The sequence below is a fragment of the Antarctobacter jejuensis genome (assembly GCF_052266595.1).
Taxonomy (GTDB): domain Bacteria; phylum Pseudomonadota; class Alphaproteobacteria; order Rhodobacterales; family Rhodobacteraceae; genus Antarctobacter; species Antarctobacter jejuensis.
Genome location: NZ_JBQQXJ010000005.1, coordinates 225,436 through 280,157 on the forward strand (window position 1 = coordinate 225,436; position 54,722 = coordinate 280,157).

57 protein-coding genes and 2 pseudogenes (2 of these 59 only partly in view) are annotated in these 54,722 nt (G+C 63.9%); 24 read left to right on the plus strand and 35 right to left on the minus strand.

From position 1 onward, the window contains the following. The 3 genes and pseudogenes from ACTXGA_RS09465 to phnH form a co-directional block, all read right to left on the minus strand. Positions 1-735, minus strand: partial view of an alpha-D-ribose 1-methylphosphonate 5-phosphate C-P-lyase PhnJ gene (locus ACTXGA_RS09465; protein WP_443393022.1) — the 5' portion only. 141 nt of this gene lie to the left of the window's left edge; the window shows 735 of its 876 coding nt (coding positions 1-735); its start codon is at positions 733-735; its stop codon lies off the left edge, out of view. Positions 736-1,145: 410 nt separating this feature from the next. Then, positions 1,146-2,231: a carbon-phosphorus lyase complex subunit gene (locus ACTXGA_RS09470; protein ID WP_443393024.1), complete on the minus strand. Its 1,086-nt coding sequence runs from the start codon at positions 2,229-2,231 to the stop codon at positions 1,146-1,148. 3 nt (positions 2,232-2,234) lie between these two features. Then, positions 2,235-2,801, minus strand: a pseudogene (gene phnH, locus ACTXGA_RS09475) (phosphonate C-P lyase system protein PhnH). 57 nt (positions 2,802-2,858) lie between these two features. On the opposite strand from phnH, the pseudogene ACTXGA_RS09480 reads away from it, so the two are divergent. The 3 genes and pseudogenes from ACTXGA_RS09480 to ACTXGA_RS09490 all read left to right on the plus strand — a co-directional run. Beyond that, positions 2,859-3,044: pseudogene (locus ACTXGA_RS09480) on the plus strand (UTRA domain-containing protein); the annotation flags it as partial. 103 nt (positions 3,045-3,147) lie between these two features. Then, positions 3,148-4,329 carry an alpha-D-ribose 1-methylphosphonate 5-triphosphate diphosphatase gene (locus ACTXGA_RS09485; RefSeq protein WP_443393025.1) on the plus strand — a complete coding sequence of 394 codons (1,182 nt, stop codon included), beginning with the start codon at positions 3,148-3,150 and terminating at the stop codon, positions 4,327-4,329. Positions 4,330-5,248: 919 nt separating this feature from the next. Then, positions 5,249-5,485 carry a DUF1127 domain-containing protein gene (locus tag ACTXGA_RS09490; protein ID WP_443393027.1) on the plus strand — a complete coding sequence of 79 codons (237 nt, stop codon included), beginning with the start codon at positions 5,249-5,251 and terminating at the stop codon, positions 5,483-5,485. A 79-nt stretch (positions 5,486-5,564) separates the two neighbouring features. Here ACTXGA_RS09490 and ACTXGA_RS09495 read toward each other — a convergent pair whose 3' ends face one another. Further along, a complete protein-coding gene (locus ACTXGA_RS09495) occupies positions 5,565-5,996 on the minus strand; it encodes a hypothetical protein (protein WP_443393029.1) in 432 nt (143 codons plus the stop codon). Positions 5,997-6,226: 230 nt separating this feature from the next. Here ACTXGA_RS09495 and ACTXGA_RS09500 point away from each other — a divergent pair, with 230 nt between their 5' ends. Next, entirely contained in the window at positions 6,227-6,748 is a 522-nt protein-coding gene (locus ACTXGA_RS09500) for a Crp/Fnr family transcriptional regulator (RefSeq protein ID WP_443393031.1), read from the plus strand. 97 nt (positions 6,749-6,845) lie between these two features. Here ACTXGA_RS09500 and rpsD read toward each other — a convergent pair whose 3' ends face one another. Next, a complete protein-coding gene (gene rpsD, locus ACTXGA_RS09505) occupies positions 6,846-7,466 on the minus strand; it encodes a 30S ribosomal protein S4 (RefSeq protein ID WP_443393032.1) in 621 nt (206 codons plus the stop codon). 263 nt (positions 7,467-7,729) lie between these two features. On the opposite strand from rpsD, the gene ACTXGA_RS09510 reads away from it, so the two are divergent. From ACTXGA_RS09510 to gcvA, 5 genes are all read left to right on the plus strand, one after another. Continuing rightward, positions 7,730-8,533 carry an EAL domain-containing protein gene (locus ACTXGA_RS09510; RefSeq protein ID WP_443393151.1) on the plus strand — a complete coding sequence of 268 codons (804 nt, stop codon included), beginning with the start codon at positions 7,730-7,732 and terminating at the stop codon, positions 8,531-8,533. A gap of 185 nt (positions 8,534-8,718) precedes the next feature. Then, a complete protein-coding gene (locus tag ACTXGA_RS09515; protein WP_443393033.1) occupies positions 8,719-9,894 on the plus strand; it encodes an acetyl-CoA C-acetyltransferase in 1,176 nt (391 codons plus the stop codon). A gap of 189 nt (positions 9,895-10,083) precedes the next feature. After that, on the plus strand, positions 10,084-10,806 hold the full coding sequence (gene phbB, locus ACTXGA_RS09520) for an acetoacetyl-CoA reductase (protein ID WP_443393035.1): 723 nt from the start codon (positions 10,084-10,086) through the stop codon (positions 10,804-10,806). Positions 10,807-10,985: 179 nt separating this feature from the next. Then, positions 10,986-11,918, plus strand: a complete 933-nt coding sequence (locus ACTXGA_RS09525; protein WP_443393037.1) for a VOC family protein — start codon at positions 10,986-10,988, stop codon at positions 11,916-11,918. 300 nt (positions 11,919-12,218) lie between these two features. Beyond that, positions 12,219-13,160 (plus strand): transcriptional regulator GcvA, encoded by a 942-nt coding sequence (gene gcvA, locus ACTXGA_RS09530; RefSeq protein WP_443393039.1) that lies wholly within the window; start codon positions 12,219-12,221, stop codon positions 13,158-13,160. A 53-nt stretch (positions 13,161-13,213) separates the two neighbouring features. On the opposite strand, the gene ACTXGA_RS09535 is transcribed toward gcvA, so the two are convergent. The 3 genes from ACTXGA_RS09535 to ACTXGA_RS09545 all read right to left on the minus strand — a co-directional run bounded on the left by ACTXGA_RS09535 (position 13,214) and on the right by ACTXGA_RS09545 (position 14,483). Further along, complete coding sequence (locus ACTXGA_RS09535) at positions 13,214-13,390, minus strand: YdcH family protein (protein ID WP_443393041.1); 177 nt, start codon at positions 13,388-13,390, stop codon at positions 13,214-13,216. 105 nt (positions 13,391-13,495) lie between these two features. Next, on the minus strand, positions 13,496-14,278 hold the full coding sequence (locus ACTXGA_RS09540) for a tRNA1(Val) (adenine(37)-N6)-methyltransferase (RefSeq protein ID WP_443393043.1): 783 nt from the start codon (positions 14,276-14,278) through the stop codon (positions 13,496-13,498). Continuing rightward, on the minus strand, positions 14,268-14,483 hold the full coding sequence (locus ACTXGA_RS09545) for a putative signal transducing protein (protein ID WP_443393044.1): 216 nt from the start codon (positions 14,481-14,483) through the stop codon (positions 14,268-14,270). Before ACTXGA_RS09545 ends, ACTXGA_RS09540 begins: the two co-directional genes overlap by 11 nt. Before the next feature lie 54 nt (positions 14,484-14,537). On the opposite strand from ACTXGA_RS09545, the gene ACTXGA_RS09550 reads away from it, so the two are divergent. After that, positions 14,538-15,536 (plus strand): polyprenyl synthetase family protein, encoded by a 999-nt coding sequence (locus tag ACTXGA_RS09550; RefSeq protein ID WP_443393045.1) that lies wholly within the window; start codon positions 14,538-14,540, stop codon positions 15,534-15,536. Between the two features lie 119 nt (positions 15,537-15,655). On the opposite strand, the gene ACTXGA_RS09555 is transcribed toward ACTXGA_RS09550, so the two are convergent. From ACTXGA_RS09555 to ACTXGA_RS09565, 3 genes are all read right to left on the minus strand, one after another. Then, a complete protein-coding gene (locus tag ACTXGA_RS09555; RefSeq protein WP_443393046.1) occupies positions 15,656-16,483 on the minus strand; it encodes a 4-(cytidine 5'-diphospho)-2-C-methyl-D-erythritol kinase in 828 nt (275 codons plus the stop codon). Then, positions 16,464-18,188 carry a tetratricopeptide repeat protein gene (locus tag ACTXGA_RS09560; protein WP_443393048.1) on the minus strand — a complete coding sequence of 575 codons (1,725 nt, stop codon included), beginning with the start codon at positions 18,186-18,188 and terminating at the stop codon, positions 16,464-16,466. The genes ACTXGA_RS09555 and ACTXGA_RS09560 overlap by 20 nt, the downstream gene beginning before the upstream one ends. 117 nt (positions 18,189-18,305) lie before the next feature. Beyond that, positions 18,306-19,955, minus strand: a complete 1,650-nt coding sequence (locus tag ACTXGA_RS09565; protein WP_443393050.1) for an electron transfer flavoprotein-ubiquinone oxidoreductase — start codon at positions 19,953-19,955, stop codon at positions 18,306-18,308. 177 nt (positions 19,956-20,132) lie between these two features. Here ACTXGA_RS09565 and ACTXGA_RS09570 point away from each other — a divergent pair, with 177 nt between their 5' ends. Next, positions 20,133-21,728 carry a DMP19 family protein gene (locus ACTXGA_RS09570; RefSeq protein ID WP_443393052.1) on the plus strand — a complete coding sequence of 532 codons (1,596 nt, stop codon included), beginning with the start codon at positions 20,133-20,135 and terminating at the stop codon, positions 21,726-21,728. Between the two features lie 9 nt (positions 21,729-21,737). On the opposite strand, the gene ACTXGA_RS09575 is transcribed toward ACTXGA_RS09570, so the two are convergent. The 3 genes from ACTXGA_RS09575 to ACTXGA_RS09585 all read right to left on the minus strand — a co-directional run bounded on the left by ACTXGA_RS09575 (position 21,738) and on the right by ACTXGA_RS09585 (position 24,781). Beyond that, positions 21,738-22,259 carry a GNAT family N-acetyltransferase gene (locus tag ACTXGA_RS09575; RefSeq protein WP_443393053.1) on the minus strand — a complete coding sequence of 174 codons (522 nt, stop codon included), beginning with the start codon at positions 22,257-22,259 and terminating at the stop codon, positions 21,738-21,740. A gap of 272 nt (positions 22,260-22,531) precedes the next feature. Then, positions 22,532-23,518, minus strand: coding sequence for a hypothetical protein (locus tag ACTXGA_RS09580; RefSeq protein ID WP_443393055.1), 987 nt, complete (start codon positions 23,516-23,518; stop codon positions 22,532-22,534). 225 nt (positions 23,519-23,743) lie between these two features. After that, positions 23,744-24,781, minus strand: a complete 1,038-nt coding sequence (locus ACTXGA_RS09585; RefSeq protein ID WP_443393057.1) for a hypothetical protein — start codon at positions 24,779-24,781, stop codon at positions 23,744-23,746. A gap of 174 nt (positions 24,782-24,955) precedes the next feature. On the opposite strand from ACTXGA_RS09585, the gene greA reads away from it, so the two are divergent. Both greA and ACTXGA_RS09595 read left to right on the plus strand, forming a co-directional pair. Then, positions 24,956-25,426: a transcription elongation factor GreA gene (greA, locus tag ACTXGA_RS09590; RefSeq protein ID WP_443393059.1), complete on the plus strand. Its 471-nt coding sequence runs from the start codon at positions 24,956-24,958 to the stop codon at positions 25,424-25,426. A 14-nt stretch (positions 25,427-25,440) separates the two neighbouring features. Next, positions 25,441-26,442, plus strand: coding sequence for a hypothetical protein (locus ACTXGA_RS09595; RefSeq protein WP_443393060.1), 1,002 nt, complete (start codon positions 25,441-25,443; stop codon positions 26,440-26,442). Positions 26,443-26,469: 27 nt separating this feature from the next. Here ACTXGA_RS09595 and ACTXGA_RS09600 read toward each other — a convergent pair whose 3' ends face one another. The 6 genes from ACTXGA_RS09600 to ACTXGA_RS09625 form a co-directional block, all read right to left on the minus strand. Further along, positions 26,470-27,726: a molybdopterin-binding protein gene (locus ACTXGA_RS09600; RefSeq protein WP_443393062.1), complete on the minus strand. Its 1,257-nt coding sequence runs from the start codon at positions 27,724-27,726 to the stop codon at positions 26,470-26,472. Further along, positions 27,717-28,553: a molybdopterin guanine dinucleotide synthesis gene (locus ACTXGA_RS09605; RefSeq protein ID WP_443393063.1), complete on the minus strand. Its 837-nt coding sequence runs from the start codon at positions 28,551-28,553 to the stop codon at positions 27,717-27,719. The genes ACTXGA_RS09600 and ACTXGA_RS09605 overlap by 10 nt, the downstream gene beginning before the upstream one ends. Next, positions 28,550-29,056, minus strand: coding sequence for a molybdopterin-guanine dinucleotide biosynthesis protein B (gene mobB, locus ACTXGA_RS09610; protein WP_443393064.1), 507 nt, complete (start codon positions 29,054-29,056; stop codon positions 28,550-28,552). Before mobB ends, ACTXGA_RS09605 begins: the two co-directional genes overlap by 4 nt. Beyond that, positions 29,053-29,682 (minus strand): molybdenum cofactor guanylyltransferase MobA, encoded by a 630-nt coding sequence (gene mobA, locus ACTXGA_RS09615; protein WP_443393066.1) that lies wholly within the window; start codon positions 29,680-29,682, stop codon positions 29,053-29,055. Before mobA ends, mobB begins: the two co-directional genes overlap by 4 nt. Further along, positions 29,679-30,236: a hypothetical protein gene (locus ACTXGA_RS09620; protein ID WP_443393067.1), complete on the minus strand. Its 558-nt coding sequence runs from the start codon at positions 30,234-30,236 to the stop codon at positions 29,679-29,681. Before ACTXGA_RS09620 ends, mobA begins: the two co-directional genes overlap by 4 nt. A 76-nt stretch (positions 30,237-30,312) precedes the next feature. Beyond that, positions 30,313-31,212, minus strand: a complete 900-nt coding sequence (locus ACTXGA_RS09625) for a formate dehydrogenase accessory sulfurtransferase FdhD (protein ID WP_443393069.1) — start codon at positions 31,210-31,212, stop codon at positions 30,313-30,315. Positions 31,213-31,259: 47 nt separating this feature from the next. Here ACTXGA_RS09625 and ACTXGA_RS09630 point away from each other — a divergent pair, with 47 nt between their 5' ends. Then, positions 31,260-31,985, plus strand: coding sequence for an AzlC family ABC transporter permease (locus ACTXGA_RS09630; RefSeq protein ID WP_443393071.1), 726 nt, complete (start codon positions 31,260-31,262; stop codon positions 31,983-31,985). Beyond that, complete coding sequence (locus ACTXGA_RS09635; protein WP_443393072.1) at positions 31,982-32,299, plus strand: AzlD domain-containing protein; 318 nt, start codon at positions 31,982-31,984, stop codon at positions 32,297-32,299. The genes ACTXGA_RS09630 and ACTXGA_RS09635 overlap by 4 nt, the downstream gene beginning before the upstream one ends. 13 nt (positions 32,300-32,312) lie before the next feature. Here the strand turns inward: ACTXGA_RS09635 and ACTXGA_RS09640 are convergent, their stop codons facing one another. The 4 genes from ACTXGA_RS09640 to ACTXGA_RS09655 form a co-directional block, all read right to left on the minus strand. After that, complete coding sequence (locus tag ACTXGA_RS09640) at positions 32,313-32,951, minus strand: hypothetical protein (RefSeq protein ID WP_443393074.1); 639 nt, start codon at positions 32,949-32,951, stop codon at positions 32,313-32,315. Positions 32,952-32,991: 40 nt separating this feature from the next. Next, positions 32,992-33,126, minus strand: a complete 135-nt coding sequence (locus ACTXGA_RS09645) for an aa3-type cytochrome c oxidase subunit IV (protein ID WP_443393076.1) — start codon at positions 33,124-33,126, stop codon at positions 32,992-32,994. A gap of 125 nt (positions 33,127-33,251) precedes the next feature. After that, entirely contained in the window at positions 33,252-34,292 is a 1,041-nt protein-coding gene (locus ACTXGA_RS09650) for an MBL fold metallo-hydrolase (RefSeq protein ID WP_443393153.1), read from the minus strand. Beyond that, positions 34,292-35,992, minus strand: a complete 1,701-nt coding sequence (locus ACTXGA_RS09655) for an acyl-CoA dehydrogenase family protein (protein WP_443393078.1) — start codon at positions 35,990-35,992, stop codon at positions 34,292-34,294. Before ACTXGA_RS09655 ends, ACTXGA_RS09650 begins: the two co-directional genes overlap by 1 nt. A 123-nt stretch (positions 35,993-36,115) precedes the next feature. Between ACTXGA_RS09655 and ACTXGA_RS09660 the strand changes: the two genes are divergently transcribed. Further along, positions 36,116-37,054: an L-threonylcarbamoyladenylate synthase gene (locus ACTXGA_RS09660; RefSeq protein WP_443393079.1), complete on the plus strand. Its 939-nt coding sequence runs from the start codon at positions 36,116-36,118 to the stop codon at positions 37,052-37,054. Between the two features lie 285 nt (positions 37,055-37,339). Here ACTXGA_RS09660 and ACTXGA_RS09665 read toward each other — a convergent pair whose 3' ends face one another. Next, positions 37,340-37,921 carry a YqgE/AlgH family protein gene (locus tag ACTXGA_RS09665; RefSeq protein ID WP_443393081.1) on the minus strand — a complete coding sequence of 194 codons (582 nt, stop codon included), beginning with the start codon at positions 37,919-37,921 and terminating at the stop codon, positions 37,340-37,342. A 153-nt stretch (positions 37,922-38,074) separates the two neighbouring features. On the opposite strand from ACTXGA_RS09665, the gene ACTXGA_RS09670 reads away from it, so the two are divergent. After that, positions 38,075-38,872, plus strand: coding sequence for a protein-disulfide reductase DsbD domain-containing protein (locus tag ACTXGA_RS09670; protein WP_443393083.1), 798 nt, complete (start codon positions 38,075-38,077; stop codon positions 38,870-38,872). Positions 38,873-39,057: 185 nt separating this feature from the next. Here ACTXGA_RS09670 and ACTXGA_RS09675 read toward each other — a convergent pair whose 3' ends face one another. From ACTXGA_RS09675 to ACTXGA_RS09700, 6 genes are all read right to left on the minus strand, one after another. Continuing rightward, positions 39,058-42,468 carry an efflux RND transporter permease subunit gene (locus ACTXGA_RS09675; protein WP_443393085.1) on the minus strand — a complete coding sequence of 1,137 codons (3,411 nt, stop codon included), beginning with the start codon at positions 42,466-42,468 and terminating at the stop codon, positions 39,058-39,060. A 3-nt stretch (positions 42,469-42,471) separates the two neighbouring features. Further along, complete coding sequence (locus tag ACTXGA_RS09680; RefSeq protein WP_443393086.1) at positions 42,472-43,923, minus strand: efflux RND transporter periplasmic adaptor subunit; 1,452 nt, start codon at positions 43,921-43,923, stop codon at positions 42,472-42,474. 83 nt (positions 43,924-44,006) lie between these two features. Next, entirely contained in the window at positions 44,007-44,549 is a 543-nt protein-coding gene (gene moaB / locus ACTXGA_RS09685; RefSeq protein WP_443393087.1) for a molybdenum cofactor biosynthesis protein B, read from the minus strand. A gap of 8 nt (positions 44,550-44,557) precedes the next feature. After that, positions 44,558-45,151: a metallophosphoesterase family protein gene (locus tag ACTXGA_RS09690; RefSeq protein ID WP_443393088.1), complete on the minus strand. Its 594-nt coding sequence runs from the start codon at positions 45,149-45,151 to the stop codon at positions 44,558-44,560. An 8-nt stretch (positions 45,152-45,159) separates the two neighbouring features. Further along, the gene (locus tag ACTXGA_RS09695; RefSeq protein WP_443393089.1) at positions 45,160-45,768 is read right to left on the minus strand and encodes a LysE family translocator; all 609 of its coding nucleotides are present in this window, start codon (positions 45,766-45,768) and stop codon (positions 45,160-45,162) included. Continuing rightward, positions 45,765-46,544: a uracil-DNA glycosylase gene (locus tag ACTXGA_RS09700; RefSeq protein WP_443393090.1), complete on the minus strand. Its 780-nt coding sequence runs from the start codon at positions 46,542-46,544 to the stop codon at positions 45,765-45,767. Before ACTXGA_RS09700 ends, ACTXGA_RS09695 begins: the two co-directional genes overlap by 4 nt. Positions 46,545-46,702: 158 nt before the next feature. Here ACTXGA_RS09700 and ACTXGA_RS09705 point away from each other — a divergent pair, with 158 nt between their 5' ends. From ACTXGA_RS09705 to plsY, 6 genes are read left to right on the plus strand one after another with little or no spacing between them, the layout of a single operon-like run. Continuing rightward, positions 46,703-47,653 carry an aspartate carbamoyltransferase catalytic subunit gene (locus tag ACTXGA_RS09705; RefSeq protein ID WP_443393091.1) on the plus strand — a complete coding sequence of 317 codons (951 nt, stop codon included), beginning with the start codon at positions 46,703-46,705 and terminating at the stop codon, positions 47,651-47,653. Further along, the gene (locus ACTXGA_RS09710) at positions 47,650-48,198 is read left to right on the plus strand and encodes an aspartate carbamoyltransferase catalytic subunit (protein ID WP_443393092.1); all 549 of its coding nucleotides are present in this window, start codon (positions 47,650-47,652) and stop codon (positions 48,196-48,198) included. The genes ACTXGA_RS09705 and ACTXGA_RS09710 overlap by 4 nt, the downstream gene beginning before the upstream one ends. Positions 48,199-48,200: 2 nt before the next feature. Continuing rightward, a complete protein-coding gene (locus ACTXGA_RS09715; RefSeq protein WP_443393094.1) occupies positions 48,201-48,752 on the plus strand; it encodes an aspartate carbamoyltransferase catalytic subunit in 552 nt (183 codons plus the stop codon). Beyond that, complete coding sequence (locus ACTXGA_RS09720) at positions 48,749-49,138, plus strand: hypothetical protein (RefSeq protein ID WP_443393096.1); 390 nt, start codon at positions 48,749-48,751, stop codon at positions 49,136-49,138. The genes ACTXGA_RS09715 and ACTXGA_RS09720 overlap by 4 nt, the downstream gene beginning before the upstream one ends. Further along, entirely contained in the window at positions 49,135-50,436 is a 1,302-nt protein-coding gene (pyrC, locus tag ACTXGA_RS09725; protein WP_443393098.1) for a dihydroorotase, read from the plus strand. The genes ACTXGA_RS09720 and pyrC overlap by 4 nt, the downstream gene beginning before the upstream one ends. Positions 50,437-50,439: 3 nt before the next feature. Next, a complete protein-coding gene (gene plsY, locus ACTXGA_RS09730; protein WP_443393100.1) occupies positions 50,440-51,024 on the plus strand; it encodes a glycerol-3-phosphate 1-O-acyltransferase PlsY in 585 nt (194 codons plus the stop codon). Between the two features lie 3 nt (positions 51,025-51,027). Here the strand turns inward: plsY and ACTXGA_RS09735 are convergent, their stop codons facing one another. Both ACTXGA_RS09735 and ACTXGA_RS09740 read right to left on the minus strand, forming a co-directional pair. After that, positions 51,028-51,825, minus strand: coding sequence for an alpha/beta fold hydrolase (locus ACTXGA_RS09735; protein ID WP_443393102.1), 798 nt, complete (start codon positions 51,823-51,825; stop codon positions 51,028-51,030). Continuing rightward, positions 51,825-52,424: a 2-hydroxychromene-2-carboxylate isomerase gene (locus tag ACTXGA_RS09740; protein ID WP_443393103.1), complete on the minus strand. Its 600-nt coding sequence runs from the start codon at positions 52,422-52,424 to the stop codon at positions 51,825-51,827. The genes ACTXGA_RS09735 and ACTXGA_RS09740 overlap by 1 nt, the downstream gene beginning before the upstream one ends. 97 nt (positions 52,425-52,521) lie before the next feature. On the opposite strand from ACTXGA_RS09740, the gene ACTXGA_RS09745 reads away from it, so the two are divergent. Then, the gene (locus ACTXGA_RS09745) at positions 52,522-53,529 is read left to right on the plus strand and encodes a ribose-phosphate pyrophosphokinase (RefSeq protein ID WP_443393105.1); all 1,008 of its coding nucleotides are present in this window, start codon (positions 52,522-52,524) and stop codon (positions 53,527-53,529) included. A 59-nt stretch (positions 53,530-53,588) separates the two neighbouring features. Here ACTXGA_RS09745 and ACTXGA_RS09750 read toward each other — a convergent pair whose 3' ends face one another. Beyond that, positions 53,589-53,939: an H-type lectin domain-containing protein gene (locus ACTXGA_RS09750; protein WP_443393107.1), complete on the minus strand. Its 351-nt coding sequence runs from the start codon at positions 53,937-53,939 to the stop codon at positions 53,589-53,591. Positions 53,940-54,239: 300 nt separating this feature from the next. Continuing rightward, a protein-coding gene (locus ACTXGA_RS09755; protein WP_443393108.1) for an MFS transporter crosses the window boundary here: on the minus strand, positions 54,240-54,722 show its end. 735 nt of this gene lie beyond the right edge of the window; the window shows 483 of its 1,218 coding nt (coding positions 736-1,218); its start codon lies beyond the right edge, outside the window; it ends in the stop codon at positions 54,240-54,242.

The window sequence follows — 54,722 nt, forward strand, 5'->3', positions numbered from 1 at the left end:
TGCCCCACACAGGTCGCAAGGCGCGTCAGCCTTGCTTGCCTCAAATGGGAAGTCCTTGAAATCCAGACTGACGACCTGCGTATAGGGCGGCAACGCATAAATGCGCTGTTCGCGCCCCGCGCCGAAGAACTGGATCGCGGCGTTACCGGACATCTTGGGATTGTCGAACTTGGGGATCGGAGAGGGATCCATGACATAGCGGCCCTCGACCTTGACCGGATAGGCGTAGGAGGTCGCGATCTGCCCGTGGCGCGCGATGTCCTCATACAGTTTCACATGCATGAGGCCGTAATCTTCCAGCGCGTGCATCTTGCGCGTTTCGATTTCCGAAGGTTCGAGAAAGCGCAATGGCTCCGGGATCGGCACCTGATAGACAAGGATCTGATCTTCGGTCAGCGGTTCCTCGGGGATGCGGTGACGGGTCTGGATGACCGTCGCCTGCGCGGTTTCCTCGGTCGTCGGAACCCCGGCTGTGCGCTCAAAGAATTTGCGGATCGACACCGCGTTAGTGGTGTCATCGGCCCCTTGGTCGATCACCTTGAAGGTGTCATCGGGCGTCAGCGTCGCGGCAGAAACCTGCACACCGCCAGTGCCCCAGCCATAGGGCATGGGCATTTCGCGGCTGGCAAAGGGCACCTGATAGCCGGGAATGGCCAGTCCCTTCAGGATCGCGCGGCGGATCATCCGCTTCGTCTGTTCGTCGAGATAGGCGAAATTGTAGGCCTGTTCAGTCATCCTGTCGCCCTATTCGCGGCATGCCCGGTCAGCATGGAAGCGTTTGCCAACCTGTGGAAAAATGTTTGGACCCGACCGGATCTGTGTTTTGCGGCCCTTGTCATTGCGGCGATCTGCGGTCTCTTGTCTCTTGTTCGAGAAAGACCGCGGCCCCGGCGGCGGCGATGACTGTGGCGGCGGAGACGACTGACGCCACGGAACCGCTAAAATCCCCTGCGTTTCTCTGCTGGTCGAGCGGACAGATCATATTCTTGCCCTCTTTCGAAAGTAGCCCTCGAGGCTCAACAACGCTGCCTGGAGGTTCTATATGTTTACCGTTGTCTCTGCCCTACTTGTCGTCTTCAGCCTCGCGCTCATCGCCAAGGTGATCCACGCAAGGAAGAAAACCGACAACTGATCGGTCCGGACGCTCATCCCGCCGCCTCCTGCTGCCCGCTATCCCCCTCGCGTCGCAGGCGTCGCACCAATTCCAGTTCGGACTGGAAGTCGACGTAATCCGGCAGCTTGATGTGTTCGAGAAAGCCGGTCGCCTGAATGTTGTCCGAGTGATAGAGGACAAATTCCTCATCCTGTGCGGGGGCGCCCATGTTGTCCTCGCCCAACTCGCGCCAGCGCAGCGCCCGGTCGACCAGTGCCATCGAAATCGCCTTGCGCTCGGTCTGACCAAAGGTCAGGCCGTAGCCGCGGGTGAATTGCGGCGGTTCGGTCTTTGAGCCGGTGAACTGGTTGACCGTCTCGCATTCGGTCACCTCCACCTCGCCGATCTCGATGGCAAAGCCCAGTTCGGGAATGTCCATTTCTACGGCAACCGTGCCGATCCGCAACTCGCCGACAAAGGCGTGGTTGCGGGCGTAGCCGCGTTGCGTGGAATAGGCCATCCCAAGGACAAAGCCCTCATCCCCCCGTGTCAGCGCCTGCAGGCGCAAAGCGCGGGAGCCGGGCAGGTCCATCGGCTCTCGGGTCAGGTCAGGCGGAGTTTCGTCTGAAACCTCCTCGGTCTGGATTAATCCCTCACGGTTCAGAAAGCCGGTGATATGGGGTGTCGGCTCTTTCCGGGGTGTTCCCTCGGGGGCGGCGGGGACCTCGCCGTCGGCGGCAAGCTTGAAGTCCAGCAGACGGTGCGTGTAGTCGAATGTCGGGCCCAACACCTGCCCGCCCGGCGCGTCCTTGAAGGTCGCGCTGATACGGCGGATGCAGGCCATGTCGGCGGTTTCGATGGCGCGGGTCGCGCCAAATCTGGGCAGGGTCGTGCGATAGGCGCGGATCAGGAACACGGCTTCGATCAGATCGCCGCGCGCCTGTTTGATCGCCAGCGCGGCAAGATCCGGATCATACAGCGAGCCTTCGGCCATCACTCGATTGACGGCCAGTTTTAGCTGTTCGCGGATCTGCGCGACCGACAATTCGGCAATCGACGTATCCCCGCGCCGTTCCTCCGCCAACCATGCGTGGGCGTTTTCAATGGCGCGCTCCCCGCCCTTGACGGCGACATACATCGCTTATCCTCCAACCCTTGTGCTGCGCGGCAGGGCGGCAATGCGGCTGCCCGCACAGAAAAAGGCGTCCCACCCCAGAGGAAAGCGCGCCGCGTTGATCTGAAAGGCCCGTGTTTCGGGCAACGACAGCCGGGCGATATCGCGAATGCCGGGGCCGGTCAGTTGTGCCCCGGCTTCAGAGATATCCGCCATCTCGACGATCAGCGTGGCCGAACGGTCCGGGTTTGGCGCGGTGCCGATGCGAAAGCGGTCCAGCGGGTGCAGGGCCTGCCAAATGCCTACTGCGAAATCGCAGGCTTCTGCCCCGGTCAGCGGCGCGCCACAGTGAAAGGTGATCCAGTCGCGTACGGCTCGACAATCGCAATCACCGGCAAGATGGACACTTGTTTCCGGATCGCAGAGCGTCAGCAACAGCGCCCCGGCGGCAGGGGACAGCGGCGCTGGCGGCGTGGCACCCGTGGTCTGCTGAACCGTTCACGGCCGGGCCATGGCCTGCATCGCGGCGCGGAACGCCCGCGCTGCGTCCACCGGGGCATTGCCGAATCCGCCTTTGAGAACCTCGGTGTCCATCAACCCTCTCCCCGCACCATCGTGAAGAATTCCACCTTTGTCGCCGCGGCCTTGGCGGCGCGGGTGTCGACCCGGGTGACGGCGCAGCTGGCTACGCCGACTCAGGCGGCGCGCCTGCGGCTGCCACAGGGGGCCCCGATCCTGCGCACGACCAGTGTGAGCATCGATCCGGACGGTCGCCCGATAGAGTATGGGCGCAGTTGGTTTGCAGGTGACCGGGTGACCCTGACACTGGAATCCTGACGGCCGCTTGCCCTTGTTTTCATGCTGATTCATCGCCCATGTCACCCGCGTGATACAAAGGGCGCGTAAAGAGGGTGAACACAAAACGGCCAAGAGCAGTCAGATGTCCGTTGCCCCATCTTCGCTGCGCCTGACAGGCGCGACCATATTGCGCGACGGCGCGCTTCAGACCCGCTCTGTGGCGATCGAGGATGGCCGCATTTCCAAGGGTCCGCTGCCCGAGGTGGACCTGACCGGCTATTACGTATTGCCCGGCATCATCGACCTGCATGGCGATGCATTCGAACGGCATCTGGCGCCGCGCCCCTCTGCCCCCTTTCCCATCCGTACGGCATTGCGCGCAACAGACCGGGACGCAGCCGCAAATGGGGTGACCACCGCCTGGATGGCCCACAGCTGGAGCTGGGAAGGCGGCCCCCGCAGCCCGGACCACGCCGAAGCCGTCCTGACCGCGCTCGACACCTATGCCGACGAGGCGTTGACTGACCTTCGTGTGCAGATCCGCTGCGAAACACATACGGTAGATTCAGCTGACCGACTGTTGGCGGCGGTGAGGCGACACCAAGTGGACTATGTCGTATTCAACAACCACCTGCCGAAAACGCTGGAACTGGCCGAAACCGATCCCGCGCGCCTGATCCACTGGGCGCGTCAGGCGGGGCGGAGCGTCGAACAGCATCTGGAACAGGTCCGCATCGCCGAGCGTCAGAATCGGGACGTGCCCCGTTATCTCTGCCGTCTGGCCGAGGCGTTCGACACGCTTGGTGTGTGCTATGGCAGCCATGGCGACAAGGACGGAGAAACGCGCGAATATTACTCGCAGATCGGCGCGAAGATCTGTGAGTTTCCGACCCGCCGGGCGGCCGCAGCCCTTTCGCGGGCCGTAGGCGATCCGATCCTGATGGGTGCACCAAACGTGGTTCGGGGCGGCTCTCAATCGGGCAACATCGGGGCGCAACTCCTGATCGAAGAACGGCTATGTGACGCGCTTGTGTCCGATTATTATTACCCTGCGCTGTCACAGGCCGCGTTTTCCCTTGTCGAACAAGGGGGCATGGACCTGCCGCGCGCCTGGTCGATGATCTCTTCGAAACCGGCGGAAATCCTGCGCCTGCCCGACCGGGGCGTGATTGATTACGGACGCCGGGCCGATCTGGTCGTGATCAATGCCGAAACACACGCCGTCGAGGCGACAATCTGCGGCGGTCGTATTACCCATCTGGCTGGCGAGGCTGCCCACCGTTTTCTGGCCACGCGTAACGAAATTCGCCTCGCGGCAGAATAGGGCGCCCCCTACTCCCGCAAGACCTGCAAAATCGAGATGCCAGCACCCACTGCCACCACTTTCGCATAGTTTTACTAACTTTTAGGTCAGGAATTTCACAATGTTGTCACCGCTTGAACCTATCAGAGGCCCAGTTGAGTGCGACCTTTACCCAGCGTCCACCAATTTCCGGGCGCCGGGTGGTAATGAGTATGTTTCACCAGTGATTTTCATGACCAGTTTGGGCGGCCGCAAGGTCGCCCTTTTTCGTTTGTCGTTTCCAAATGCCTTCGATTGGCAAGCCCATCCGCCCACCGGCCTCCGGGCAGTCAACTGACTGCCCGAAATGCGGAACTGCCGGGCGGGACGTCCCTAACCGGCACCAGAGCGGTCAATGGAGGTCTTCGCCGCCCTTGGTCGGACAGCGGCGCAGGAGAACCGGAATAATTTTCAGGATCACAGAACGGTTGCTGTCACCGGTTTCGCCCCGGTCGACCGACTGATCTCGCGGTCCTTGAACCAGATCGCCCTTACCGTCGCATCGGACAAACGGTTCATCATGCGAAAAGGGTGGATTTGCCTGCACTCGACGCTCCGGTGATCCCGAACATCGCCAATTTTTCGATGGAGAGACTCACGGCTTCCGCGGCGGCATTCGCGCCGAAGCGCATTGTCAGTAGTTGAATGCAAGGCACGCGGAATCCCCTTTTTTCTGGGGGCGCACCTGCGGCGCGCGCTTGCCTGCCGCGTGACGTTTTCAAAAACTTTTGTAACGGCGTCAGTCACATGGCCCGGCTGCCGGTTTTTCAGGCGGACCTTGGATCAGCCATGCGCGGGCGTGGTGACGGGTATGCAGAAGCACGCATGGCGCTGCAGTGCAGCATGACCTAATTTTGTCTGCATGGGGGGCAACCCATTCAACCAATGTGGAGTCCTGAAAATGGCAACTATGCACAATGACAGCGCACCGCGCGGCAACCTGATCGCAGGCGTTTTTCACGGCGTCGGCGCACTGTTCACGTCGATCTTCGAGGGCCTTGTCCGGATCGCAGAGGCGAATTCGCGGATCAAGGAAGTCGAACGGCTGAACGCGATGTCGGACGCAGAGCTTGACGCGCGCGGCCTGAAGCGCACCGACATCGTGCGTCACGTCTTCCGCGACGCGATGTATATCTGAACCTTCGGCGGGACGACGCTCGTCCGGCCCATATGACCGCCGCGTCCCTTACAGGGCGCGGCGTCGTCATTTCCGCGCGTTACTGTTGCGCGGGTTGCATCATCCTTTCGTGCACGGCAGCCATTCCGCGATCCGCCATGTCGGTGACTTCGTCAGCGTGCCGTTGCAGGGCCTCGACCAGTTCGGGCGCCTTTGCCGTTTGCACAACAACAACCCCCTCTTCCGTGACCTCAATCTCTGTCGCGATCTCGTCGCCCCGCAAAAAGAACAGGTCCAGCGTGGGGCTTTGAATAAAGACCTGCGGGTCCCGCCCCTCTTCGACGCGCGCGATCATTCCGGAAACATGGCTGACCAAGGCCGACATGACCTCTGGATCGGTTGAGCGGGTGACCGTGCGTATGCCATTGGGCAGATGCGTCACGCGGCGTTCGAAGGTCCGAAAATTGCGGAACATTACCGCCATTTCCGCGCTTTCCTCTGGCGTTGCGTCCAACCCGCGCAAGCCAGGCATTGTCACCTCATCATGCCCGGTGCCGTCTGCACCGTGATGAAGGCCAAACACGGGACCATGCCCCGACATTTGTGCCGAAACCGGTGGTGAAAGAGCAACCCCGGCGGACAGGACTACCGCTGTGACCAATGGCGTTTTCCAATTCATGTCTCTCTCCCTGTTGTCCTGCAAACTTGATGCGTGTCGCAAATGCATGACACGGCTTCACGCTTCGCCATATGATACCGATCATGTCAGGCCCGTTTGACCCGGTTTTCAAAGATGCCCGCCAGCGGGGCCTTGCCACGGGTGAGACGCTGTTCCGCGGCGGCGACGCCTGTACCGCAATGTTTCTTGTCCGCAGCGGGCAGGTTGGCCTTGTGCGGCATTCGCTATCGGGTGCGCAGTTGAATTTGCACAGTGCCGGACCGGGGGAAATCATCGCCGAGGCGTCTGCCTACAGCGAAACCTACCACTGTGACGGGGTGGCAGAAGCGGACTCTCGGCTTTCCGTTTTGCCCAAACCGCTCTTCCTGTCCCGGCTGGACGCGGATCCCGCGTTGGCGCGGGCATGGGCCACGAGACTTGCGCAGGGGCTGCAACAAGCCAGGTTGCGGACAGAGATCAGGGGGTTGCGCAGGGTTTCCGACCGACTGGACGCATGGCTGTCCGCAGGGGGGCATGTGCCGGCGCATGGCGAACTGCAGCGTCTGGCGGAGATCCTCGGCGTCAGCCGTGAGGCGCTGTACCGGGAAATGGCGCGCCGTCGCTGAGCCGACTGCAGACCACCAATCGCAAAACAACAAAGGCCGCCCGATTGGGCGGCCTTCGGCAAACTCTCAGGTGCAGCGGGGCAGAGCCCGCACCCGATTAGTTCTGTGCGTAGAATTCGATGACGAGGTTCGGTTCCATCTGGACGGCATAGGGAACGTCGCCAAGACCGGGGGTGCGCACGAAGGTCGCGGTCATCTTCGAGTGGTCGGCCTCGATGTAATCGGGCACGTCGCGCTCGGGCAGTTGGGTGGCTTCGAGAAGCACGGCCATCTGCTTGGACTTTTCGCGGACCTCGATCACATCGCCTTCCTTGACGCGATACGACGGGATGTTGACGCGCTTGCCATTCACGAGCACGTGGCCGTGGTTCACGAACTGGCGTGCGGCAAAGACGGTCGCGACGAACTTGGCGCGGTAGACAACGGCGTCCAGACGGCGCTCCAGCAGGCCGATGAGGTTTTCACCGGTGTCACCCTTGATCCGCTCAGCTTCGGCGTAGATGCGGCGGAACTGCTTTTCGGTCAGGTCGCCGTAGTAGCCTTTCAGCTTCTGCTTGGCGCGCAGCTGCAGGCCAAAGTCGGAAATCTTCTGCTTGCGGCGCTGGCCGTGCTGGCCGGGGCCGTATTCGCGGCGGTTGACCGGGGACTTCGGACGGCCCCAGATGTTTTCGCCCATGCGGCGGTCGATTTTGTACTTGGCAGACGTGCGTTTTGTCACGGCTGATCTCCTTCGTCAGGGTTTCGAAGGGCGTTGTCCTCTTCCCGGATTCGGCCGGAATGACAGGAATCCCCTTGCGGGGGCCACCAACACCAATGAAGGCGCGCTTATACGCGGCCCCGCCGCCGAGTCAAGCACCGGGAGGCGAGCCCTGAAAAATTGAACCAAAGATGAACATTAACGAATGTTTTACCCGCCGCACGCCAAATGAGCCCCAGTAACGGACGGAGGCGATCGTGGCACGTCATACTGCTGAACGCGACATGGAAACGCGCAACGCATTGGAACATGCAATCATGACCCGCGACGCATCGAAAATGGACATGGTCCGGCATGCGATCCAGCACCGGCAGGTCATGCTGGCCTTTCAGCCTGTCATGCAGGCGCAGGCGCAGGATTTCATCGCCTTTCATGAAGGGCTGATCCGCGTGCTGGACGAAACCGGCCGTGTAATTCCCGCTGCCGAGTTCATGGATACGGTCGAAGACACCGAATATGGCCGCCTTCTGGATTGCATCGCGCTGGAAAAGGGGCTGGATGAACTGGCCCGTGTTCCCGGTCTGCGCCTGTCGATCAACATGTCCGCCCGGTCCATCGGCTATCGCAAATGGATGCGCGTTCTAAACAAGGGATTGGATAAGGATCCCACCGTGGCGGAACGCCTGATCCTCGAAGTGACCGAATCCTCGGCCATGACCATTCCGGAACTGGTCGTCACCTTCATGGATGAGCTGCAGTGCAGGGGAATCACTTTCGCGCTTGATGACTTCGGCGCTGGCTACACGGCTTTGCGTCACTTCAAGGCGTTCCGTTTCGACATCCTGAAAATTGACGGCGAATTCTGCAGTGGCGTCGCGATGGATCCCGACAACCAGGTTCTTGTCGGCGCGATGGTCAAAATCGCCGAACAGTTCGACATGTTCACCGTCGCTGAATGCGTTGAGACGCAGGCCGATGCGGATTGCCTTGCGGCACTTGGGGTGGATTGCCTGCAGGGCTACCTCTTTGCTGCCCCCACGGTCCGGCCCGCGTGGCGGACAGAAAACAGCGATCGTCGGGCCGGGTAAGGACCGTTCAGCCTCCAATACGCTCCGCACGTACCCGCTATGCACGAAAGCCTGAGACACCCTGTCCGGTTCTTGTACGCCTCCAAATCCGCTATTGCGCCTTACGTCAAGTGAGGGTGGAATGAATTTGCATAAGGCGAATTCGCGTCTTGCCCCGATGCACCCACTTGCCTGGAGGACTATACATGACCAACGTCGTTATCGCGTCAGCTGCCCGGACCGCCGTCGGCAGCTTTGGCGGTTCCTTTGCCAACACACCGGCGCATGATCTTGGCGCTGCCGTTCTGGAGGCGCTGGTTGAACGCGCCGGCATCGCCAAGGAGGATGTGTCCGAGACCATTCTCGGCCAGGTGCTGACAGCGGCCCAGGGTCAGAACCCGGCCCGCCAGGCGCACATCAATGCCGGCCTGCCGAAAGAAGCCGCCGCCTGGAGCATTAACCAGGTTTGTGGCTCCGGCCTGCGCGCCGTCGCACTGGGCGCACAGCACATTATGCTGGGCGATGCCTCGATCGTAGCCGCCGGCGGCCAGGAAAACATGACCCTGTCGCCCCACGCCGCGCATCTGCGCGCCGGGCACAAGATGGGTGACATGAAATACATCGACACGATGATCCGCGACGGTCTGTGGGACGCCTTCAACGGCTACCACATGGGCCAGACCGCTGAAAACGTGGCCGATCAGTGGCAGATCACCCGCGACATGCAGGACGAATTTGCCGTCGCTTCGCAGAACAAGGCCGAGGCGGCCCAAAAGGCCGGCAAGTTCGACGATGAGGTGATCGCCTACACCGTGAAAACCCGCAAGGGCGACATCGTGGTCGACAAGGACGAATACATCCGCCACGGCGCGACCATGGAAGCCATGCAGAAACTGCGCCCGGCCTTTACCAAGGACGGCTCTGTTACCGCGGCCAACGCTTCGGGCCTGAACGATGGCGCCGCCGGTGCGCTGCTGATGTCCGCCGATGAGGCCGAAAAGCGCGGCATCGAACCGCTGGCGCGCATCGCCTCTTACGCAACTGCCGGGTTGGACCCGTCGATCATGGGCGTCGGCCCGATCTACGCCTCGCGCAAGGCGCTGGACAAGGCAGGCTGGAAGGTCGACGACCTCGATCTGGTCGAAGCCAACGAAGCCTTCGCCGCGCAGGCCTGTGCCGTGAACAAGGACATGGGCTGGGATCCTGCCATTGTGAACGTCAACGGCGGTGCCATTGCCATCGGTCACCCGATCGGTGCCTCGGGCGCACGTGTTCTGAACACCCTGCTGTTCGAGATGCAGCGCCGCGGCGCCAAGAAAGGCCTCGCTACGCTCTGCATCGGTGGCGGTATGGGCGTCGCGCTCTGCGTGGAGCGCCCCTAACATCGCGGCATTCGCATATCAGGGGCGCCTTGGGGCGCCCCTTTTTCTTGGGGAGGCGCCCGCAAGGGCAAAGGCCGAAGGTCAGAACAAAATAGACCGGCCGAAAAACGCGCAATATTGTTGCGACAACCCGATCACCCCTGTAACAAAGTTACAATAGCAAGATACTCAAGACTGGAGGACACCCCCATGGCACGTGTAGCACTCGTCACCGGCGGCAGCCGCGGCATCGGCGAAGCCATTTCCAAGGAACTCAAGGCCGCAGGCTACGAAGTCGCCGCTACCTACGCGGGCAACGACGAGAAGGCCGCTGCCTTCACCGAGGCCACCGGCATCAAGACCTACAAGTGGAACGTGGCCGACTACGACGCCTCCAAGGCGGGCATCGCGCAGGTCGAGGCCGACCTTGGCCCGATCGACGTGGTTGTCGCCAACGCAGGCATCACCCGTGACGCGCCCTTCCACAAGATGACCCCGGAACAGTGGAAAGAAGTCATCGACACAAACCTGACTGGCGTTTTCAACACCGTTCATCCGGTCTGGCCCGGCATGCGTGAGCGCAAGTTCGGCCGCATCATCGTCATCTCCTCGATCAACGGTCAAAAAGGCCAGTTCGCTCAGGTGAACTATGCCGCGACCAAGGCGGGGGATCTTGGCATCATCAAGTCGCTGGCCCAGGAAGGCGCGCGCGCCGGCATCACCGCCAACGCCGTCTGCCCCGGCTACATTGCGACCGAAATGGTCATGGCGATTCCGGAAAAAGTTCGCGATTCGATCATTTCCGGCATTCCCGCCGGTCGTCTGGGTGAGCCTTCGGAAATCGCACGTTGCGTGGCGTTCCTCGCCTCTGACGACGCCGGTTTCATCAACGGCTCGACCATCTCGGCCAACGGCGCGCAGTTCTTCGTCTAAGACGCTTGCACCGCACCGAATAAAGAAAAGCGCCCCAATCGGGGCGCTTTTTTCTTTCGCGAAACGTCCTGTGCCCGTCGGCCTGCCTGTGCGGAAACGCACCAAGGCGGCGCACCGTCACCGGTTACTTGGCCCTCATGCGCATTATATCCTTTTGCAAGCGCACAAGGAGGATGAACATGCTGACCCAGATCAACGGCCTGCACCACGTCACGTCGCTGGCAAGCGGCGCGCAGACCAACAATGATTTCTTCACCCACACGCTCGGCCTGCGCCGCGTCAAGAAAACGGTGAATTTTGACCGGCCGGACGTGTATCACCTGTATTACGGCGACGAACACGGCACACCCGGCTCCGTCATGACCTACTTTCCCTTCCCCAACGCCTCGCCCGGCAGACCCGGCGCCGGAGAAGTGGGCACCACCGCCTTTTCCGTGCCAAAGGACGCTCTGCCGTGGTGGGGAAAGCACCTGTCGGACAAGGGCGCGACGGGTCTGGCCCGCACGGAGCGCATGGGCGAAGACCGCCTGATGTTCAAAGGTCCCGATGGCGACGGCTTTGCCCTTGTCGCCGTCGAAGACGACCGCACGCCTTGGCACAGCACGGATGTTCCCCCCGATGTCGCGATCCGCGGATTCCACTCCGCCGACATGCGCCTGTCCCCACGCGGCGCGGCCGCCAGCGCTGAACTTCTGACCTTCATGGGATATGAAAAACTTGAGGCAGAAAACGACGTCACCCGCTTTCGTGTCCCGGGCGGCGGCGCGGCTGACCTGATCGATATCACGCAGGTAGAGGCAGCCGAGGCCGAACAGGGCGCGGGCAGCGTGCATCACATCGCCTTTTCCGTGGACAACCGCGCCACGCAACTGGAGGTGCGCAAGGCGTTGATGGATACCGGGTATCAGGTGACCCCGGTGATCGATCGGGATTACTTCTGGGCGATCTACTTTCGCAGCCCCGGCGGCGTGCTGTTCGAAGTGGCGACAAACGAACCCGGTTTTGACCGCGATGAGGACACCGCCCATCTGGGTGAGGCGCTCAAACTGCCGACGCAGCATGAACATCTGCGGCCCGATCTGGAACAGACCCTAGCCCCCATCGCAGACTAAAAGAAAACGCCCCCGGAGCCAAATGGTTCGGGGGCGTTTCCGTTGTCCGTCCAGACCGGCGGGAGGGAGTGTCCTGCGGTCAGCGGCGACGGGCGAAGAGAGCTTGCCACAACCCGGCGACCATGGCGCCGCGGGCGGCATGGGCCTTGTCGATGGCTTTGCGGTGGCTGGTGTCGGTGGCAGATTCGAACATGGCGGACCTCGGGCAACAGGGATACTTGACTGGGATCAAGATACGCCTCACGAATTCAATGAACAAACGAGACTTTGACGCCACTCAGTTAAGGAAAACTTGCCCAAATGTCCGATCGCCTGCCGCCCCTGACCGCGCTGCGCGCCTTTGAGGCGGCCGCCCGTCACATGTCCTTTGCCCGGGCGGCGGATGAATTGCACGTCACGCCCGCGGCCCTCTCCTTTCAGATCAAGAACCTTGAGGAGCATCTGGGCGCGCCACTGTTTCGTCGCCTGAACCGTGCCGTGGAACTGACAGAGGCCGGGCGCATCCTTGCCCCCGGCACGACCGAGGGGTTCGAACGGCTGATCGCCGCATGGCGCGCAACGCAACGCCTGCAGGACACCCGCGCGCTTTCGGTGACCGCCGGCCCTGCCTTTACCGCCAAAAGCCTTGCCCCGCGTCTTTACGGCTTTGCCCAGGCCCATCCGGAAATCGAACTGCGGTTCATCGCCGGTCTGCGCATGATGGATTTCGACCGCGATGAAATCGACGTCGCCATCCGCTATGGCTTTGGCGAGGATCAGGGCCTGTTCAGCGAGCATCTGATAGACGAAGGCATCACCCCGATGATGCGGCCCGATCTGGTCAAACGCTTTCCCACGCCGCATAGCCTGATGGACGCGCCGCTGTTGCATGATGCATCTCTGGACTTCATGGATCCGCCTGCAGACTGGCCGGTCTGGTTCCGCGCCTGCGGGATTGATTTCACCCCCACCCCCGCCGCGCGTTTTTCACAAGCCGATCACGCGCTGGACGCGACGCTTGCAGGCAGCGGCATCGTGTTGTCACGGACATCGCTCGCACAGCGTTTGCTGGCCTCCGGCCAGTTGGCTGCGCCGTTTGACATCGCGCTGACCTCTCGGGCTCGGTTCCGGTTCATCTGCGTGCAGGGCACAGAGACTCGCCCGCAGATCGCGGCGTTTCGTGAGTGGCTTTTTCGGGAAATCAGGGCATTGCCCACCGGGCTGGAGGGCAAGACGCTGGTATCCGTCGAAGACCTGCCCTGAAACAATCCCGCAGAGCCTCAGCGCCGCGACCGTCAGGACAGGTCCAGTATCGATTAGACGACGGCTTCTGGCGCCAATCGCGTGATTTCTTCCTTGATCCTCAGCTTCTGCTTTTTCAGGTCCGCGATGCGCAGGTCATCCACGCCCGGGGCGCGCTGTGCTTCTTCCACTGCCTCCGACAGTGCACGATGCTTCTTTTTCAGTTCCTGCAAGTGCGAACTCAAGCTCATGGGATCCTCCATTCGGTTGATGAGAGCCCCACTGCAGCACAGATTTTTCAGCAAGTCACGCTGCAGGTGCACAATGGCTTCATAAGAATGTAACGTTCAGATGCGTCAGTGCGCGCTTGCCGGAAATTCCAGCGCCGCGCCCCGGGTCATCACCGCCTCCAGACGCGGTGTATATCGGCCGCCGGGTTCGACATGGCTGTCGCCCTCGTGAATCACCACTCCGGCGTGAAAGCGGAACGCCGCGCGCCCGTCCTTGCGCCCCCGGACAAGGATCAGACGCGGCGCGCGCCCGGCCCTTGGCAGCAAAGGCAACAATTCCAGCGCCCCCAGCCGCCCCTGCATCGCGATCAGCAGGTCGGGCAGACGTTCTGCGCGCTGGATGAACGTGGCGTAGCCGCGCGGTTTCAGCCGTTTGGCGGCACATGTGACCCAGTCAGTCAGGGCGGTTTCACCGGCGCGGGCGATTTCGCGTTCTGCCTCATCGGCACCTATCCGCTTGCCGGTCTCGAAATAGGGCGGATTGGCAAAAACGTGATCGAAACTCTGTGCCTTCAGTGCCGGTGGGGGATCAGACAGGTCGCCGGTCAGGATCTCGCCGTCCAACCCGTTGCGAGACAGATTCCTGCGGGCAAGATCGGCGTAGCCCGGCTGCAATTCCAGCCCGGTCAGGCGCAGGCCTTCGACCCGGACACCAAGACAGCACAGACCCGGCCCCGCGCCGCAGCCCAGTTCAAGGACGCTCTGCCCCGGACGCGCTGCGATGGAGGCGGCCAGAACGACCGGGTCCGTCCCGGCCCTGTACCCCTCGCGCGGTTGCAGCAGCCGCACGCGCCCGCCCAGCATGGCGTCTTCGCTCAGCGCTTCGGGGGCGAAGGGCTCAGCCCTCAAAGTTCACACCGGCCTCGCGCAGCACGCGCCGGGCGTAGTCCAGCTCATCGGTGCGCACCATCAGGCGGCGCGGCAGAATGCCTATGGATCCTTCGAGGACGCTCATGTTTACGTCCAATTCAAAGCTGTCTATACCCTCCTCGTTCAGGAGGGTTTGGACCAGCGGGATCAGCGTGATGTCGTTTGTGCGCAAGAGCTCTTCCATGTCGGGGATGTAAGGACAAGGCGCACGGTTTGTCGAGCCTTGCACGGGAGTTTGATGAGCTTGGACGAAGGCATGCAAAAGCCGCACGAACGTCTCGCCGCCCTGCTGGCGGGGGATCTGGATCAGGTCAACGCGCTCATCCGTGAGCGGATGGCATCAGAGCATGCGCCGCGCATCCCCGAGGTGACCGCCCATCTGGTCGAGGCCGGGGGCAAGCGGCTGCGGCCCTTGCTGACGCTCGCTTCGGCCCGGCTGTGCGGATATGACGGCCCCTACCACATTCATTTGGCGGCGACGGTGGAGTTCATCCACACCGCGACCCTGCTCCATGACGACGTGGTCGATGAAAGCAAGAAGCGGCGCGGGAGGCCCACGGCGAACCTGTTGTGGGACAACAAGTCGAGCGTTCTGGTCGGTGACTACCTCTTTGCGCGGTCGTTCCAGTTGATGACAGAGACGGGCAACCTGCGGGTGCTGCGCATCCTCAGCGATGCGGCGGCGACCATTGCCGAGGGTGAGGTGCTGCAGCTGACAGCGGCGCAGGATCTGACGACCTCTGAGGCAATCTATCTGCAGGTGGTGCGGGGCAAGACGGCGGCGCTGTTTTCCGCCGCGACAGAGGTGGGCGGCGTGATTGCGGGCCGGCCGGAGGAGGAGGTTCAGGCGCTGTTCGATTACGGCGACGCGCTGGGGATCGCCTTTCAGATCGTGGACGACCTGCTGGATTATTGGGGATCGGACGCGACGGGCAAGAACGTGGGCGATGACTTCCGCGAGCGGAAGCTGACCCTGCCGCTGATCAAGGCCTTTGCCGCCGCTGATGAGGGGGAAAAGGCGTTCTGGAAGCGGGTCATCGAAAAGGGTGACCAGCGCGAGGGCGACCTTGAGGAGGCGATCAGCTTGCTCAACAAGCATGGCGCGCTGGAGGCGACCCGGGACGAGGCGCTGGCCTGGGCCGCGCGGGCGAAGACGGCGATGGAAGGGCTGCCTGCATCGGAGATGCGGGACCTATTGATCGACCTGAATGACTACGTGGTGAGCCGGGTCAGCTGATCCCCTGAAAATGGTTGTCCACGCGTGGACAGCTTAGGGGGAATGCCAGATCAATGGGTTACAGGCGCGATTTTACGAATCCTTAGGATTTGACCCTGCCGCTAGGGCCGCTTTGGCACTCAGCGCAGGGTGCAGGCGCGGACCCACCAAGCGGGATGAGAGGCCGCGAGAGCCTGAGCGCCCCGCTGGGCGGAAACCCCATCATCGAACAAGGCAAAACAGGTGGCGCCGGAGCCGGACATGCGCGCAAGCCGCGCGCCGTCGAGCGCTGAAAGCCCCTCCAACACGTCGGCAATCACCGGCTGCACCGCAATCGCGGGAGCCTGAAGGTCATTGCGCTGCTGCGCCAGCCAGCGCAGGGCCGAGGGCGCGTCGCAGCCATCGGGCAAGGGCGACATCGGCGGGTTGTCCTTTTGCGCAAGCGCGTGAAAAACCGACGGTGTCGGCACCTCGACGCCCGGATTGACCAGAACCGCGTGCAGGGGGGGCAGCGTCAGCGGCTGCAGCTCATCCCCGACGCCCTGCATCCGCGCCGCCCCTGCCAACATGCAGACCGGCACATCCGCCCCCAGTTTCGCGGCATCGCCGGTGAAGGGGCGGTCAAACACCGCCTCCATCGCGCGCAGGACCACTGCCGCGTCAGACGACCCGCCGCCGATCCCGGCAGCGGCGGGCAGATGTTTGTCCAAAGTGATCGCCACCGGCGCGCCAAACGCCTCTGCCGCCTTCCAGCAGAGGTTGCGCGCGTCTTCGGGCACGCCTGCCGCCCTTGGCCCGGTCACACGCAACGACATCTGCGCCGCGCGTGCCACGCTGAGCCGGTCGCCCACATCGGCGAACATCACCAGCGAGTCGAGCAGGTGATAGCCGTCCGGGCGCTGACCGGTCACATGCAGGGCAAGGTTGATCTTGGCCGGAGCGAAACCCTCAATCGCCGGTGTTGTCATCCGCGACCTGCGGCGCTGCGGCGCCTTCTTCCTTCAGAACCTGATGCAGCCCGACGTCGATCTTGCGCTTGATGCGCTCGGGGTCGGCCTCTTCGGCGGCGTCCTCCCAATCGACGAAAGACAGCGCGCGTTTCCACATGAATTCGGCCTCACGCTCACGCCCGACCATCCAGTAGACGTCCCCGAGGTGGTCGTTCACGATGGGGTCGATGGGCATGAGTTCAGCGGCGCGTTCCATGTGCGGCACCGCCTCTTCGAAGCGGCCCAGCCGGTAGAGAACCCAGCCAAGGCTGTCGACGATGTAACCGGAGTTCGGGCGCGCCTCTACCGCGCGTTCGATCATGTCCAGCGCCTCGTCCAGCTTGACCTTCTGTTCGACCAGCGAATAGCCCAAATAGTTGAGCACCTGCGGCTGTTCCGGGTTCAGCTCCAGCGCCTTGCGGAAATCGGCCTCTGCCTGATCCCACATATCCTGCCGTTCGTAGGCGATGGCGCGGGCGTAGAACAGGAACCACTGCCGTTCCGAAAGATCATCGTAGAGGCCGACAGCGGCGCTATAGGCCTCGACCGCCTCGGCATGGCGTTCCTCGGCGCGCAGGTAGTCACCCAGGGTCGACCAGACCACCGGCAGATCGCCGTGGGTCTTGGTCAGGGCCTCCAGCACGGCGATGGCCTCTTCCATCTTTTCCCCGGCGCGCAGGGATTCGGCACGGCCCAGTTCGGCGGCGTGAAAGGCGGGATCGTCCGCCGCGACACGGCCATAGGTTTCCTTGGCCAGTTCGTGCTGGCCAAGATCATTGAGCACATCCGCCGACAGCAGGATGGCGTCGATGTGATCGGGGCGCAGGTATTCGGCCACGCGCGAATAAAGCAGGGTCAGGTCGTCGCTGTTCTCATTCGAAAGCGCGCCCGCGACGGTATAGAACACCTCTGCCAGACCATCGCGCGGCGAGGCGACATGGGTGAAATCCAGAGTTTCCCCCGCCTCAAGGCGTTCCAGCATCCGGGTCAGGCCGGGATCGAGCGAGCGGCCAAAGGACCGTTCGAGCAGTTCGATCGCGTCCTTGTTGCGGTCCAGCTGGCTGAGCATTTCCGCATGCGCCATGACACCGCGCCGGGTGGCGGAAAGGCCTGCGGCATCGCGGCTGGCCAGAATTCCGGCGGCGGTTTCGAAGTCGCCGACCGAGGCGAGGGCAAATGCCTTGTGATAGGCAGCAAAAGGCCCAAGGCCGCGGATGGTGGCGACCTCGTCAAAGGTTGTGACAGCGGCGGTCATGTCGCCGGTGCCCAGTTGTGCCCAGGCCTTGATCAGGCCATCGGCCAGCGGGCCGATGCCCTGCTTGGCGTCCACGGCGGCGATGATGGCCTGATAGGCCTCTCCGCGCGCGTCGCGGGCGATCAGCGCAAGCTGGCCGATCTGGCTGGCCACGCCCTGCTGACCCAGACGGTCCGCATAGGTCGAGGCGCCGTCGATATCGCCCAGCGAAATCGTGGCGAGCACCGCGCGTTCAAGTAGTTCCGGGCGGCCCGGGTCACGGGCAAGGGCGCGGGCATAGAACCGTGCGGCGTTCTTGTAATCGCCCAAAAAGCTGGCCTGCCGCGCCGCGAGATAGTCGCCCGCGAAGCCCTGAGCCGAGGTCAGTGTCGGCACGGCGAGCGCCGCGGCCAGTAGGCCCGCGCGGAGGGTCTGTGTCCAAGCTGTCAAACTGCCGATCTCCCTGTTGGTCTTTGAGGGAAAGCCTAGTGCGCTTGGACAGGCAAGGCAATCGGGCGCACCGGGGTGACGGCCCCTTGGGGGCCATCACTTCGGCGCGAGTGCCTTTTACATGTTCGGATAGTTCGGCCCGTCGCCGCCCTGCGGCACCGTCCAGTTGATGTTCTGGCTGGGATCCTTGATGTCGCAGGTCTTGCAGTGGACGCAGTTCTGGAAGTTGATCACGAAGCGCGGGCCGCTGTCGTCCTGGACCACCTCGTAGACGCCGGCCGGGCAGTAGCGCTGTGCCGGTTCGTCGTATTTCGGCAGGTTGATCGCGGTCGGCACGTTGGGGTCTTTCAGCTTGAGGTGGGCCGGTTGGCTTTCCTCGTGGTTGGTAAAGCTGAAGGAAACGTTCGTCAGGCGGTCAAAGCTGAGTTTGCCATCGGGTTTGGGGTAGTCGATGGGCTCAAAGACCTGCGCGCTGCGGGTTGCCTCGGCGTCGGATTTGCCGTGGCTGAGTGTGCCGAAGAGGGAGCCGCCGAACAGCGAGTTGGTCCACATGTCCATGCCGCCCAGCGCGAGGCTGGCCGTCAGGCCGTAGCGGGACCAGAGCGGTTTGACATTGCGGACCTTGAAGAGATCCTTGCCGATGGCGCCGGTCCGCACCTCTGTTTCGTAGTCGCCCAGTTCATCCGCCGAGCGGCCCGCCTGCAGCGCGGCATAGGCGGCCTCTGCCGCGGCCTTGCCGGACAGCATGGCGTTGTGGTTGCCCTTGATGCGCGGCACGTTGACCATGCCGACCGAGCAGCCCAGCAAGGCGACACCGGGGGCCACCATCTTGGGCATGGACTGATAGCCGCCTTCGCTGATGGCGCGGGCGCCGTAGGCCACGCGCTTGCCGCCTTTCAGCAGTTCGGCCACCATCGGGTGATGCTTGAACCGCTGGAATTCCATGTAGGGATAGAGGTGCGGGTTCTCGTAGTTCAGGTGGACGACAAAGCCGACGTAAACCTGGTTGTTCTCGATGTGGTAGATGAACGACCCGCCGCCCGCGTTGGAGCCCAGCGGCCAGCCCATGGTGTGGGTGACGGAGCCTTCCTTGTGCTTGGCCGGGTCGATCTCCCAGATCTCCTTCATGCCAAGGCCGAATTTCTGCGGGTCCTTGCCCGCGGAGAGGTCGTACTTGGCCATCACTTCCTTGGCGAGCGAGCCGCGCACGCCCTCGGCGATGAAGACGTATTTGCCGTGCAGTTCCATGCCCGGCTCATAGGCGGGTCCGGGGGTGCCGTCGGGGTTCTTGCCGAATTCGCCCGCGACGACGCCTTTGACTTCGCCGTTGTCGCCGTAGACCAGTTCCGAGCAGGCCATGCCGGGGAAGATCTCGACGCCCAGCGCCTCGGCCTGTTCGGCCATCCAGCGGCAGACATTGCCCATGGAGACGATGTAATTGCCGTGGTTGTTCATCAGCCCGGGCATCGGCCAGTTGGGGATGCGGATCTGGCCCGCCTCGCCCAGCATGTAGAAGTTGTCGTCGCGCACGGGAACATTCAGCGGCGCGCCTTTTTCCTTCCAGTCGGGGATCAGCGCGTCCAGCCCGCAGGGATCCAGCACCGCGCCCGACAGGATATGCGCGCCGATTTCCGATCCCTTTTCCAGCAGCACGACATCAAGGCTGTCGTCCAGTTGTTTCAGGCGGATCGCGGCGGACAGGCCTGCGGGCCCTCCCCCAACGATGACGACGTCGTATTCCATGGCTTCGCGCTGCACGTCGGACATTCCGGCACCCTCCCAGGCGGCTGTGAAATTTTCTTTCGGGACGGTGTAACGCGGCGGCGCAGCATGGGTCAATTGCGACACGGCGTTACAACCGCCGAATGCGACCAAGGGCCCGGACAGTTGCACCCGATGGGCGTTTTCGGCATGTCCGGGGCGTTATTCGTGAAATGGTGCCTCATGTCCCGCATTTACCAGCCCAATGACCCCATGTTGCCGCTGCTTTTGGCTGACGGCGTATTCAACCAGTCCATAACCGGTCCGGCGCAGGCGCTTGTCGAACATGTGAATGCGCTGTTCGGCGGCGGCTATACCGCTGATACGCTACGCGACGATTTCGCCGATTTTTATTGCCTCGATCACTATGTCGGCCAGGTGAACAACGGCGGACACAGCCAGTTCGTGCACAATTCACATGAGCATCTGATGACCAATCTGGAGCGCGCGGGGCGCGCGGCGCTGCGGCTGGACCTGCCCGAACTGGCCGAGACCATTGGTGCCTGTGCCGATTGGTGCCGCGCCAATCCCGAAGAGGCCGCCCGCCAGACCGGCTTTGACGTGCGGGCCGATGCGCTGAACGCTCTGGACGAGAAGTTTGCTGGTCTGCGGATGTCGGATGACGAGTTGCGCGCTCTGCTGGCGCAACAGCCCGCTTCTCTGCGCCAAGACCTTGAACAGCGGCTGTTTCTGCCGGACGGTGCCGACGCGACGATCCGCCAATTCGCCGAAGCCGCTTATGAAATGGCCGGACCCATCCCCCCGGAAATCGCGGTCATTCAGGCCAGCACCCTTTTGGATCCGCTGATCGAACGGCGGATGACCACCCTTTATGGCGCGACGCCGTCCGAGACCCGGGACAGGGCCATGGTCCGTGAGCGCGAACACCTGAGCATCGGGCTGAACAAGCAGTTCGACAAGATGACCCGCGAGCAATGGGTCGCCGAACTGATCCACAGGACCACGCGGGCACTTGGGCCGGATCTGTATGACCGCGACCGGTATTATACCTTGGCATGGCTGTGGCTACGGCAGCATCCGGACCTTGAACTGGTGCCGCGCGATTCCTTGGCCCCACGGCGGCAAGAGATGATCGCCCAAAGTCCTTTCACGGCCGCGGAACGCGGCGCGCGTGTACTGGACCGCCTGAACCGGCTGATCCCCAGCGATAACAAGCTGGCGCTGGCCCGGGCGCTGGGTCAGGTGCCGACCGATGGCACAATGCCCTTTGCAAAGGGCACCACATGGAGCGATCCGGCCAACACTCTGGAACGCCAGCGGCACGTGATGGACACCGAGTTGGGCAAACTGTTTCTGGTGAAAGACAAGGGTACTGTTTCCATGCACGCTCTGGCGAATTCGTATTGGCGGCAGGCGATGGCAACCCTTTGGACTCTTGGGTCGCAGATGGGGGTTGTATCGATCAACCGGGCAAAGCAGCGCGCCCGGACGCTGCTGGCCCCACGTGCCGGGCGGCGTGTGGGGAAGGCGGACGTGTCGCCCGAAGTGGCGCAAGTGATGCGCAACCTGCACATCCCCGAAGCGCTGGGGTTGTGGTCCGACGATCCTGCAGCGTTTCGAATGCTGGAACGCGGGCTTGTCACGGCAATCGACACGCGGGTGCCAAGCTTGGATTTCACGTTCCCTGGTGACCCCGGTCCGATCCGCATCAAGGCCGATGCGCAGAGCGTGAGTATCAAACAGGGGGAGGACATACGCCCCTACACACGCGCGGTTTTGCAGAGGTTTCGCGCCGAGCGCACCCGCAATATCGGTTGATCGCTTCGCTCAAGGGCTTTCCATTGCATAAACCCAGACCTCTGCCTCTGGTTCATGCGGGGCCCTTGTCCCGTCCGTGATGGCGCCCAGCCGCCTCGCCACGGCCTGTGAGCGCGTATTCTTGGTATCGATGTAGCTGTGCAGCCGATCCAACCCCAGATCCTGTGCGGCCCATCTTTTTACGGCCGTGGCCGCTTCGGTGGCATAGCCTTTCCCCTCGGCGCCTTCGAACAGATGCCATGCCAGTTCAATATCGGGCCAGCCCGAATGCTTGATCAGACCCACGCGACCGACGGGCTGCCCCGTCTGCTGCAGGACAACCGTGAAGAAGCCGAAGCCGTGCCATTGCCAGTGGCCGATGCCGGTCAGGAACCCGTACCAGGCCTGTTCGGCTGTGACCGTCTCTCCCTGCGCTGCCATCGAGGGGGCGCTGGTCATGAAACGGGTGAACGCGGGCAGATCATCCCGCTCGGGTCCCCGCAAGATCAGCCGCTCTGTCGTCAGAACGGGGGCGGTCGAGAGTGTTTTCATCGAATGCCTTTCCGGAAGCAAGACCCAAGGTCCGGGCACGTTCGGTTGTGTGAACCGTTGCTCTGAAACCGGCGATAGGGTGGCCGGGACACCAGCTTCTTTTCTTCCTGGTGCAGCTTTGGCGACCCTCGTTGTAAGTGCAGAGCCATATCGATCAAAAACTCCCGCAGAAGTCTTGGGTTGCCTATCAAGCTTGATGCCTGCTGCGCGGACGAAGTGTGCATTCGCTGCTAGTACACCAATGACCGCTTCAAGAAAATGAACCGAGGACTCTAAAAGGGGATTTCGTCGTCTAGACTACGCGATCTTGTAGCGTCTGGAAGCGCGCCCGACGGTAACGCTTGATTGGTTACGGTAAACAAATTGAGAATATCATCTCTGTCCATAAACATGATCTGACTTCGCTTGGTTGCATCCAGCTTTTCACCTATCCAGTTTTTGGCCTGCTTAGTGATTTCACCTCCTGCAACGATGAAGGCGTGATCTACAAGCGCTTTCTTACTTGTCTCAGGATCAAAGATTTCGTGCCCCAGCATCATGAGAACCTGTTGATATATTTCAGATATGTTCTTGTTGCTTCCTTTGCTCATACCTGCTGCGTCGAGCTTCCCTTTCTTTGCTTGGATTCCAAAGTAGAGCACATGTTGCGTCGGCAAGACGTAACGCATCCAAATGTCTTTGCCGTATTCTAGTGCTTTATCTTTATGCCCCGCTGCTTGAATGCGATGAAAACCTAGCTGCCGAAACAGCGGCAGTAGCACCTCCTCGATTAGCTCGTCTTCAGAGCATTGATTGAGATAACCGCTCAGGCTGTTTCGACGCTCCAATTCCTTGGGTGTAAACGGTCGATGAGGGTTAGCTGCCTGGGAGATTGTTTTTGTTCCGATATGTCTGATGTATAGGAGGTCGTCTTCTCCGTAGTAGGCTTCGAAACCTTCACGGAAGAAGGGCTTGTTGATGTGTTCGAGCGCAAGGCTGCGATCAGGGTCATCTTCCTCGGCGTCTGCCTTGTGCATAAGAACTCGAAAAACATGCACAAATCGTTCCGGAAGAACGTATGGCCCCGATGACGGTTCGGCCAAGAGTTCGGCAAGTACGCCAACAGTCCACGCCCAGCGTGTTGAGCCATCGTGTGCGTAGTCCATATCGCATTCCTCGAAGAAGCGCGTGATGTAGCTGCTAGAGCGATATGGAAAATGCGGGGCATCGCCGATTACTGTTTCAGCCAAGTCTCGCAAGTTCCTGTCTTTGAATTTCATTAGTCACACCTTGCGATATCAAGAACACAGTTTGAGAGGCTGGGTTTGTTGCCGTCCATTACTTCGAACTTCGAGAACAGACGTTCGCGTAACCTGCAGCAATTGTCAAAAAGTGCTCCAAACCGACATTCCGCACTAAGCCCCGGACTCCTTGGCCTGCACCATGATGAGCAAAGGGGCGGTCAGGACCGCCCCTTTGCTTACACATCCCGGCTTGGCTGACGGTCAGTAGACCGGCAGCACGTCGATCTTGCCGCGCGCGGCGTTGACTCGCAGCAGACGGTAGGCATTGGTGCCGAAATAGAGCGTGCCATCCGGCGCCTCCCCCATGGCCGTCACCCATTCCGCCGGGCCGCCGCGCAGGCGTTCGGCCGAGAGCAGCCCCTGCGCCGCGCCCCCGGCAACGGGGACAAAGCGGATTTCCACGCCGTTGGTCAGGATATAGGTCTCGCCCTTGGCATCGATGCCGGAGAAGTTGAAGTAATCCTCGCCCAGATCGATCAGCGCGCCGGACCCATCGGCCCCCAGCGTCATCGAATCCCGGTTCGTGCGCAGGATCATCATCTGGTCACCGGACATGCGCACCGCCTTGGGGTAGGACACCCGGTACGGGGTTTCCGCGGTTTCAAACGTCCCCGCCCCGAAATCGACGGTCACCACGTTCGAGATGTAGCCATCGGTCTTCTGCTTGAAATCCGCCTCCTGCAGCTTGGTCAGGTCGGCGGGTTGTTCCTGTTTTTCCTCTAGATCGGACTTGGTGTAGCCGGTCAGGATCAGCGCCTTGCCCGCGCCGGGGGCCAGCGCGATCATGTCGGACTTCAGCTTGCCCATGACGATGCGCTGGGTCTGCTCGCCATTGGCGGCGGAGAGCAGGCGGACGGAATCGTCCTTGTAATGTTCATCCAGCACGGCAAGCGTGTCGGACTGGGCGTCATAGACCATTTCATCCACGTCGCGCGCGGACCATGCAAAGCTCATGTCGGCGGTCTTGTAGGCGTTCAGGTTGTCCGCATCGTCGCGAAAATACACCAGTTCGCCATTGGCGCCGTGAACGATCTGGCGCACCAGTTCGGAGACATAGCGGCGGTCCGTCACCTCCAGCGTGTCGGCATCGACGGTATAGACGGTCCGGTTGGAACCACCCACAAGCACCGTCTTGCCATCGGCGGAGACGCTGATCGTTTCGATCGACTGGGCCTGAACGGCGGGGGTCAGCAGGGTCGCGGCGGCGAGCCCCAGAACACAAGTAATAAATGAACGCATGACAAAAATATCCTGTTTCGTTGATCCAGAAAGGATGCCGCCCACAAGATGATATGTCAAACATCGCGGCAACCGGTAAAAACCCGCTGGTAGGAGGCGCCGCTTGGCTTTACATCGACAAGCCACGCGACGACACTCCACCAGACCCGTTCCCAAGGCAAAGACGATCCAAGAATGGACAAGATCCTGATGACCCGCGCGGGTTACACCGCGCTCGAAACCGAACTGAAGCACCTCAAGTCCGTTGAGCGCCCGACCATCATCAAGGCGATCGCAGAGGCGCGTGAACTGGGCGACCTGAAGGAAAACGCCGAGTATCACTCTGCCCGGGAGAAACAGGGCTTTATCGAAGGCCGGATCAAGGAGCTGGAAAGCGTGATCGGCCTTGCCGAGGTGATCGACCCTAAGACCCTGTCCGGCGCGATCAAGTTCGGCGCCACGGTCAAGCTGGTCGATGAGGACACCGACGAGGAAAAGACATGGCAGATCGTGGGTGAACACGAGGCCAGCGTCGAAAAAGGCCTGCTGAACATCAAATCGCCCATTGCCCGCGCCCTGATCGGCAAGGAGGAAGGCGACAGCGTCGAGGTGAACACCCCCGGCGGCAGCAAGTCCTACGAGATCCTGAGCATCGCCTACAAGTAAGGCCGAGGTCCGCCATGACCGACCCAAAGGACGCCAGACCCACCCTGCCCGGCCTGTACCCGCATGACCGGAGCGAAGGGCTGACCGGCATCGAAATCACCGCCGCGGTGGCTTCGGTGATCTGGGTGGTCGTTTCTGGCCTGTATTTCCTTGGCGGTGGAGCCGAGGCGGCGCAGGGCCTGCAGTTCCTGCTGGGCTTCATGGTCATCGTGCTGCCGGTGGCGCTGATCTGGGTGGCTGCGCTGTCGCTGCGCGCGGCCCGGGTGATGAAGGCCGAAAGCGCGCGACTGCAGGCGGCCATCGACGCGATCCGGCAGGCCTATGTGGCGCAGGCGCAAAGCGGCAAGGGACAGCCGCCGCACCCGCAACTGGTCAAGCGTCTGGACGACATCGCCAGCGCGCAAAAGAACCTGGAGGCGACGCTGGCCATGCTGGGCGGGATCCGGCAGGCGGGCGGCCCCCACGGCATGCCCGCGCCAGAGGCGGCAGAGGGCGAACATCAGCCCGCGCTGGCGCTTGGTACGCCCGCCGAGGCGCTGCAACCCAGCCTGTCGAACGCCGACTACATCCGCGCCCTGCACTTCCCGGAAACCGCCGAGGACACCGAGGGCTTTGCCGCCCTGCGCCGGGCGCTGAAGGACCGCGGCGCGGCCAAGCTGATCCAGGCGGCGCAGGACGTGCTGACCCTGATGAGCCAGGACGGCATCTACATGGACGACCTGCGCCCCGACATGGCGCGCCCCGAGGTCTGGCGCGCCTTTGCCAAGGGCGAACGCGGACGCGCCATCGCCCCGTTGGGCGGTGTGCGCGACCGCTCGTCGCTGGCGCTGGCGGCGGGACGGATGAAACAGGACCCGATTTTCCGCGACGCCGCGCACCATTTCCTGCGCCGCTTCGACACCAGCTTTTCCGGCTTCGAACCCGAGGCATCGGACGAGGAAATTTCCGCCCTCGCCTCGACCCGCACGGCGCGCGCCTTCATGCTGCTGGGCCGGGTGGCAGGCACCTTCGACTGACGGCGCAGACTTGACCCCAAGCCGTCGTCAGGACCCGAAACTGCCGAAGGGGATGTAGCGGACCGGGGTTCCCGGTTCCACCTGATGAGCGTGATCGGGCAGTTCCACCAGACCTTCGGCCCAGCTGAGACCCGAGATGCGGCCAGAGCCTTCGGATTTGAAGACCTCGGCGCGGCCATCGCGAATACGGGCGCGCAGGTATTCGCGGCGGCCCGGTTTCTTGTTCTTCGAAAACGCGGCGGGCACGGTGAACCCCTGCGGTGCGTCCCAATCGGCCCCGGCCAGCAGGCGCAGGGCGGGACGGGCAAAAATCAGGGTGCAGACCATGGCGGCGACCGGGTTGCCCGGCAGGCCGAAGACCGGCTTGCCCTGCCACAGGCCCAGCGCCAGCGGGCGGCCCGGTTTCAGAGCGATGCGCCATGCGGTCAGCGCGCCGGTTTCTTTCAAAAGCGCCGAGACGTGATCCTCATCCCCGGCAGAGGCCCCGCCCGAGGTCAGGATCACATCCGCCTCGGCACTGTCGAGGCGGGCGCGCAGGGCGTCGCGATCGTCCGGGACTTGCCCAAGGTCCACCGGCGCGTGGCCGAAGCGGGCGATCAGGCTGAGCAGCATCGGGCGATTGGCGTCGTAGATCTGGCCCGGGTCGGCCTCTGTCCCCACCGGGACGACCTCATCGCCCGTCGACAGGACGCCGACGCGCAAGGGCGCGCGGACCGGCAGATCGGACAGGCCGGTGGCGGCGGCAAGGGCCAGATCGGCGGGGGTCAGCACGCGGCCCCGGGGCAGGATCACCGCGCCTGCGGTCACGTCCTCGCCCGCACGGCGGGTGTTTTGCCCCGGTTTGACGGGGCCGCGAAAGGCGACATGGGTGGCGCTGGTGGTGCAGTCCTCATCCAGAACCACGGTATTGACGCCCGTGGGCAGGCTTGCGCCGGTCAGGATGCGGATGGCGTGGCCCGTGGGAACCGTGCCGTCGTAGGCCAGACCGGCGGCGGCGCGGCCCTCGACCAGCGGCAGGGTGATCTCGGACTGGCCTGCCACCGCTTCGGCGGCAAAGCCATAGCCGTCCACGGCGGTGTTGGGCAGCGGCGGATTGGACCGCCGCGCCGTCAGGTCCTGCGCGAGCACCCGGCCCGCGGCCTGCATCAGAGGCAGGCTTTCCTGCGCTGTGACCGGGGTCAGGCGGTTGCGCAGCAGCGACAGCGCCTCATCCACCGGGGTCCAGTTCACGCCGGGCGGCAGGGCGAAGCAGTCGTTGCGCAGGGGCGGCGGTTTCAGCGGCATGCGTCCAGCAGCTCCTTTTCATGTCCCAGGCCCAGTATCCAGCCCTCGTGCGGGGCATCGACGGCCAGCATGTCCGCCAACCGATCCGGCGCGAGGCGGCTGAGTGCCCGGGCCAACAGCGAGACCTGAACAGCATCGCGGATGTTGTCCGGCCCCGTGGCCGCGCGCACCGCGTCATTGATCAGGCCGGGCCAGATTTCGACAAGCGCAACCGGGCGGTCCAGCCCCTCGAACGGCCAGACGGCGACCTGACCGGCAAACCGTTGCCGCAGGCGTTCCAGCACGGGCAGCCCCATGATGACCTGCGATCCCACGGCCCCCGCCCCGGCCATCTGCCAACAGGTGAAGGTGCCCTTGGCATGGCTTTCACAGGCGCGCCGGTCCGGAAATGGGTTCGTGTAACCGGTCTTGGTCCGTGGCAGGCCGGGAATGTCGCGGCGCAGCCCGTTGCCCCAGAACGGCCCTGTCCCGCCGTAGCGCCGATTGAACCCGGCGCCGATATCGAAACGGTTGTTCGACTTTGGGCTGTCCTCGACCAGTGTTTCGAGATGCGCCCAGAAGGCCAGCGGATCCGCGCAGCCAAGCACATCCGCGGTGAACCCGCGCGGGTAGGCAAAGGGGAAATCAAAGCCGATCAGCAGGCGATGCCCGCCCGACAAGGCCGCCCGGATCAGGGATGTCAGGCGGTCTTCGGCCTGCGCGCGGTTGCGGTGGTATTCGGGGTCCTGCCCCGCCTCGCCGATCCAGATCGCGTCCTTGCGCGGGCGCGGGCCGGTATCGTTCCCGCCCGACCAGTCGACCATGACGAAGCGGTCAAACGCGCTCATTCCGCCGCCTTTGCCAGCCCGACCTCCGCGAGGATGAAATCGGCGATGGCTTGCGTGTCGTTCAGGTCGAACACCGGGCGGTCCAGCGTCAGCGGGCTGTCCGAGGCGACGGCGCGGATTGTCGGATCATCGGGGGCAATCAGGGGATTGCCGGTCTCGGCGCGATGCGCCTCTACCTTGGGGTGGCGGTCGCGTTTGTAGCCTTCGACCAGCACCAGATCGACGGGCGAAAGCCGCGCCAGCAGCGAGTCCAACGTCGGTTCCTCGGCCCCGCGCAGTTCGACCATATGCGCCACGCGCTTGCGCGAGGACAGGATGACCTCTGACGCGCCGGCGTGGCGGTGGCGATAGCTGTCCTTGCCGGGGTGATCGACGTCGAAGGTGTGATGCGCGTGTTTGACGGTGCTGACGGTCAGGCCCCGGCCCGTGATCTCTGTCACCAGCCGTTCCATCAGCCCGGTCTTGCCGGCGTTTTTCCAGCCTGTCACACCATAGAGCCTCATAGCAGCGCCTCCGCCTGCGCCAGATCTTCCGGCGTGTTCACGTTGAAAAAGGGATCGAAGGGCGTGCTTGGGAACAGCGCCTCGCGCCCGCCATGCGGATCGGTCCAGAGCACGACCTTTTTCAGACCATCCTGAAGGGCGGCGCGCAGATCATCGCGCAGGGCCACCGGCCAGAGGCCGAAGGTGGGGTGCCGGATCAGGCCGGAGCGGGATATGCTGCGGGTCTGCGCATCGCCCTTGGTGGCGGCAAGGACCAGCGGATGGGTCTGCCCTTCGGACGCCATCAGCAGGCGCGGGACCAGATCGCAGGGAAAGAAGGGCGTGTCAGCGGCGACGCTGACCAGCGTGTCGGCGCCCTGTTCCGCCGCCCAGTCCAGCCCGGCCAGCACCCCGGCCAGCGGGCCGGGAAAATCGGGCAGGCTGTCGGGCACCACCGGCAGGCCGTAGCCGGCAAAGCGCGCCGGATCGCCATTGGCGTTCAGCGCCAAAGCTTCGACCTGCGGCGACAGCCGGTCGATCACGTGGCTCAGCAGGGTCTGCCCGCCAAGTGACAACAGCGCCTTGTCGCCGCCGCCCATGCGCGTGGCCAGACCGCCCGCGAGGATCACGCCATGGGGTGGAGTCACGTCTCACCCTCATCTTGCCGAAGCGCGGTTCGCCACCAAACATCGATGTCGCCAAGGACATCCTGCAAATCGCCTGCCAGCGACAATTGCCTGTGCGGCAGCACGAGTGCTTCATCGGCTATGCGCAACACTGTGATGTCTCCTTGGGTCACTATTTCGTCTACCAGCCGCCATCCCACTTCGCGAAGGGAGTAACGACTTTGGAAGGCCAAACCGTTCTCTGATAGAATCGCTGTTGCGCGTGTATCCTCCCAGTCATGTGGGCCGGATGCTCGTAGCCGTTCATCGATGATCACACCGAACCGCATCATGACGAATCCCGCGAAAAGCGCCAAAAAAGGTAGCCACCGCTCCAGTGTGGGATTCGACACACCACCGGCCCGCAATCCCCAAAGCGCCAAAGTGGTCAGCAGGACAGTGAAACTCAAAACGACCAAAACGTTATACGCATAGCGAGCCCATAGCCATTTGCCGCCAGGACCGCGATCGACCAACCGCCAGCCTTTGACGATCTCTTCGTCGTTCGGCCAATAAAGAAATGCGTGAGCGGTCATGTCGACCCAGCCGAGTTCAGTCGCCGATCACCTGAAAGGAGCGACGAACTTGCTTCCACCAACACCGGATAAAACCTCATTGCCCCCCCTTACGTCGGGACTTGCGGTCCTCATCAGGCACGGCGGAGGGGTCGACATCGCGCACCAGCCGTTCGGCGCCGGACAGGCAAGTAAAGCGCTGTCCGCGCATCCGCCCGATGCAGGTCAGCCCCACCTGACGGGCGATTTCCACGCCCCATGCGGTAAAGCCCGAGCGCGAGGCCAACACCGGAATGCCCATCAGCGCCGTCTTGATCACCATTTCCGAGGTCAGCCGCCCGGTGGTGTAGAGGATCTTGTCATGGGCGGGCACGCCTTCGCGGAACATCCAGCCGGCGATCTTGTCCACCGCGTTGTGGCGGCCCACGTCCTCCATGTAGACCAGCGGGCGGTCGCCCTGACACAGGACGGTGCCGTGAATGGCCCCGGCCTCTAGGTACAGCGAGGGGGTGCGGTTGATCTTGTGCGCCAGCGCATACAGCCATGAGGTGCGCACCTCTGTCGCGGGCAGGCTGACCTGTTCCAGCCCCTCCATCATGTCGCCAAAGACGGTGCCCACGGCGCAGCCCGAGGTGCGCGTCTTCTTCTGCATCTTTTCCTCGTAGGTGGTCTGCGAGGCGGTGCGGACCACGACAGTTTCAAGCTCTTCGTCGTAATCGACGCCGGTGATCTGTTCGCCGTCCTCCAGCATGCCCTGATTGCGCAGAAAGCCGATCGCCAGATATTCGGGGTAATCGCCGATGGTCATGGCCGTCACGATTTCCTGCCGGTTGAGGAAGATCGTCAGGGGGCGTTCCTCGACCACGCGGATTTCCACCTCGGCGCCGGTCTGGTCGGTGCCGGTGACGGCGCGCGTCAGGCGGGCCGACGCGGGGTCCGGCGCGATGAGATAGTCAGACGCGAAGTCACTGATCGGATTGTCCGTGGGCGATTGCATCGGGCGTCCCGCTTGGCTACGGCGTGGGGTGAATTGAAGGTGTAGTGATGAACCACACAGACACGATGTCAAGCTATTGGCGGGGGGTACGGACCGCCCTGCCCTTTCTCTTTGTGGTGGCGCCCTTTGCCATGTTGTTCGGCGTGGTGGCCGCGGATGCCGGGCTCAACCTGTTCGAAATCGTCAGTTTTTCCGTGGTGGTCATTGCGGGCGCGGCGCAGTTTACCGCCGTGCAACTGATGCAGGACGGCGCGCCGACGCTGGTTGTGGTGATCTCTGCGCTGGCGGTGAACCTGCGGATGGCGATGTATTCGGCCTCTATCACGCCGCACCTTGGGCACCTGCCGATATGGAAGCGCGTGCTGGTGGCCTACTTCCTCGTCGACCAGACCTTTGCCGCCTCGATCGTCGAATATGAACAGCGGCCAGAGATGACGCTGTCCCAGAAATTCGCCTATTTCATGGGGGTCATGACGCCGATCTGCCCGTTCTGGTATCTGTTCACCGTTGTCGGCGCGCTGGCCGGAGAGGCGGTGCCGCCGGAACTGGGTCTGGATTTCGCGCTGCCCATTGCCTTTATCGCGCTGTTTGCGCCCGGTCTGCGGACCGGGGCGCACCGGGCGGCGGCGCTGGTGGCGGCCGTCATGGCGCTGAGCTTTGCCTGGCTGCCCTATAACCTAGGCCTGATCGTAGGTGCCTTGGCGGGCATGATGACAGGCGCAGAGGTGGAACGCCGGGGCGACCTGCCCGCAGACCGGAGGCCGGGCGCATGACGGACCTGTGGATCGTGATCATTGTGCTGGGGCTGGGCTCTTTCGGGCTGCGGTTCGTCTTTTTGGGGCTGGTCGGGGACCGCGCCATGCCGGACTGGCTGTTGCGCCACCTGCGCTATACGGCGGTGGCGGTGATGCCCGCGCTGGTCGCGCCGCTGGTGGTCTGGCCCAGCGCCACGAATGGCGAGACAGATCCCCTGCGCCTGATCGCGGCGGCAGCGGCACTGACGGTCGGCTATGTCTGGAAGAGCCTCTACGGCGCGATGGGCGCAGGCGCCGCCGTCATGCTGGCGGGCGCCTGGCTGCAGTTCTAAGCGCGAGCGGGGTTTATTGCCCGGCGCGCTGCTGCTGGCGCTGCTGCGCCTCCAGCTGGGCAATGGCGGCGTTCTTGTCGTCCGAATCGTTTTCGCGCAGCACGCGTTCGGTGACATTGGGCAGCTTGGCAAAGGCCTCTGCCAGCCCGTTGGGACGCCAGATGCCGCGCATCGACTCGAACCCGGGCAATTTGCTCAACAGGTCGGAGACCGCGTTGGAACAAAGCGCCGCGCTGACCGCGCCGCGCTGCTGCGCCAGTTGCAGAGCCCGTTCGGCAACCGGCCCGGAAACCGGCTTGCTGAGGACACGCATGCGATAGGTGCTGCGGGCGTGCGCGCTTTCGAAGAAGGTGCGCGCGGTCGGCGTGATACCGTAAAGCACGTCGCCGATTTCCGGCACGCCGGTAAAGCGTACCGAGCCAGCCGGATCAAAGATCACCCGCTGCGACGGCGCGTTGATCAGCATCGAGGAATGCGCCCCCGATCCCGAGCGGTTGTTGATCATCGTGTAAAGGACAATCTCCGGCGGGCCGTCATGCCGATAGGCGGCGCGCGCTGCTGCCTCCGGCGTGGCATCCGGACCGGAGACATTGCCGCAACCGGCCAACAATGCCGAGGCGCCGAGCCCCGTCAAAACGAAACGTCTGTCCATACAGCTGTCCCCTGCCCGGAGTACGCCGCCCCGAGGGCGATCAGGTGGTGAAGATCGCCATGAAGATCACGATGCACAGGATCACGATCACCGAGCGGATCGTGAAATTGATGAAGCCCTCGAAGGTCTTCTCCTGCGTGGTGATGTCCATGCTGCCGTGCTTGTGTTCAGCCATGTTCTTGTCCTGTGGCATGTTCGTTGAATGCGTTCAGCCTTGGGTTAGCGCAATTCCGCGCCCCTGTCACGGGCTGCGGGGTGGCAAGTATGTCGCGCCCCACGCAGACGTGAGCGGGGCGCGGCTCAGACCGCCTGAAACAGCCAGGCGCCATCGGCGCGTTTTTCGCGGGTGGCGCGCCCGGTGTGCCAGAGGTGCAGGCAATGGGCCATCGCCTCGACCAGTGCCAGACCGTATTCGCCAGATCCGATGCGCCGCTTGAACAGCGGCGGGAAACAGTCGCCCGCCGTTGCGGGCGTGGTCAGATGGGCGTGCAGGCGGTTCAGGGCGCCGTGGTGATTCTCGATCAGTTGCGACATGCGCGTGCCCAGCCCGGTAAAGGGCAGCTTGTGCCCGCCCAAGACCAGATGCCCGGGCCGCGCCAGCAGCGCCAGCCGCTCGCAGCTTTCCAGCCAGTCGGCGACAGGGTCGGCCTCTGGCTCTGTCGCGTAGACGCCGAGGTTGGAACTGATCGAGGGCAGGATCTGGTCCCCCGCCAGCACAAGATCATCGTCACGCGACCACAGGGTGGCGTGTTCGGGCGCGTGTCCGTTGCCGATATGGACCTCCCAGTTGCGGCCACCGGCGCGCAGGACGTCGCCCTGTTTGATCCGGGTGTAGCCCAGCGGCATCGGCGCCACGACATCGGCAAAGTTGAAGGGGCGTTCCTGCATCCGCTCCTGCAGGATCTCGGGGGCCATGCCCGCCGCGCGCCAATAGGCCAGCGTTTCTTCGGTCGGGCGGTCCTGTGCGTCCAGTTGCAACATGCGCGCAAACAGCCACGCCGTGCGCGTGGTCAGCAATTGCGCGCCGTGGTCCTTTTGAAACCAGCCCGCCAGCCCCATGTGATCCGGATGATGATGCGTGACGATCACGCGGGCGATTGGCTTGCCCTGCAGCGGTCCCGCCATCAGGTCCCGCCAGATGGCGCGCGATTTTTTTGACGCAAAGCCGGTGTCGACCAGCGTCCAGCCATCGCCCTCATCCAGCGCGTAGACATTGACGTGGTCCAGCTTCATCGGCAGCGGCAGGCGCATCCACAGCACGCCCTCGGCGATTTCGACCGCCGTCCCCGGCGCGGGCGGCACTTCCCAAGGGTAGCGAATGCCCTGCAAACCGCCGTCCATCACGCCACGAGGTCCTCTGTCCGAATGTCCGCCAGTGACCGCAGATCCGCCCGTGCCTCGGCCAGCAGGCCAACGTGCTCCGGCAACATCCGCTGGATGTAGAAGGCCGCCAGCCGCGCATCGGCACTGTCGGGGTTGGCCATCGCGGCGCGCAGGTGGAAATGACCGCCCAAAACGCGTGCAAAACCCATCAGGAAGGGCACCGCACCACCAAACCGGTCGGCCATGTCGCGCGCCACCAGCGCCTCTGCCGTTTCACGCAGGGTCTCTGCCGCCTGCCAGACCGGTTCAGCCAGATCGGGCAGGCTGCCGCGCGCGGTTTCTGCCCCGGCCTCGATCTCATCCAGCAGGGCAAAGATCGCCTCGCCGCCGTCCATCATCTTGCGCCCCACAAGGTCCATGGCCTGAATGCCGTTGGTGCCTTCGTAGATCGCCGTCACCCGCACGTCGCGCAGGTATTGCGCGGCGCCGGTTTCCTCGATGAAGCCCATGCCGCCATGCACCTGGATGCCCAGATTGGCGACAGTGATGCCGGTTTCGGTGCCGAAGGCCTTGCAGATCGGGGTCAGCAGGGCCGCGCGGTTCTTCCAGTCGGCCTCTCCGGTGGCCTTGCTCATGTCGATGGCGACGGCCAGCGACAGGGCGATGGCGCGGGCGGCAAAGACATCCGCCTTCATCGTGGCCAGCATCCGGCGCACATCCGCATGGCCGATGATGGTGCCCTCAGGGCTGCGGCCCTGCGTGCGCTCCTGCGCATAGGCCAGCGCGTGCTGATAGGCGCCTTCGGCGACGCCGATCCCCTGCACACCCACGCCAAGGCGGGCGTTGTTCATCATGGTGAACATGGCGCGCATCCCGTCATGTGGCTCACCCACCAGCCAGCCGGTGGCGCCGTCATACTGCATCACGCAGGTCGGAGAGCCGTGCAGCCCCATCTTGTGCTCTAGGCTGACCACCTTCAGCGAATTGGCCACGCCGGGCTTGCCCTCTGCATCGGGAATCAGTTTCGGAACAAGGAACAGGCTGATCCCCTTGGTGCCCGGCACGCCATCCGGCAGACGCGCAAGGACAAGGTGGCAGACGTTTTCGGTAAAATCGTTGTCGCCCCAGGAGATATAGATCTTTTGCCCGGTGACGGCATAGGTGCCATCGCCATTGGGTTCCGCCTTGGAGGTCAGCGCGCCCACATCCGATCCGGCCTGCGGTTCGGTCAGGTTCATGGTGCCCGCCCATTCGCCGGAAATCAGCTTGGGCAGGTAGAGATCGCGGATCTCATCGCTGGCGTGGTGTTCCAGCGCGTCGATCTGGCCCTGCGACATCAGCGGGTTCAACTGCAGCGACAGGCAGGCCGCGCTCTGCATGTCGTTGATGACCGTGGTGACGGTCAGCGGCAGGCCCATGCCGCCATAGGCTTCCGGCGCCGACGTGGCGATCCAGCCGCCCTCTGCCAGCGCCTTGTACGCCTCGCCAAAACCCTTCGATGTGCGCAGTTTGCCGTTCTCCAGCCGCGCCGGGTCAAGATCCCCCACCCGTTGCAGCGGGGCCAGCACCTCATCACACAGCTTGGCCGCCTCTCCCAAGACGGCGGCGACGGTTTCGGGCGTGGCCTCGGCAAAAAGGTCGGTTGCGGCGACATCGCCATAGCCGACCACGTCGTTCAAAAGCGTCATGTAGGCATCAATCGGCGTACGAAATGGCATATGGTTCTCCTCCGGCTTGGCAAGCTGCTGCGGCTCTAGTAGCACGCCGCTCATGCGCTTCGCAGGGTAACCCGACGCGCAATCGCATCAACCCAAACGCCGCGTCACGAGAGGAGCGCCGCGATGCCCGCAGAGAGGCTGAGCGCCAGTACAGAGGATCTGACACGCGCCGCCGGGCTGCTGGCGGCTGGCGGTCTGGTCGCCTTCCCAACCGAAACGGTCTACGGGCTGGGCGCGGATGCGCGGCAGGACCACGCGGTGGCGCGCATCTACGAGGCCAAGGGACGACCGGAGTTCAATCCGCTGATCGTGCATCTGGCCGATCTGGACGCGGTCAAGGCGCTGGTGGTCTGGAACGAGGCCGCCGAGGCGCTGGCGCAGGCCTTCTGGCCCGGCCCCCTGACGCTGGTGCTGCCGATCAGGCCCGGCGCAGGCATCTCCAAACTGGTGACGGCGGGGCTCGACAGCCTCGCGGTGCGGATGCCCGCGGCCCCGGTGGCACGGGAATTGCTGCGGATCTTCGGCGGCCCGGTGGCGGCCCCCTCGGCCAACCGCTCCGGCCAGATCAGCCCGACGCGCGCCGCCCATGTGCTGGACGGCCTCGGCGACCGGGTCGAGGCGGTGGTGGACGGCGGCGCCTGCGATGTGGGGCTGGAGTCGACGATCCTCGGCCTGACCGGTACGCCGACGCTGCTGCGCCCCGGCGGCGTGACGCTGGAACAGTTGGAGGAGGTTCTGAACACCCGCGTCGCCCTGCGCCGCGACACGGACGGCATCACCGCACCGGGGCAGATCCGTTCCCACTACGCGCCGCGCGCGACGGTGCGCCTGAACGCGGTCGAATTCGAACCGGGCGAGGCGCGGCTTGGCTTTGGTCCGGTGGACTGCGACCTCAATCTCTCCCCGGCCGAAGACCTGACAGAGGCCGCCGCCAACCTCTTTGAATATCTGCACCGGCTGGATGCAACGGGCGCCAGCCAGATCGCGGTCTCGCCGATCCCGCACATCGGCCTCGGCGTCGCCCTGAACGACCGCCTCAGCCGCGCCGCCGCCGACCGTTGACGCCTGCCCCGAAAGGGCCTGTTCGCCGGAGCCATCTCTCGCTTGATGCCGAAAAGAAGCGGAGCGTCGCCCGATACAAGGGGGCGCAGCCCCGCGCGGCACGCGCGGCTTGCCCTTGCGTCGGGCAACGGTCTGTTTCAGGCAGCAAATCAGCGAGCGATGGATCTGGCGGACGGGCCCGGGCCTGTTCACTGGTGGATCTTGAAGCGGCAACCGCGCGCCCGCAGGGCGCGCGCCGGTCGACCCGCGCAAGCGGGGCGAAAAACCGAATCGTCAGACCTGACCTCAGGCGCGCCCGCCGGCCGAACTGAGCGCCATTGCCGCCACGCCAAGGGTGCCCAGCGCCGCCTCCCACTTGTCCATGTCGGCCAGGTCAAAGATCAGATCCGGCGTGGCATCGCAGACCAGCCAGCCGTTGTCGGCGATCTCGCTTTCCAGCTGGCCCGCCGCCCAACCGGCATACCCCAGCATCATCATCCATTTCGCCGGTCCCTCGCCCTTGGCCAGGTCTTCGAGGATGTCCAGCGTTGCGGTCATGTGAATGTCGCCGCGCACTTCCAAGGTGGTCACGATCGACCTGTATTCGGGTGTATGCAGCACGAAGCCGCGCCCCATTTCCACCGGCCCGCCGAAATGCACCGCGCGCCCGGACAGGTCCGAGGCGGAATCGATGTTCAGCTGCGCCAGCAGCGTGGGCATGTCCACATCGTCGCTGGGCTTGTTGATGATCAGCCCCATCGCGCCTTCGTCGGAATGGTCGCAGATGAAAACGACGCTGTGCTCGAACCGCGGATCCCCCATGCCCGGCATGGCGATCAGAAGGTGCCCGGTGAGATTGGTGGGAGAGGTGAGGCTCGCGCCCGCCATGTGCCGCCCTTTTCAAGTTGCGTTTTCGTAACATGGCCCCTCGGGACGGGGCTGGCAAGGGCTCGCGCGGGGCTCACAAAGCCGTCACCTCACGGGATCCTTCGCCGGAACGTGACTTTTCATTTCAGTCCGGACACGGCAAGAGAATTCCTCATGAAGAGACTCCTGCTGATAACCCTGCTTGCCCTTGCGCCGCTTTCGGCCACGGCGGGCGATTTCGACGACGTGATCCAGGCGGATTTGCTGCCCGGATGGCGGCTGCCCAATGGCGATCACATGGCCGCGCTGCGCATGCGCCTTGCGCCCGGGTGGAAGACCTACTGGCGCACGCCCGGTGACGCGGGCATCCCGCCGCAGTTCGACTGGCGCGGTGCGCAGAACACCCGCGCCGTGGGCGTGCACTGGCCCGCGCCCGAGGTGTCATGGCAGGAAGGCATGCGGTCGATCGTCTACAAGAACGAGGTGATCCTGCCGCTGCGCGTGACGCTGAAAAACGGCACACGGGATGCCCGGCTGGGCGGTGTGATCGAGATCGGCATCTGCAAGGACGTCTGCATGCCGCACAGGGTGCGTGTTTCCGCTCAGCTGCCCGCCGATCAGAAAAAACCCGATCCGGCCATCGCTGCCGCCCTGGCGGACCTGCCCTTTGGCGCAGGGGATGCCGGGGTTTCTGCCGTCTCCTGCCGGATTGCGCCGGCGGCCAAGGGCATGGACCTTCGCGTGTCCATCGACATGCCGCGCGGCACCGGGCGCGAGGAGACGGTGATCGAAACCTCTGACCCGAATCTCTGGGTCGCTGACCCCGAGACCTCTTGGCAGGGGGGACAGTTGGTGTCCTCCACGCTGATCCGGCATTCGTCGGGCGGGACCTTTGCGCTGGACCGCTCCACGCTGCGGATCACGATTCTGGGCGGTCGGATGCCGGTGGAACTGACGGGCTGTACCAGCTGACTGTAGGCAGGTTCGATCCGCGGGCCGTTGGATAGCGGCGGGTCTGTCGTGCTGTATCGTTGTGGGTCTGAGTGGCGGCCAAAGTGAGGGGCTCTGCCCCCGCCGCCCTTCGGGCGTCTCCCCCGAGGTATTTTCAAACCAAAAGAAGCAGCGCGGGCGCTCTGGGTCCTACGACAGCACCTCGGTCAGGCGTCCAGGTGGCGCGGCCGCACGGGACGCCGCAGGGCCAGGGTCACGGCGGAGACGACGAAGACCGCCAGCGGCAGCACGAAGGCCAGCATCAGGAACAGCAGCAGCGCGGCGAAGGCCGGGCTTAGTCCCGCGAAGGCGGGCAGCGCCTGCGCCAGTACCGGTAGAAGGTCCCCGGTCAGCGCGGTATAGCCCAGCGTCATCGCCAACCCGCCCAGCATCGCCGTCGAAGCCGCGATCAGCACCCAGCGCGGGCCACGACCGCGGAACCGCAGACCACGTTTCAGCGCCGCGATTTGCCCGCCGATGTCATGCTGGATCGCCACCAGCGAGGGCACCACCAGCAGCACCAGCACCACCCCAAAGCCGAGACCGTAGACCAGCGTGATCACGGTCGGCTTCAGGAATTGCGCATCGGCGGAGGTCTCATACAGCAGCGGTGCGAGGCCCAGAACGGTGGTCGCCGTGGTCAGAAAGACTGCCCTCAGGCGATCGGCGGCGCCGTCGATAATCGAGGGGATCAGACCGCGTTCCGACGCGTATTCGTCGATCTGTGTCACCAGCACGATGGAATCGTTGATGATGATGCCGGTCATGCCCAACAGGCCGACCACGGTGAACATGCTGAGTGGCACATCCCAGATGTAGTGGCCCCAAATGGTCCCGATCAGGCCAAAAGGCACGATGGCCATGACCACCAGCGGCCGGGTCCAGCTGGCAAAGACCCAGGCCAGCACGAGGTAGATCCCCAGCAGCACCATGATCAGGCCGTTGCGGGCATCGGCAAGGAATTCGTTTTCCTGCTCGGCCAACCCGGCAAGGCGGAATTCCACCTGCCGGGTTTCGGCGATCTGCGGCAGGATTTCCTCCTTCAGCGCTGTCACGATTTCCTCGGCGCGGGCCGGGTCGTCCTCTGAGATGTCGCCGGTGACAGAGACCAGCCGCAGACCGTTTTCGCGCCGCACGGTGGAAAAGCCGCTGCGCCGTTCGACCCGCACGATATCGGCCAGCGCCATGTAATTGCCCGAAGGGGTGCGGAGTTGCATCCGGTCTAGGAAATCGGCGGTGAGTTCGCTGTCGGGCAGGACCACACGGATTTCGGCAGAGCGCGGGCCGTCGGGATAGGTCGCGGCCTCGATCCCGCCAAGACGATCGCGCAGGGTGCGGCCCAGCCCGTCGATGTCAAAGCCCAGCGCCAGGCCTTGCGGCGTCAGTTCGAGGATCAGCTCGTCCTTGTCATAAGACATGTTGTCCTCGACCGCCGAGACCTCTGGGTAGCGCAGGACGGCGGTTTTCAGATCCTCGGCGGCGGCCTTCAGCGTTTCGGAATCCGCGCCATAGAATTGCACGTCCAGCGAATCGCCGCCCGGCCCGCCCCGCCAGCCCCGGAAAGAGATTTCCTCGACCAGCGGGTGACGCACGATGCGTTCCTGCAATTCTCCAACGAAGGCGAAAGAGGAATAGGGGCGCAGGTCGGCCTCGATCAGCTCGATGGAAATGGCGCCCAGTTGTTCGGGGTCCTTGGTGTCGGCCCCGGGCAGCGAGCGGCCCGCGTTGCCGCCGATTTCGGCCAGAACGTAATCCAGCGGGTTGAGGCCATAACGCTCCTCGTATTCGCGGCCCAGTTCCTCTGTCGTCTGCTGGAAAAGGCGCATCTGTTCCAGCGTGTCGGCCTTGGTCGCCCCGGGCGCCATGGCGAAGTTGCCGGTGACCGAGCCCTGTTCGGGCGAGTTGAAGAAGCGCCACGTGACGTCGCCGTTGATGAACAGAGTGATCTGCGTGGCCAGCACCAGCAGGACACTGGCGATCACAGCGTAGCGCGCCCAGATCACGAACCGCAGGAAGGGCCGGAACAGGCGGTCGCGCACCCAGCGGAACCCACGGTTCACCACGCGGGAGGGCATGTCGTACCAATAATTCTTTTCCGCGTGTTTCGCGGCGTGGGCCATGTGGTTCGGCAGGATCAGGAAACATTCCACCAGCGAGGCCAGCAGCACCGCGATCACGGTAAAGGGGATGTCGGCGATCAACTCACCAAACCGCCCGCCGACGGCGACGAGACCGAAAAAGGCGATGACGGTGGTGATGGTGGCCGAAAAGACCGGCAGGGCCATGCGCCGGGCAGAGGTTTCGGCAGCATCAAACGCCCCCATGCCGCGGCGGCGCGCAAGGTGATCGGCGTGTTCGCCCACGACGATGGCGTCGTCCACCACGATGCCCAGCGTGATGATCAGCGCAAAGAGCGAGATCATGTTGATGGTCAGCCCGCCCACATACATCAGCGCAATTGCCGCCATCAGCGCGGTCGGGATGCCCGCCGCCACCCAGAAGGCCGTGCGGGTGTTCAGAAAAAGGAACAGAAGCGTCACAACCAGCGCCAGTCCGGTCAGCGCGTTGTCCATCAGGATGTTCAGGCGGCCGGTGATCGCCTCTGACCGGGTGCGGATCAGGTCGATGCTGACGCCATTGGGCAGCGAGGCGGTCAGTTCCTGCGCCACCTTTTCCACGGTGTCCTGAATGGCGATGGCATCGCCCCCGGCAGAGCGGTCCACCCGGATCGAAATGGCGGGATCTTCGCCCACGAAATAGCTGCGCTCGCGGTCGATGCCTTCGACCCGCAGGCGGGCCACATCGCCCACCGTCAGGTTCGATCCATCGGGGTTGGAGCGCAGGACGATGGCCGCGATGGCATCGGCGCTGCGTTTCTCGATCCCGGTGCGCACGCGCGCGCCCGCGCCTGCCACGTCGCCTGCCGGATCGGCCTGCACCTCGGCGCCGATGGCCTCGGCGATCTGGCGCATGGTGATGCCGTGCGCGATCAGATTCTGCGAGGGCACCTCGATCACCGTGCGCGGGGCGGCAAGGCCCCGGATTGTGGTCTGCGTCACCCCCTCGGCGAACAGCCGCACCACCAGTTCATCGGAAAACCGCGCCAGTTGGTCGACCCCCACCGGGCCCGTCACCACAAGGTCCGTCACACGGTCCCGCCAGCCGCCGCGCCGGACCGAAGGTTCCTCTGCGTCTTCGGGCAGCGTGTTGACCGCATCCACGGCCTGCTGCACGTCGTCGGCAGCGCGCGCGATGTCCCAGCCCGGCTCGAACTCCAGTTCGATGGCGGCGCGCCCTTCGCGCGACACGGCGGAGGATCCGATCACCCCGTCGACCGCCAACAGTGCCGGTTCCAGAACCTGTACGATGGCGGCATCCACGTCTTCGGCCCCTGCGCCCTCCCATGTGACGCTGACGTCGATTTCATCGACGATCACATCGGGAAAGAACTGCGCGCGCATGTTGGGGATGGCAAAGGCCCCGGCCGCCAAAAGGATCACCAACAGCAGGTTGGCCACCGTGGGGTGGCGGGTGAAGTACCCGAAGATACTGCCGGCGGAATTGGGAAGCGCGCGCATGGATCAGCCCCCTATCCGGGATTCGAGGCGCTCGACCACTTCGGCGGGCACCTCCTTTTGTTCAAGCTGCGCAAGGATGCGGGTCTTGGCCGCCTCCGGCATCCGGGTGTTGGCCTGCACGAAGGCGACCAGCTTGGCGCGGCGTTCCTCTGTCAGTTCGACCATGGCGGGGGGTTCGGGTTCCGCCCCGCCCTGCAGCGGCTTGACCCGGATGCCCGCGCCCAACAGCGGGGTGCGCTGTGCGACGACCAGACGATCGGCAAGCCCGCGCGCGCGGATCAGCACGTCATCGCCCTGCCGGCGCATCAACTCGACCGTGACGGTTTCCAACCGGCTTTCGGTGCCGACGACCAGAACCTCATTCGCGGCGTTGACGGCTGTGGCCGGCAGGCGGGCAACGCGGTCCAGCGGTGCCTCTTCAATGCTGACGGTAACGAAATCGCCGGGCTTGAAGCCGCGCGGCGCGTCCAGCGTGGCGAACAGCTGACGCCCGGTCTGGCCCTCGCCCACGGCGGCGCTGTCGCGCGAAATGCGCCCCTTGGCGCTGATATTGGTGCCAAAGATGTCCAGCGTGACGGTCACGGGCGCCTGCACGAGGTTGCCATCGCTGTCCAGCAACCGGGCGTATTGCTGGGTCGAGACGCGAAACGCCACCTCCAGCGCCTGTGGGTCAACCAGTTGCGCAAGCTGTTCATTGGCAGAGACAAGACCGCCCGCCACAACCGTCACATCCGACAGGGTCCCCGCAAATTCCGCACGGATTTCTGTGTCCGCAAGTTGGCGTTCGGCCTCATCCCGGGCGATTTCGGCCCGGCGCAGGCGGGTGGCGGCCTGATCGATGCGCGCCTCTGCCGTCGCCACGGCCTGCCTGCGGGTCAGCACCGATTGCCGCTCACTCGACAGGGCCAGTTCCGCGCTTTCGACCGCCGCCGCCGTGCCGACGTTGCGTTCCAGCAGGTCGCGCTGACGGCGCAGGGCGGTTTCGCGCAGGACCACCTGTTGCTCTGCGGCGATCAGCTCGTCCTTGGCGATCACCAGCGCGCGGGTCGCTTCGCGCTGTTCGGCCTGAGCGTCCAGCAGATCGCTTTCGGAGCGGTCCAATGCCGCCTGCGCATCCGCCGGGTCGATCCGCGCCAGGAATTGCCCCCCCGTCACCTGACCTCCTTCGACAAATCCGGGGTCCAGTTCAACAACCGCGCCAGAGGCCGTCGCCCGCAGTTCCAGCGTGCGGCGGCTTTGGACCTCGCCAAAAGCGCTTAGCACCGGTGTCACCGTTTCAAAGGCAACCGGCACCACGTTGACGGCAAAGACGCGTTCCCGCGCCTGTGGCACGAAGGCGTCGCGCGCCATCTGCGCGCGCACGGCGTCCCGCACCATGATTCCGGCGTAGGCCAACAGACCAAGAGTGACCGACAGCAGAAAGAGCCCGGTCAGGCTCTTGCGTAGAAAGCGCATATTTCAATCTCCGCGGAGCACCCTTTTGGAGATAGAGGTGCCGAGGTTTATTCCAAGCCTTGAGGCTTATACGCAGGTCCGGATCATTTCCGTCGCAAATGTTCGTCGAGTCTTGGAAAAATTTCGACGAAATTGCAGGGGCGATGGCGGAAATCCAGCTGCCAGCGCAAAATTTCATCCCATGCGTCCTTGCATGCGCCGGTCGATCCGGGCAGCGCGAACAGATAGGTGCCGCCCGCAACGCCCCCCGTGGCGCGGCTCTGCACGGCGCTTGTACCGATTTTCTGGAACGAAATCATGGTGAAGACGGTGCCGAAGGCATCGATCTCCTTTTCGTAGACATCGCGGTGCGCCTCGACCGTGACATCGCGGCCCGTCAACCCGGTGCCGCCGGTCGAGATGATCACGTCCACCTCCGGGTTTGCCACCCAGTTGCGCAACTGGTCGGCGATCAATGTCCGCTCATCCTTCACGATTTTGCGATCTGCAAGGATATGGCCCGCATCAGACAGCCGCTGGACCAGCGTATCGCCGGACCGGTCATCCTCCATCCCGCGGGTGTCGGAGACGGTCAGAACGGCGATCCGGACCGGGATGAACTCTTTGCTTTCGTCGATACGGCTCATGTCAGCCCTCACAGATTGAACCAGTTTGGTGCGGGGCCAAGATTGACCACCCGGGTTGTCCCGATCCGGCCCTCCTGCCCCCAGCAATCATGCACATGCCCGCAAACGGCAAGCCGTGGCGACAGGCGCTGTGTCGCGTCGCGGATCGCAGTCGAGCCGACCGACAGCCCGGTCGAGGTGACATCGGCGATGCCCTTGGGCGGGGAATGGGTGATCAGCACGTCCGCCTGCTTGCAGCGGTCCAGCATCGCGGTCGCCTCGCCCTCTGTCAGGTCGAAGGACCATGATCCGAAGGGCGTGATGGGAATGCCGCCACCAAGGCCAAAGAAAGTCAGCCCTGCCACCTCTGTCGCCTCACCGTGCAGCACCGTGGTGCCCGGCAGGGCGGCGGCGCGCAATTCCTCGGCGGTTTCACAATTCCCCGGCACCACCAGCATCGGCGCCTGCATCCCCTCCAGCAAGGCCAGCGCCTGGTCCAGCCCCTCGCGGACGTTGCAGAAATCCCCGGCGCCAATCACCAGATCCGCCTCGCCGCTCGCCTCGACCAGCGCGCGGGCGCGGCTGCGGGAGAGGTGCAGGTCGGAAAAGGCAAGGATCCTCATCGGTCGCTTCAGACCGCCAGCCGCAGCGCCAACCCGCCGAACAGCGTGGCGCAGGCATAGCGCAGGGTGCGTTCGGTGGTCGTGCCGCCGTGCAGGTGCCGCCGCATCTGACCCGCGAACTGTCCGACCAGTCCGTTCACGATCAAACCGCCGGTGGACATGAGCAGACCATAGATCAGGAACTGCGGCAGCACCGGCAGGACGGGGTCGATGAACTGCGGCACGAATGCCAGCACGAACAGGATGAACTTCGGATTGGTGATATTGACGACGAACCCCTGTCGCAGCGCCCGCGCAGGCAACAGCGCAGGCGCGTCGCTGCCCGCGATGGGCGTGCGCAGCGTCTTCCATGCGATCCACGCCAGATAGGCCGCCCCGCCCCAGCGGATCACGTCAAACGCCCCCGGCAACGCCGTCACCAGCGCACCAAGACCCAGCCCCGCCAGCAGGACATGCACCATTCCGCCCAGCGCCACGCCGCTGGAGGCGGCCCAGCCACAGCGCGCGCCACCGCGCAACCCTTGCGCCATGCAGAACATCATGTCGGGCCCCGGCGTCACGTTCAGCGCCAGACCGGCGGGAATGAAGGCCAGCAGGAGGAGGGGATCGATGATCATGACAGAGCTTTCAGTTTGGCGTTGAGAGACAGCCAGTCGGCCCATGCCTCACGCTTGGCCTGTGGATTGCGCAACAGGTAGGCCGGATGCAGCATGGGCAGGGCCGGACGGCCCTGCGCCTCTGTCCAGTGGCCGCGCAGCCGGGTGATCCCGCGTTTTCCCAACAGCGCCTGCGCCGAGGTGTTGCCCATGACAACAAGCAGATCGGGATCGGCCAGCGCGATGTGCCGTTCGAGGAAAGGCATCAGCATGGCGATTTCCTCGGGTTTGGGATCGCGGTTCTGCGGCGGCCGCCACGGCAGGACGTTGGTGATATAGACCGTCTCCGCCCGGCTGAGGCCCACCGCCGCCAGCATCTTGTCCAGCAACTGACCGGCGCGCCCGACAAAGGGTTTGCCCTGCAGATCCTCGTCCCGGCCCGGTGCCTCGCCCACCAGCATGACGCGGGCACCCGCCACCCCATCGGCAAAGACAAGGTTCCGCGCCCCGCGTTTCAGTGCGCAATGGTCAAACCCGTCCATCGCCGCCCGCAGCGCGCCCAGATCGCCGGCCCCGCCCGCCATCATCTTTGCCTCTGCCACCGGGTCGACCTCTGGCGCGCGGACAGGCGCCGCCGCCTTTGCCGGGGCCGCCGCCCGCTCCGCATGCTGCGCCTTCAGCGCTTCCTCATGGGCAAAACGATCCACAGGCGCGTCGAGCATCGCCTCGTCCACGCCCATTTCCAGCTGCCATTCCAGCGCCGCGCGAGCGGCATACCAGTCGAGTCCCTGATCCATGTGCGCCACCCTACTCCCGGTGCGCGGCAATGAAAATCTCCCCCGGCGTCACCGTGCTGGAAATACACGTATCAATCGTGCCATCCCCCGCGACGTGGGAGTACTTGCCCCTCCGCCTCCTCAAACCTAAGAAGGATCAACGCCGCCAAAGGAAACCCATGCGCTTCGACCACCGCCACCTTCTGGGGATTGAACCCCTGCGTCCGGACGAGATCACGACGATTCTCGACCTCTCGGACCAATACGCCAACTTCAATCGTCGGCGGGACAAGTCCGCAAAGGCGTTGGAAGGTCTTACCCAGATCAACATGTTCTTCGAAAATTCCACCCGCACGCAGGCCAGTTTCGAACTGGCAGGCAAAAGGTTGGGTGCGGATGTGATGAACATGTCGATGCAGGCCTCATCCATCAAGAAGGGCGAAACTCTGGTCGACACCGCGATGACCCTGAACGCCATGCACCCCGATCTGCTGGTCGTGCGGCATCCGCAGTCCGGCGCAGTGGACCTGCTGGCGCAAAAAGTGAACTGCGCGGTGCTGAACGCGGGGGACGGGCGGCATGAACACCCGACGCAGGCCCTGCTGGACGCGCTGACCATCCGCCGCAAAAAGGGGCGCCTGCACCGGCTGTCGATCGCCATATGCGGCGACATCGCGCACAGCCGCGTGGCGCGGTCGAACCTGCTCTTGCTGCACAAGATGGAAAACCGCATTCGCCTGATCGGCCCGTCCACTTTGATGCCCTCCGGCATCGGGGACTTTGGGGTCGAGGTGTTCGAGGACATGCGCGAGGGGCTGAAGGACGTGGACGTCGTGATGATGCTCCGCCTGCAAAAAGAACGCATGGACGGCGGTTTCATCCCCTCGGAGCGGGAGTATTATCACCGCTACGGGCTGGACGCCGAGAAACTCTCTTACGCCAAGGTAGACGCCATCGTCATGCACCCCGGCCCGATGAATCGCGGGGTCGAGATCGACGGCACGCTGGCGGATGACATCAACCGGTCTGTCATTCAGGATCAGGTGGAAATGGGTGTCGCCGTGCGGATGGCGGCCATGGACCTGCTGTCGCGCAACCTGCGCGCCCGCCCCTCGGAGGTGATCGCATGACGCAGGTTGAAATCAACGGATCCGACAACCGAACGCTGCATGTGCTGCATCTGGACCTGCCGCCCGAAGCGGTGGACCGCTTTACCCGCATGGCCGGCACCGGGGAATGGCCGCTGAAATACGGTCTTGGCGCATCCAAGCTGCGCGGCGATTTCGTCGACGTGGTGGCGATCAAGGACCTTGGGGCCATGTCCCTGTCGCAATATCTGGCCCAGGCCTATGATGTTTCGGCCAAGACCCTTGGCGCAGAGGCGGCGCGCCTCGATGCCCTGAAGGGGCATGTCGTCATCCTGCCGGCACAGGCCTTTGGCGGCACCAGCCAGATACTGACCGTGGCGACCCCGCTGCGCCTGATCGGCAGCTTCGGCGGTGTCAGCCCCAAGCCACGCGGCGCCAAGGTGACATCTGATTCGGCTCGCGGTCTTGCCGCGAGCGGCAAGGGCGCTGAGAAAACGGGCAAAGGAGTGTCGCGCACGCTTGTGGTCATCCTTTCGGTGATTGCGATCCTCGCCCTCTTCCTGCTTGTCTCGCTGATCCGGGGCTGAGGATGGAGACGGGCCAGCCAGAGAGCGGGACCGCCCCGCCGCCCGGATGGGAGGGGCTGCTTGACCCCGGTGAGCGCATTCTCTGGCAGGGGCGCCCCGGCGCCGCCGTCCGCATTGGCACGGGCGATATCATCCTGATGGTCTTTGGCATCTTCTTTGCCGGTTTTGCGCTTTTCTGGATGGTCACGGCCTCACAGGCAGGGGGGATTTTCTGGCTGTTCGGCTTGATCCATTTCTGTGTCGGGCTGGGGATCATCCTGTGGCCCGTTCTTGGCCGCCCCTACCTGCGCCGCCACACATGGTACACGCTGACCGACAGACGCGCCTTTATCGCCACGGACGTGCCCCTGCGCGGCAGGCAACTGAAAAGCTTTCCGATCGACGCCGACAACAGCCTGACCTTCGAAGACCGTCAGCCCGGGTCGGTGATCTTTGCCTCCGAGTTGCGGCGTAGCAAGAACGGCAGTCATGAAACCCGTATCGGGTTCCGGGACATAGAGGACGCGCGCCGGGTCTATGGCCTGATGCGACGTATCCAGCGGGGCGCATCATGACGGCGTTCACGCCTGACCGCGCCACCTATATCCGCAGCCATTGGGTCATGGCGGCCGTCGCCATGGCGGCGGGCATGGCGATCCTCTGGGCCGTCGGCAACCCGCATGTCTGGACCGGCGCCGTCGGCGGTCTGGCGGCCGTGGCGATCCGGGGCTGGTACCTGATGGACGAAGAACTGGGCCACCTCTGGCACCTGACGGATCAGGAGTTGGAAGGCCCCCATGACCGTCGCGTTCCGCTGAACCAGATCGACAAGCTGCGCACCGTCGGCACCGCCGTGCAGGTCATCACCAACACCGGCGACAAACATCTCATCAAGTTTCAGGCGGACCCGCAGGCCACCATCGCCCGCATCGACGCCGCCCGCCCGCGAGGGAAAGAATGACAGCGACACTTATCCACAACGCCCGCCTGATCGACCCCGAAGGCGATGCCGTCACCACTGGCGCGCTTTTGATCGAGGACGGAAAGATCACCGAGGTCTTTGCGCAAGACGCCGACATGGAAGCCGCGCTTCGCAGCCGGAACATATCGCCTGATCGGATTGACGCGGGCAACTGCTTCTTGGCGCCCGGCATCGTGGACATCGGCGTCAAGGTCGGCGAACCGGGTGAGCGGCACAAGGAAAGCTATGGCTCTGCCGGGCAGGCCGCCGCCGCGGGCGGCGTGACAACCATCGTCACCCGTCCCGACACGCAGCCCTGCATCGACACTCCCGAGTCGCTGGAGTTCATCCGCCGCCGCGCGCAGGAAGAGGCGCCCATCAACGTCTTGCCGATGGCGGCGCTGACCAAGGGCCGCGAAGGCCGCGAAATGACGGAAATCGGCTTTCTGATGGATGCCGGGGCGGTCGCCTTTACCGATTGCGACAACGTGGTGACGGATACCAAGGTGCTGTCCCGCGCGCTGACCTATGCCCGCAGCCTTGGCGCGCTGGTCATGGGGCACCCGCAGGATCCGGGCCTGTCCAAGGGGGCCGCGGCCACCTCGGGCAAGTTCGCGTCCCTGCGCGGCCTGCCTGCGGTCAGCCCGATGGCAGAACGCATGGGGCTGGACCGGGATATCGGCATGGTCGAGATGACGGGCGTGCGCTACCACGCGGACCAGATCACCGCCGCCCGCGCGTTGCCCGCGCTGGAACGGGCCAAGGCCAATTGCTTTGACGTCACGGCGGGCACCTCGATGCATCACCTGACCCTGAATGAGCTGGACGTGGCCGACTATCGCACCTTCTTCAAGGTCAAGCCGCCGCTGCGGTCCGAAGAAGACCGGCAGGCGGTGGTCGAGGCGGTGCGCACGGGGCTGATCGACATCATCGGCAGCTTTCACACCCCGCAGGACGAAGAATCCAAGCGCCTGCCCTTTGAAGAGGCCGCCAGCGGCGCGGTCGGACTGGAAACCATGCTGCCAGTGCTGCTCCGCCTGTACCACGCTGGAGAGATGGAATTGCCGACCCTGTTCCGCGCGCTGTCGCTGAACCCGGCGCGGCGGCTGGGTCTGGCCTGCGGACGACTGGCCAAGGGCGCGCCTGCAGATCTGGTGCTGTTCGACGCGGACAAGCCGCTGATCCTCGACCGGTTCAAGCTGCGGTCGAAATCCAAGAACACGCCTTTTGACAATGCGCGCCTGCAGGGCCGGGTGCTGGGCACCTGGGTCGGTGGTCGCCGTGTATTCGAGGGCTGAGTTATGGATTGGGTGATCTGGGCAATTCTGGGCTATCTGCTGGGATCGGTGCCGTTCGGCGTGCTGATTTCAAAGGCGATGGGGCTGGGCGATCTGCGCAAGATCGGTTCGGGCAATATCGGTGCCACGAACGTGCTGCGCACCGGCAACAAGGGGGCCGCGCTGGCGACCCTGCTGCTGGACGGTGGCAAGGGCGCTGCGGCAGTGCTGATTGCACGGGCCATGGGGGCCGATGGCATCGCGGTTCAGGCGGCGGGCGTCGCGGCCTTTTTCGGCCATTGCTTTCCGGTCTGGCTGGGCTTCAAAGGCGGCAAGGGGGTGGCGACCTTCCTTGGCCTGATGCTGGCGCTGGTCTGGCCGGTGGGCCTGCTATGCTGCCTCAGCTGGCTGGCAGGGGCCTTTGTGTCGCGGGTATCCTCGGTCGGGGCGCTGGTTGCCTCTGCATCTGCCCCGGTCTGGATGCTGGTTCTGGGACGGACGGACCTTGTGCTGGCGGGCGTATTGCTGGCGGCGCTGGTCTGGTGGCGGCATTCGGCCAACATCGCCCGGCTGCGCGCCGGGACGGAACCGAAGATCGGCAAGAAATAGGCGTCAGATCGCGGCAATCGTGTCGCTGATCGCCCCGGCAATAATGCTGGGGTGACTGTGCAGGACCATGTGCCCCGCGTCCTGCACCACCTTTTCACGGGCCTGCGGCAGACGCGCCATCAGGCCGCGATGCACGTCTTCGATGATTGGCACCGTGTCCGACCCACGGATCAAGGTGACGGGCATGGTCAGCCGCTCAAGCCCGCCGGTGGCCAGCATGCCCGCCCGGTCGTGCCACAGCGCAGGTTCGGTTGCCCGCACGAAGGGCATCTGCCGCCCCATGCCTTCCTGCACGCGTTCTGGAAAGCTGTCCCAGGACACGCCGCCGCCCCAGAGCCTGTTGAACAGCCGCGCCGCAAGCAACAGGTTGTCCCTGTCGCATTCCTTATAAAACACGTCCTCGGCGGCCTTGTGATCGCGTTTCACCGGGCTGTCCGGGGCGGCGGCAAAGAACACCGGCTCGATCAGAGTCAGTGACGCAACCTTGTCCGGTGCCTCCAACGCAAGCCGAAGCGCCAGTGTCGCGCCAAAGCTGTGGCCCGCCAGATGTGTGCCTTTGGCGATCTGGGGCCGCAACACGGCACAGGCCGCGTCATGGACGTCCTCGTCTTCGGGGAACGGGGGGCTTTTGCCATGGCCGGGCAGGTCCGGCGCGCGCAGGGCGCACTGCCCCGCCAGATCCAGTGCGACGGACCTCCACATGCCGCCCTGCCCCAGCCCGCAATGCAGCGCGAGAACCTGCGCCGGGCCATCGCCCCAGCTGCGCCAGTGCAACGCGTCCCCTGCGCCCGCGTCGCGCATCAGAGAGTGCCTGCCAGATGCGCGTCCAGATCCTCCAACCGGTCATTGCCCCAAAAGACCTGTCCGCTGTCGACCACATAGCTGGGCGCGCCAAAGACGCCTTTCTCGATCGCCTCTTCGAGGTTCGCGGGATAGATTTCCGCCCCGGCCAGAAGCCCGCTGTCCGCCAGCGACGGATCGAATCCCGCGTCGGACAGGCAGGCCTTGATGACCCCATCCTCTGCGATGTCCTTTTCACCGGCCCAGCAGGCCGCCAGCAGCCCATGCACCAGTTTGCCGACGTCGCCGCCGCCCGTCTTTTGCGCCGCTATGATGGCATAGGAGGACGGCGCTGGATTGGTCGGAAAATGCGCCGGTTTCAGGTTTGCGGGCAGGCCCGTCTTCTTCGACGCGCGCTCCATCTCCTGCAGGCGATAGGCCTGCCGGTTTGGGTGCCGCTGTCCCGGGGGCGTGCCGCCGGTGCGGGCGAAAAGAGTCATGATGTCCAGAGGCTTGTACGCAATGGTCGCGCCATGTTTCGCGGCGATCTCCTCCAACCGGGTTCCGGCAAAATAGGTGAAGGGGGAGATTGTGGAAAAGAAGTAATCGATATGGGCCATGGTGTCGCCTTCTGGGTCCTGTGCTGGCGCAGACGTTAGGCGCATGCTAACCGGACCGCAACGTCACGAATCCGACATATGCCCAGGACGCGCCACCATGCCCCATATCATCGAACCCAAGATCATCGCCGGCAACTCGAACAAGCCGCTGGCCGAGTCCGTCGCGCGCCGCATGTCTCTGTACCGGGGCATGAGTGTCAAACTGGTCGACGCCCGTGTCGAACGGTTCAACGATCAGGAAATCTTTGTCGAGGTTTTCGAAAACGTGCGCGGCGAGGATATGTTCATCCTGCAAAGCACGTCGAACCCGGCCAATGACAACCTGATGGAATTGCTGATCATGGCCGACGCGCTGCGCCGGTCGTCGGCGGCCCGCATCACCGCCGTGATCCCCTACTTCGGCTATGCCCGGCAGGACCGCCGCACCAAGGCGCGCACGCCTATCACCGCGAAGCTGGTCGCCAACATGGTTGCCGAGGCGGGTATCGAGCGCGTTCTGACGATGGACCTGCACGCGGCGCAGATTCAGGGTTTTTTCGACATTCCGGTCGACAACCTCTATGCCTCGCCGATCTTTGCGCTGGATATCATGAAACAGTTCGACACGCTGGACGACGTCATGGTGATCTCGCCCGACGTTGGCGGCGTGGCGCGGGCCCGCGAATTGGCAAAGCGGATCAATGCCCCGCTGTCGATCGTGGACAAGCGGCGTGAAAAACCCGGTGAGGTCGCCGAAATGACGGTGATCGGCAGCGTCGAAGGCAAGCGCTGCATCATCGTCGACGACATGTGCGACACCGCCGGAACGCTGTGCAAGGCCGCCGAGGTACTGATGGAACACGGCGCGACGGAGGTGCATGCCTACATCAGCCACGGTGTCATGTCCGGGCCCGCGGTGGAACGGGTGACCAATTCGGTGATGAAATCGCTGGTGCTGACGGATTCGATCCAGCCCACCGGCCCGGTCGCCAAAGCGCCCAATATCCGCGTCCTGCCCACCGCGCCGATGTTTGCGCAGGCGATCCTGAACATCTGGAACGGCACCTCTGTGTCGTCCCTGTTCGAGACCGAGACGCTGGGCCCGATCTACGAAGGCATTCTCTGAGCCAAGGGCCTCAAGCGCTGCAAGCGTAGGGCGGGGTTTACCCCGCCGCTGCCACAACTTCAGTACAGTTCCCAGTCGTCGTCGCTGGCCACCTCGCCCATGGCGATCCAGTTCATGCGCACGCGGGCCACACGGGTGTCGCCCCATGTGCGGAACACCAGGTCGAACCCCTTGATCGTCACGTTCTCCGCCGCGATATCGGCGCGCACGTTGGCGCGGTTGTCCATGTCCCAGAGCGACAGGGACACCTGGACCGTCGGTTCGCTGCGGAACGGTTCAGAGAACTTCACGGGCTTGCGGCGTTCACGGCTGCCGTCGCCGGTCCACATTTCACCGCCGCTGGCGAAATCCGAAAACACCTCTTCGTTGCCCTGATCAATCCCGATCAGGCTGCCCACATATTTTTTCATAATCTGCCTCGTCTCATATCAATGTGGATAGTTTTTCATTCCGGCAAATTTGTGAAGACTTTGCTTACACGGGCAATGCCGAGGTCGACAGCATGCCCGCGATCCAAAGACCGCCCAGCCCCCATCCACCGCCGCCGTGGCGAAGAATTAGGCCGGAAGGGTGCAATTCTGGTCGATGACCACAAGAAGGATAATGAATTCGCGCAGATGGGCGCTCAGGCCGTGGCCCATTTAGAAAGCTTTCGCAGGCAGGCACAGGCCAGATTTTCAACCGATCCGTCAATATTTCAGGTCGGACTGTCACTGTACGGCGCTGCGTCGCGGCCGCATCGGCCAGAAAACCGCCGCGCTGATCAGCAGCAAGAGCGCGGTCAGCAGAAACGGGGCACCGGGCAGGTAAAGCGCGGCATCGGGTGCGGCAAAGACGCGGAACAACGGCGTGACAATCAAGGGCGCCGTGACAGCAGCAATGGCGCTGAGACTGGCGATAACGCCTTGCAGCAGGCCTTGGCGGTCTTCGTCGACCAGATTGGAAGCGATGCCTGTCGCATTGGGTGGTGCCATGTCGGACAGGCAGGCAAAGGGCAGGAATAGCCAGACCAGCCAAGCCGCCGGGGCAAACCCATAGGCGACAGAGGCGATGACTCCCGCGCTGACGGCCAGCATCAGCGTCCGCCATTCGCCGATGCGCGGGATCAGAATTCGCATCAACCCGCCCTGCGTGATGACGACCCCCACGCCATAGGCCGCCAGCGACAGGCCGATCAGAGAGGCGGACCAGCC

Coding starts and splice junctions, on each gene's coding strand:
- ACTXGA_RS09470 (WP_443393024.1), bottom strand. CDS start 2,231: ATGTATGTCGCCGTCAAGGGCGGGGAGCGCGCCATTGAAAACGCCCAC.
- ACTXGA_RS09485 (WP_443393025.1), top strand. CDS start 3,148: ATGTCCGTTGCCCCATCTTCGCTGCGCCTGACAGGCGCGACCATATTG.
- ACTXGA_RS09490 (WP_443393027.1), top strand. CDS start 5,249: ATGGCAACTATGCACAATGACAGCGCACCGCGCGGCAACCTGATCGCA.
- ACTXGA_RS09495 (WP_443393029.1), bottom strand. CDS start 5,996: ATGCCTGGCTTGCGCGGGTTGGACGCAACGCCAGAGGAAAGCGCGGAA.
- ACTXGA_RS09500 (WP_443393031.1), top strand. CDS start 6,227: ATGTCAGGCCCGTTTGACCCGGTTTTCAAAGATGCCCGCCAGCGGGGC.
- ACTXGA_RS09510 (WP_443393151.1), top strand. CDS start 7,730: ATGGAAACGCGCAACGCATTGGAACATGCAATCATGACCCGCGACGCA.
- ACTXGA_RS09515 (WP_443393033.1), top strand. CDS start 8,719: ATGACCAACGTCGTTATCGCGTCAGCTGCCCGGACCGCCGTCGGCAGC.
- phbB (WP_443393035.1), top strand. CDS start 10,084: ATGGCACGTGTAGCACTCGTCACCGGCGGCAGCCGCGGCATCGGCGAA.
- ACTXGA_RS09525 (WP_443393037.1), top strand. CDS start 10,986: ATGCTGACCCAGATCAACGGCCTGCACCACGTCACGTCGCTGGCAAGC.
- gcvA (WP_443393039.1), top strand. CDS start 12,219: ATGTCCGATCGCCTGCCGCCCCTGACCGCGCTGCGCGCCTTTGAGGCG.
- ACTXGA_RS09535 (WP_443393041.1), bottom strand. CDS start 13,390: ATGAGCTTGAGTTCGCACTTGCAGGAACTGAAAAAGAAGCATCGTGCA.
- ACTXGA_RS09545 (WP_443393044.1), bottom strand. CDS start 14,483: ATGGAAGAGCTCTTGCGCACAAACGACATCACGCTGATCCCGCTGGTC.
- ACTXGA_RS09550 (WP_443393045.1), top strand. CDS start 14,538: ATGAGCTTGGACGAAGGCATGCAAAAGCCGCACGAACGTCTCGCCGCC.
- ACTXGA_RS09555 (WP_443393046.1), bottom strand. CDS start 16,483: ATGACAACACCGGCGATTGAGGGTTTCGCTCCGGCCAAGATCAACCTT.
- ACTXGA_RS09565 (WP_443393050.1), bottom strand. CDS start 19,955: ATGTCCGACGTGCAGCGCGAAGCCATGGAATACGACGTCGTCATCGTT.
- ACTXGA_RS09570 (WP_443393052.1), top strand. CDS start 20,133: ATGTCCCGCATTTACCAGCCCAATGACCCCATGTTGCCGCTGCTTTTG.
- ACTXGA_RS09575 (WP_443393053.1), bottom strand. CDS start 22,259: ATGAAAACACTCTCGACCGCCCCCGTTCTGACGACAGAGCGGCTGATC.
- ACTXGA_RS09580 (WP_443393055.1), bottom strand. CDS start 23,518: ATGAAATTCAAAGACAGGAACTTGCGAGACTTGGCTGAAACAGTAATC.
- ACTXGA_RS09585 (WP_443393057.1), bottom strand. CDS start 24,781: ATGCGTTCATTTATTACTTGTGTTCTGGGGCTCGCCGCCGCGACCCTG.
- greA (WP_443393059.1), top strand. CDS start 24,956: ATGGACAAGATCCTGATGACCCGCGCGGGTTACACCGCGCTCGAAACC.
- ACTXGA_RS09595 (WP_443393060.1), top strand. CDS start 25,441: ATGACCGACCCAAAGGACGCCAGACCCACCCTGCCCGGCCTGTACCCG.
- ACTXGA_RS09600 (WP_443393062.1), bottom strand. CDS start 27,726: ATGCCGCTGAAACCGCCGCCCCTGCGCAACGACTGCTTCGCCCTGCCG.
- ACTXGA_RS09605 (WP_443393063.1), bottom strand. CDS start 28,553: ATGAGCGCGTTTGACCGCTTCGTCATGGTCGACTGGTCGGGCGGGAAC.
- mobB (WP_443393064.1), bottom strand. CDS start 29,056: ATGAGGCTCTATGGTGTGACAGGCTGGAAAAACGCCGGCAAGACCGGG.
- ACTXGA_RS09620 (WP_443393067.1), bottom strand. CDS start 30,236: ATGACCGCTCACGCATTTCTTTATTGGCCGAACGACGAAGAGATCGTC.
- ACTXGA_RS09625 (WP_443393069.1), bottom strand. CDS start 31,212: ATGCAATCGCCCACGGACAATCCGATCAGTGACTTCGCGTCTGACTAT.
- ACTXGA_RS09630 (WP_443393071.1), top strand. CDS start 31,260: ATGAACCACACAGACACGATGTCAAGCTATTGGCGGGGGGTACGGACC.
- ACTXGA_RS09635 (WP_443393072.1), top strand. CDS start 31,982: ATGACGGACCTGTGGATCGTGATCATTGTGCTGGGGCTGGGCTCTTTC.
- ACTXGA_RS09640 (WP_443393074.1), bottom strand. CDS start 32,951: ATGGACAGACGTTTCGTTTTGACGGGGCTCGGCGCCTCGGCATTGTTG.
- ACTXGA_RS09645 (WP_443393076.1), bottom strand. CDS start 33,126: ATGGCTGAACACAAGCACGGCAGCATGGACATCACCACGCAGGAGAAG.
- ACTXGA_RS09650 (WP_443393153.1), bottom strand. CDS start 34,292: ATGGACGGCGGTTTGCAGGGCATTCGCTACCCTTGGGAAGTGCCGCCC.
- ACTXGA_RS09655 (WP_443393078.1), bottom strand. CDS start 35,992: ATGCCATTTCGTACGCCGATTGATGCCTACATGACGCTTTTGAACGAC.
- ACTXGA_RS09660 (WP_443393079.1), top strand. CDS start 36,116: ATGCCCGCAGAGAGGCTGAGCGCCAGTACAGAGGATCTGACACGCGCC.
- ACTXGA_RS09665 (WP_443393081.1), bottom strand. CDS start 37,921: ATGGCGGGCGCGAGCCTCACCTCTCCCACCAATCTCACCGGGCACCTT.
- ACTXGA_RS09670 (WP_443393083.1), top strand. CDS start 38,075: ATGAAGAGACTCCTGCTGATAACCCTGCTTGCCCTTGCGCCGCTTTCG.
- ACTXGA_RS09675 (WP_443393085.1), bottom strand. CDS start 42,468: ATGCGCGCGCTTCCCAATTCCGCCGGCAGTATCTTCGGGTACTTCACC.
- ACTXGA_RS09680 (WP_443393086.1), bottom strand. CDS start 43,923: ATGCGCTTTCTACGCAAGAGCCTGACCGGGCTCTTTCTGCTGTCGGTC.
- moaB (WP_443393087.1), bottom strand. CDS start 44,549: ATGAGCCGTATCGACGAAAGCAAAGAGTTCATCCCGGTCCGGATCGCC.
- ACTXGA_RS09690 (WP_443393088.1), bottom strand. CDS start 45,151: ATGAGGATCCTTGCCTTTTCCGACCTGCACCTCTCCCGCAGCCGCGCC.
- ACTXGA_RS09695 (WP_443393089.1), bottom strand. CDS start 45,768: ATGATCATCGATCCCCTCCTCCTGCTGGCCTTCATTCCCGCCGGTCTG.
- ACTXGA_RS09700 (WP_443393090.1), bottom strand. CDS start 46,544: ATGGATCAGGGACTCGACTGGTATGCCGCTCGCGCGGCGCTGGAATGG.
- ACTXGA_RS09705 (WP_443393091.1), top strand. CDS start 46,703: ATGCGCTTCGACCACCGCCACCTTCTGGGGATTGAACCCCTGCGTCCG.
- ACTXGA_RS09710 (WP_443393092.1), top strand. CDS start 47,650: ATGACGCAGGTTGAAATCAACGGATCCGACAACCGAACGCTGCATGTG.
- ACTXGA_RS09715 (WP_443393094.1), top strand. CDS start 48,201: ATGGAGACGGGCCAGCCAGAGAGCGGGACCGCCCCGCCGCCCGGATGG.
- ACTXGA_RS09720 (WP_443393096.1), top strand. CDS start 48,749: ATGACGGCGTTCACGCCTGACCGCGCCACCTATATCCGCAGCCATTGG.
- pyrC (WP_443393098.1), top strand. CDS start 49,135: ATGACAGCGACACTTATCCACAACGCCCGCCTGATCGACCCCGAAGGC.
- plsY (WP_443393100.1), top strand. CDS start 50,440: ATGGATTGGGTGATCTGGGCAATTCTGGGCTATCTGCTGGGATCGGTG.
- ACTXGA_RS09735 (WP_443393102.1), bottom strand. CDS start 51,825: ATGCGCGACGCGGGCGCAGGGGACGCGTTGCACTGGCGCAGCTGGGGC.
- ACTXGA_RS09740 (WP_443393103.1), bottom strand. CDS start 52,424: ATGGCCCATATCGATTACTTCTTTTCCACAATCTCCCCCTTCACCTAT.
- ACTXGA_RS09745 (WP_443393105.1), top strand. CDS start 52,522: ATGCCCCATATCATCGAACCCAAGATCATCGCCGGCAACTCGAACAAG.
- ACTXGA_RS09750 (WP_443393107.1), bottom strand. CDS start 53,939: ATGAAAAAATATGTGGGCAGCCTGATCGGGATTGATCAGGGCAACGAA.